The 57,671-nt window shown below is 46.5% G+C and carries 54 protein-coding genes and 2 pseudogenes (1 of these 56 cut by a window edge); 28 read left to right on the top strand and 28 right to left on the bottom strand.

Annotation, left to right across the window (positions count from 1 at the left end; all coding sequences use genetic code 11):
- Nucleotides 1–387: 387 nt before the first annotated feature.
- Complete coding sequence (locus BVG16_RS17080) at nt 388–1,113, bottom strand: FadR/GntR family transcriptional regulator (protein WP_078499897.1); 726 nt, start codon at nt 1,111–1,113, stop codon at nt 388–390.
- A gap of 136 nt (nt 1,114–1,249) precedes the next feature.
- On the opposite strand from BVG16_RS17080, the gene BVG16_RS17075 reads away from it, so the two are divergent.
- Nucleotides 1,250–2,665 carry an FAD-linked oxidase C-terminal domain-containing protein gene (locus BVG16_RS17075; RefSeq protein ID WP_078499895.1) on the top strand — a complete coding sequence of 472 codons (1,416 nt, stop codon included), beginning with the start codon at nt 1,250–1,252 and terminating at the stop codon, nt 2,663–2,665.
- Nucleotides 2,655–4,016: a (Fe-S)-binding protein gene (locus BVG16_RS17070; RefSeq protein ID WP_408635346.1), complete on the top strand. Its 1,362-nt coding sequence runs from the start codon at nt 2,655–2,657 to the stop codon at nt 4,014–4,016. The genes BVG16_RS17075 and BVG16_RS17070 overlap by 11 nt, the downstream gene beginning before the upstream one ends.
- Nucleotides 4,017–4,090: 74 nt before the next feature.
- On the opposite strand, the gene BVG16_RS17065 is transcribed toward BVG16_RS17070, so the two are convergent.
- The 5 genes and pseudogenes from BVG16_RS17065 to BVG16_RS17045 form a co-directional block, all read right to left on the bottom strand.
- Nucleotides 4,091–5,638 carry an ABC-F family ATP-binding cassette domain-containing protein gene (locus BVG16_RS17065; protein ID WP_078499893.1) on the bottom strand — a complete coding sequence of 516 codons (1,548 nt, stop codon included), beginning with the start codon at nt 5,636–5,638 and terminating at the stop codon, nt 4,091–4,093.
- Between the two features lie 415 nt (nt 5,639–6,053).
- Nucleotides 6,054–6,806 carry a CPBP family intramembrane glutamic endopeptidase gene (locus tag BVG16_RS17060; protein ID WP_078499891.1) on the bottom strand — a complete coding sequence of 251 codons (753 nt, stop codon included), beginning with the start codon at nt 6,804–6,806 and terminating at the stop codon, nt 6,054–6,056.
- Nucleotides 6,807–6,977: 171 nt separating this feature from the next.
- On the bottom strand, nt 6,978–7,430 hold the full coding sequence (locus tag BVG16_RS17055) for a CBS domain-containing protein (protein ID WP_078499889.1): 453 nt from the start codon (nt 7,428–7,430) through the stop codon (nt 6,978–6,980).
- A 54-nt stretch (nt 7,431–7,484) separates the two neighbouring features.
- Nucleotides 7,485–8,282 (bottom strand): annotated as a pseudogene (locus tag BVG16_RS17050) (MFS transporter); the annotation flags it as partial.
- Nucleotides 8,279–8,704, bottom strand: a complete 426-nt coding sequence (locus tag BVG16_RS17045; protein ID WP_078499887.1) for a MerR family transcriptional regulator — start codon at nt 8,702–8,704, stop codon at nt 8,279–8,281. The gene BVG16_RS17045 and the pseudogene BVG16_RS17050, both read right to left, overlap by 4 nt.
- 324 nt (nt 8,705–9,028) lie before the next feature.
- Between BVG16_RS17045 and BVG16_RS17040 the strand changes: the two genes are divergently transcribed.
- Nucleotides 9,029–9,568, top strand: a complete 540-nt coding sequence (locus BVG16_RS17040; protein WP_078499885.1) for a C40 family peptidase — start codon at nt 9,029–9,031, stop codon at nt 9,566–9,568.
- Between the two features lie 112 nt (nt 9,569–9,680).
- Here BVG16_RS17040 and BVG16_RS17035 read toward each other — a convergent pair whose 3' ends face one another.
- The gene (locus BVG16_RS17035; protein WP_078499884.1) at nt 9,681–10,643 is read right to left on the bottom strand and encodes an RluA family pseudouridine synthase; all 963 of its coding nucleotides are present in this window, start codon (nt 10,641–10,643) and stop codon (nt 9,681–9,683) included.
- A 143-nt stretch (nt 10,644–10,786) separates the two neighbouring features.
- Between BVG16_RS17035 and BVG16_RS17030 the strand changes: the two genes are divergently transcribed.
- The 4 genes from BVG16_RS17030 (at nt 10,787) to lepB (ending at nt 15,394) form a co-directional block, all read left to right on the top strand.
- A complete protein-coding gene (locus tag BVG16_RS17030; RefSeq protein WP_078499882.1) occupies nt 10,787–11,764 on the top strand; it encodes an ABC transporter ATP-binding protein in 978 nt (325 codons plus the stop codon).
- Nucleotides 11,761–12,873: an ABC transporter permease gene (locus BVG16_RS17025; protein ID WP_078499880.1), complete on the top strand. Its 1,113-nt coding sequence runs from the start codon at nt 11,761–11,763 to the stop codon at nt 12,871–12,873. Before BVG16_RS17030 ends, BVG16_RS17025 begins: the two co-directional genes overlap by 4 nt.
- Nucleotides 12,874–12,998: 125 nt before the next feature.
- Entirely contained in the window at nt 12,999–14,798 is a 1,800-nt protein-coding gene (gene recQ / locus BVG16_RS17020; RefSeq protein ID WP_078500137.1) for a DNA helicase RecQ, read from the top strand.
- Nucleotides 14,799–14,830: 32 nt separating this feature from the next.
- Nucleotides 14,831–15,394: a signal peptidase I gene (lepB, locus tag BVG16_RS17015; protein WP_078499877.1), complete on the top strand. Its 564-nt coding sequence runs from the start codon at nt 14,831–14,833 to the stop codon at nt 15,392–15,394.
- Between the two features lie 82 nt (nt 15,395–15,476).
- Here lepB and BVG16_RS17010 read toward each other — a convergent pair whose 3' ends face one another.
- The 3 genes from BVG16_RS17010 to BVG16_RS17000 all read right to left on the bottom strand — a co-directional run bounded on the left by BVG16_RS17010 (nt 15,477) and on the right by BVG16_RS17000 (nt 16,693).
- Entirely contained in the window at nt 15,477–15,851 is a 375-nt protein-coding gene (locus BVG16_RS17010) for an SET domain-containing protein (protein ID WP_078499875.1), read from the bottom strand.
- A gap of 310 nt (nt 15,852–16,161) precedes the next feature.
- Entirely contained in the window at nt 16,162–16,383 is a 222-nt protein-coding gene (locus BVG16_RS17005) for an SRPBCC family protein (protein ID WP_078499873.1), read from the bottom strand.
- Nucleotides 16,384–16,387: 4 nt separating this feature from the next.
- Nucleotides 16,388–16,693, bottom strand: a complete 306-nt coding sequence (locus tag BVG16_RS17000; protein WP_078499871.1) for an ArsR/SmtB family transcription factor — start codon at nt 16,691–16,693, stop codon at nt 16,388–16,390.
- A gap of 180 nt (nt 16,694–16,873) precedes the next feature.
- Between BVG16_RS17000 and BVG16_RS16995 the strand changes: the two genes are divergently transcribed.
- Entirely contained in the window at nt 16,874–18,646 is a 1,773-nt protein-coding gene (locus BVG16_RS16995; RefSeq protein WP_078499869.1) for a B12-binding domain-containing radical SAM protein, read from the top strand.
- An 80-nt stretch (nt 18,647–18,726) separates the two neighbouring features.
- Here the strand turns inward: BVG16_RS16995 and BVG16_RS16990 are convergent, their stop codons facing one another.
- From BVG16_RS16990 to BVG16_RS16965, 6 genes are all read right to left on the bottom strand, one after another.
- Nucleotides 18,727–19,227, bottom strand: coding sequence for a L,D-transpeptidase (locus tag BVG16_RS16990; RefSeq protein WP_233147066.1), 501 nt, complete (start codon nt 19,225–19,227; stop codon nt 18,727–18,729).
- Between the two features lie 105 nt (nt 19,228–19,332).
- The gene (locus tag BVG16_RS16985; protein WP_078499867.1) at nt 19,333–20,262 is read right to left on the bottom strand and encodes an alpha/beta hydrolase; all 930 of its coding nucleotides are present in this window, start codon (nt 20,260–20,262) and stop codon (nt 19,333–19,335) included.
- Nucleotides 20,263–20,329: 67 nt separating this feature from the next.
- Nucleotides 20,330–21,298, bottom strand: a complete 969-nt coding sequence (locus tag BVG16_RS16980) for a type I phosphomannose isomerase catalytic subunit (protein ID WP_078499865.1) — start codon at nt 21,296–21,298, stop codon at nt 20,330–20,332.
- A 53-nt stretch (nt 21,299–21,351) separates the two neighbouring features.
- Complete coding sequence (locus BVG16_RS16975; protein WP_078499863.1) at nt 21,352–21,741, bottom strand: VOC family protein; 390 nt, start codon at nt 21,739–21,741, stop codon at nt 21,352–21,354.
- Nucleotides 21,742–21,773: 32 nt separating this feature from the next.
- Nucleotides 21,774–22,385 carry a tRNA (mnm(5)s(2)U34)-methyltransferase gene (locus BVG16_RS16970; protein WP_078499862.1) on the bottom strand — a complete coding sequence of 204 codons (612 nt, stop codon included), beginning with the start codon at nt 22,383–22,385 and terminating at the stop codon, nt 21,774–21,776.
- 1 nt (nt 22,386) lies between these two features.
- On the bottom strand, nt 22,387–23,340 hold the full coding sequence (locus tag BVG16_RS16965) for a TIGR01212 family radical SAM protein (RefSeq protein ID WP_078499861.1): 954 nt from the start codon (nt 23,338–23,340) through the stop codon (nt 22,387–22,389).
- A 238-nt stretch (nt 23,341–23,578) separates the two neighbouring features.
- Between BVG16_RS16965 and BVG16_RS16960 the strand changes: the two genes are divergently transcribed.
- From BVG16_RS16960 to BVG16_RS34195, 3 genes and pseudogenes are all read left to right on the top strand, one after another.
- The gene (locus tag BVG16_RS16960) at nt 23,579–23,758 is read left to right on the top strand and encodes a hypothetical protein (RefSeq protein WP_078499860.1); all 180 of its coding nucleotides are present in this window, start codon (nt 23,579–23,581) and stop codon (nt 23,756–23,758) included.
- A gap of 449 nt (nt 23,759–24,207) precedes the next feature.
- Complete coding sequence (gene trmB / locus BVG16_RS16955) at nt 24,208–24,981, top strand: tRNA (guanosine(46)-N7)-methyltransferase TrmB (RefSeq protein WP_078499859.1); 774 nt, start codon at nt 24,208–24,210, stop codon at nt 24,979–24,981.
- A 115-nt stretch (nt 24,982–25,096) separates the two neighbouring features.
- Nucleotides 25,097–25,336 (top strand): annotated as a pseudogene (locus tag BVG16_RS34195) (IS91 family transposase); the annotation flags it as partial.
- 204 nt (nt 25,337–25,540) lie between these two features.
- Here BVG16_RS34195 and BVG16_RS16945 read toward each other — a convergent pair.
- Nucleotides 25,541–26,719, bottom strand: coding sequence for an MGDG synthase family glycosyltransferase (locus tag BVG16_RS16945; RefSeq protein WP_078499858.1), 1,179 nt, complete (start codon nt 26,717–26,719; stop codon nt 25,541–25,543).
- Between the two features lie 83 nt (nt 26,720–26,802).
- Nucleotides 26,803–27,330 carry a phosphatase PAP2 family protein gene (locus BVG16_RS16940; protein WP_078499857.1) on the bottom strand — a complete coding sequence of 176 codons (528 nt, stop codon included), beginning with the start codon at nt 27,328–27,330 and terminating at the stop codon, nt 26,803–26,805.
- Between the two features lie 720 nt (nt 27,331–28,050).
- Between BVG16_RS16940 and BVG16_RS16935 the strand changes: the two genes are divergently transcribed.
- The 7 genes from BVG16_RS16935 (at nt 28,051) to BVG16_RS16905 (ending at nt 34,316) form a co-directional block, all read left to right on the top strand.
- Nucleotides 28,051–29,295, top strand: a complete 1,245-nt coding sequence (locus BVG16_RS16935; protein WP_078499856.1) for a glycosyltransferase family 2 protein — start codon at nt 28,051–28,053, stop codon at nt 29,293–29,295.
- A 121-nt stretch (nt 29,296–29,416) separates the two neighbouring features.
- Complete coding sequence (locus tag BVG16_RS16930; RefSeq protein WP_078499855.1) at nt 29,417–31,447, top strand: Na+/H+ antiporter; 2,031 nt, start codon at nt 29,417–29,419, stop codon at nt 31,445–31,447.
- Between the two features lie 253 nt (nt 31,448–31,700).
- Nucleotides 31,701–32,201, top strand: coding sequence for a translation initiation factor IF-3 (gene infC, locus BVG16_RS16925; RefSeq protein ID WP_144027417.1), 501 nt, complete (start codon nt 31,701–31,703; stop codon nt 32,199–32,201).
- A 28-nt stretch (nt 32,202–32,229) separates the two neighbouring features.
- Nucleotides 32,230–32,430, top strand: coding sequence for a 50S ribosomal protein L35 (gene rpmI, locus BVG16_RS16920; RefSeq protein WP_078499853.1), 201 nt, complete (start codon nt 32,230–32,232; stop codon nt 32,428–32,430).
- A 31-nt stretch (nt 32,431–32,461) separates the two neighbouring features.
- Nucleotides 32,462–32,821: a 50S ribosomal protein L20 gene (rplT, locus tag BVG16_RS16915; RefSeq protein WP_078499852.1), complete on the top strand. Its 360-nt coding sequence runs from the start codon at nt 32,462–32,464 to the stop codon at nt 32,819–32,821.
- 104 nt (nt 32,822–32,925) lie between these two features.
- A complete protein-coding gene (locus BVG16_RS16910) occupies nt 32,926–33,801 on the top strand; it encodes an ROK family protein (protein WP_078499851.1) in 876 nt (291 codons plus the stop codon).
- Nucleotides 33,802–34,013: 212 nt separating this feature from the next.
- Nucleotides 34,014–34,316, top strand: a complete 303-nt coding sequence (locus BVG16_RS16905) for a hypothetical protein (RefSeq protein ID WP_078499850.1) — start codon at nt 34,014–34,016, stop codon at nt 34,314–34,316.
- Between the two features lie 21 nt (nt 34,317–34,337).
- On the opposite strand, the gene BVG16_RS16900 is transcribed toward BVG16_RS16905, so the two are convergent.
- Complete coding sequence (locus tag BVG16_RS16900; protein WP_078499849.1) at nt 34,338–34,781, bottom strand: GNAT family N-acetyltransferase; 444 nt, start codon at nt 34,779–34,781, stop codon at nt 34,338–34,340.
- A gap of 530 nt (nt 34,782–35,311) precedes the next feature.
- Between BVG16_RS16900 and ilvB the strand changes: the two genes are divergently transcribed.
- The 4 genes from ilvB (at nt 35,312) to BVG16_RS16880 (ending at nt 40,327) form a co-directional block, all read left to right on the top strand.
- Complete coding sequence (gene ilvB, locus BVG16_RS16895) at nt 35,312–37,057, top strand: biosynthetic-type acetolactate synthase large subunit (protein ID WP_078499848.1); 1,746 nt, start codon at nt 35,312–35,314, stop codon at nt 37,055–37,057.
- Nucleotides 37,057–37,545, top strand: coding sequence for an acetolactate synthase small subunit (ilvN, locus tag BVG16_RS16890; protein ID WP_078500133.1), 489 nt, complete (start codon nt 37,057–37,059; stop codon nt 37,543–37,545). The genes ilvB and ilvN overlap by 1 nt, the downstream gene beginning before the upstream one ends.
- 151 nt (nt 37,546–37,696) lie before the next feature.
- Entirely contained in the window at nt 37,697–38,689 is a 993-nt protein-coding gene (gene ilvC, locus BVG16_RS16885; protein ID WP_078499847.1) for a ketol-acid reductoisomerase, read from the top strand.
- 90 nt (nt 38,690–38,779) lie between these two features.
- Nucleotides 38,780–40,327: a 2-isopropylmalate synthase gene (locus BVG16_RS16880; RefSeq protein ID WP_078499846.1), complete on the top strand. Its 1,548-nt coding sequence runs from the start codon at nt 38,780–38,782 to the stop codon at nt 40,325–40,327.
- A gap of 54 nt (nt 40,328–40,381) precedes the next feature.
- Here the strand turns inward: BVG16_RS16880 and BVG16_RS16875 are convergent, their stop codons facing one another.
- Nucleotides 40,382–41,227: a polysaccharide deacetylase family protein gene (locus BVG16_RS16875; protein WP_078499845.1), complete on the bottom strand. Its 846-nt coding sequence runs from the start codon at nt 41,225–41,227 to the stop codon at nt 40,382–40,384.
- Nucleotides 41,228–41,446: 219 nt separating this feature from the next.
- Between BVG16_RS16875 and leuB the strand changes: the two genes are divergently transcribed.
- Both leuB and BVG16_RS16865 read left to right on the top strand, forming a co-directional pair.
- Nucleotides 41,447–42,541, top strand: coding sequence for a 3-isopropylmalate dehydrogenase (gene leuB, locus BVG16_RS16870; protein ID WP_078499844.1), 1,095 nt, complete (start codon nt 41,447–41,449; stop codon nt 42,539–42,541).
- 151 nt (nt 42,542–42,692) lie between these two features.
- Nucleotides 42,693–43,232: a peroxiredoxin gene (locus BVG16_RS16865; RefSeq protein ID WP_078499843.1), complete on the top strand. Its 540-nt coding sequence runs from the start codon at nt 42,693–42,695 to the stop codon at nt 43,230–43,232.
- Between the two features lie 63 nt (nt 43,233–43,295).
- On the opposite strand, the gene BVG16_RS16860 is transcribed toward BVG16_RS16865, so the two are convergent.
- Nucleotides 43,296–44,159 (bottom strand): LysR family transcriptional regulator, encoded by an 864-nt coding sequence (locus BVG16_RS16860; RefSeq protein ID WP_078499842.1) that lies wholly within the window; start codon nt 44,157–44,159, stop codon nt 43,296–43,298.
- A 131-nt stretch (nt 44,160–44,290) separates the two neighbouring features.
- On the opposite strand from BVG16_RS16860, the gene BVG16_RS16855 reads away from it, so the two are divergent.
- Complete coding sequence (locus tag BVG16_RS16855; protein WP_078499841.1) at nt 44,291–45,031, top strand: SDR family NAD(P)-dependent oxidoreductase; 741 nt, start codon at nt 44,291–44,293, stop codon at nt 45,029–45,031.
- Between the two features lie 79 nt (nt 45,032–45,110).
- Here BVG16_RS16855 and BVG16_RS16850 read toward each other — a convergent pair whose 3' ends face one another.
- The 5 genes from BVG16_RS16850 to BVG16_RS16830 are packed head-to-tail and all read right to left on the bottom strand — an operon-like array spanning nt 45,111 to nt 53,149.
- Complete coding sequence (locus BVG16_RS16850; protein WP_078499840.1) at nt 45,111–47,081, bottom strand: glycoside hydrolase family 15 protein; 1,971 nt, start codon at nt 47,079–47,081, stop codon at nt 45,111–45,113.
- Nucleotides 47,082–47,085: 4 nt separating this feature from the next.
- Nucleotides 47,086–49,515, bottom strand: a complete 2,430-nt coding sequence (locus BVG16_RS16845) for a sugar phosphate nucleotidyltransferase (RefSeq protein ID WP_078499839.1) — start codon at nt 49,513–49,515, stop codon at nt 47,086–47,088.
- Nucleotides 49,512–52,379, bottom strand: a complete 2,868-nt coding sequence (locus BVG16_RS16840; protein ID WP_078499838.1) for a 1,4-alpha-glucan branching protein domain-containing protein — start codon at nt 52,377–52,379, stop codon at nt 49,512–49,514. The genes BVG16_RS16845 and BVG16_RS16840 overlap by 4 nt, the downstream gene beginning before the upstream one ends.
- A complete protein-coding gene (locus BVG16_RS16835) occupies nt 52,376–52,903 on the bottom strand; it encodes a DUF4912 domain-containing protein (RefSeq protein WP_158081718.1) in 528 nt (175 codons plus the stop codon). Before BVG16_RS16835 ends, BVG16_RS16840 begins: the two co-directional genes overlap by 4 nt.
- Before the next feature lie 48 nt (nt 52,904–52,951).
- Nucleotides 52,952–53,149 (bottom strand): KTSC domain-containing protein, encoded by a 198-nt coding sequence (locus BVG16_RS16830; RefSeq protein WP_158081717.1) that lies wholly within the window; start codon nt 53,147–53,149, stop codon nt 52,952–52,954.
- Between the two features lie 244 nt (nt 53,150–53,393).
- On the opposite strand from BVG16_RS16830, the gene BVG16_RS16825 reads away from it, so the two are divergent.
- The 3 genes from BVG16_RS16825 to BVG16_RS16815 all read left to right on the top strand — a co-directional run bounded on the left by BVG16_RS16825 (nt 53,394) and on the right by BVG16_RS16815 (nt 56,772).
- Nucleotides 53,394–53,807, top strand: a complete 414-nt coding sequence (locus BVG16_RS16825) for a hypothetical protein (protein ID WP_078499835.1) — start codon at nt 53,394–53,396, stop codon at nt 53,805–53,807.
- Between the two features lie 191 nt (nt 53,808–53,998).
- A complete protein-coding gene (locus BVG16_RS16820) occupies nt 53,999–55,063 on the top strand; it encodes an ATP-binding protein (protein ID WP_144027411.1) in 1,065 nt (354 codons plus the stop codon).
- A gap of 182 nt (nt 55,064–55,245) precedes the next feature.
- The gene (locus BVG16_RS16815) at nt 55,246–56,772 is read left to right on the top strand and encodes a leucyl aminopeptidase (protein ID WP_233147065.1); all 1,527 of its coding nucleotides are present in this window, start codon (nt 55,246–55,248) and stop codon (nt 56,770–56,772) included.
- Between the two features lie 81 nt (nt 56,773–56,853).
- Here BVG16_RS16815 and BVG16_RS16810 read toward each other — a convergent pair whose 3' ends face one another.
- Both BVG16_RS16810 and feoB read right to left on the bottom strand, forming a co-directional pair.
- The gene (locus tag BVG16_RS16810) at nt 56,854–57,054 is read right to left on the bottom strand and encodes a FeoB-associated Cys-rich membrane protein (RefSeq protein WP_078499834.1); all 201 of its coding nucleotides are present in this window, start codon (nt 57,052–57,054) and stop codon (nt 56,854–56,856) included.
- Between the two features lie 28 nt (nt 57,055–57,082).
- Nucleotides 57,083–57,671 carry the final stretch of a ferrous iron transport protein B gene (gene feoB, locus BVG16_RS16805; protein ID WP_078499833.1) on the bottom strand. It continues 1,427 nt past the right edge of the window, so the window shows 589 of its 2,016 coding nt (coding positions 1,428–2,016); its start codon lies off the right edge, out of view; the stop codon is at nt 57,083–57,085.

The raw sequence follows: 57,671 nt of genomic DNA, 5'->3' as shown, positions 1-57,671 counted from the left end.
AAACGATGATGATGATGAAGATGAAGATGAAGATGAAGATGAAGATGAAGATTGCTATGTTGGATAAATCCAATAACTTTAACGGATTGGCCTATATTTAAGCGTCTATAGTGTATATTTCCAACTTACAAGGATGAAAAACACTAATAATCCTCAATTTGTAACCTTATCCTGTATTCATCCAACATAGATGAGTAACAAAGCTCATCCGGAGTTCCTATCTTGTATTCATCCAATATAGATGAATAATAAGGCTCATCCGGATGTGAAAAATCGCGGAAAACTCGCTTGTTTAGGTTGAAGGTAAGCGGTCGCTCATCTTCGAATGGCCGAGGGTAGAGGTTTTCTCACGATGAATCTAATATCCCCCCCGATCAATTGCTGCGCTTAAGATGACGAACCTACACCCTGATCATGCAATACTTGCTCGACTTTGGTAATATGCGATTCCATACGAGCGGAAGCTTCATTCCCGTTCCCTTCGGCAATGACATCATAGATATGCACATGCTCTCGGTACAGACGCTCGGCCGATGATTTCTCCGCGTAGAACCAGAGGGCACGCATATCGCGAATACTATCATGCAGTTTGGCAGATAGCGATGCCATCAAATCACATAACATCGGGTTATGCGTCGCGATGGCAATTTGCTGATGGAAGCGGACGTCCGCTTCTTCGGTGCGTGCTTCGTCATCAGTGTACAGCTCCATGGTACGCAGGATTTCTTGCAGAGCTGCAAGGTCATCCTCTGTTCGATTTGTTGCAGCAACAAAGGCGCAGCCCGTCTCTAGCACGCGCCGCACTTCTAGAATCTGACGCAGCGAAGATACGCGGCCTTCCCAAAGCTCAGGATAGGCATGACCCGGATGTGTCGGTTGCGAGTCCGGCGTAACGGCTTTGATGAAGGTACCGCCGCCTTGTTTGATATCAAGCAAGCCCATTGCTTTTAAGGCACTAAGTGCCTCGCGAATGGTGGAGCGACCTACGCCGAATCGACTGGCTAAATCGACGACCGAGGCTAGTCGGTCGCCAGGCGTTCCGGTTGCGATTTCTTCTTGCAAGTCTTTCATGACCCATTCATAATTTTTCAACGGCCGTTGGTTGGTCGTCATTTCACGTCATCGCCTTTCAAATGTTCACAAAATCTATTTTCGATTCACTTATTTTAGTGTATAGTAAGCGATAACAAAAGTCATCAGATGACCTGACTAATTATACAAGTGTGTTGGATTTTGGGGAGGGGTTTGTTTGCTTCAAGAAGAGGTTAAACGTGAATTAATCGCCATTTTGGGACCAACGTATGTAAAAGATGATATGCAAACGCTCGTTACGCACTCCTATGATGGGACACCGATGCTGCAAGCGCTGCCGGATGCCGTGATTTATCCTTTGACGACGACTGAAATTTCCGACGTCATGAAGGTATTGCACCGGCATCAGGTGCCGCTGATTAGTCGTGGATCCGGGACGAACCTATGCGGGGGCACTGTACCAGTACATGGTGGCATTGTGATGGTTATGCATCGGATGAATCAAATTTTGGAGGTGGATCTTGAAAATTTGACGGCTACGGTGCAGCCGGGACTAAATACGAAGAAGTTCATTACGCATGTGGAAGAGTTGGGGCTCTTTTATCCGCCGGATCCCAGCAGCATGTCCGTCTCCACTTTAGGCGGCAACATTGCGGAATGCTCCGGTGGATTGCGGGGATTAAAATACGGGACGACAAAGGATTACGTTCTGGGGTTGGAAGCCGTACTTGCGAATGGCGATATCATCCGAACGGGCGGAAAGCTCACGAAGGATGTGGCAGGATATGACCTCACGAAGCTGCTCGTAGGATCGGAAGGAACGCTTGCGGTCATTACGGAAGCCACGTTGAAGCTGATTCCGCCGCCGCAATACAAGAAGACGATGCTCGCTATGTACAAGGATGTGTATGCTGCGGCTCGAACGGTATCGAGCATCATTGAGAGCAGGATCATTCCGGCGACGCTGGAGATTCTCGACCATGCCACGATTCATGTTGTAGACGACTATGCGAAATTGGGTCTGCCACGTGATATGGAGGCCATGCTGCTCATTGAACAGGATGGAGATCGGGAGGCGGTGGAGCGGGATATTGAACGCATCACAGCGATTTGCCGCCAAGAGCAGGCCGTGGAAGTTAGCGTTGCCCAAAGTCAGGAAGAAGCGCTCAAGCTGTTAACGGCTCGACGCAGTGCGTTTACGGCGCTGGCCCGATTAAGACCGACGACGATTCTGGAAGATGCCACGGTGCCGCGGTCCAAAATTGCCGACATGGTGATCGCCATTCATCGGATTGCGAAGAAATACGAGGTTCAGATTTGTACCTTCGGCCATGCTGGAGATGGGAATCTTCATCCGACTGCCATGACCGACGCTCGCGATGCAGAGGAGATCCATCGGGTCGAAGCGGCATTCGAGGAGATTTTTGAAGCAGCCATTCAGCTCGGGGGGACGATTACAGGCGAGCATGGGGTCGGACTGGTGAAATCTCCATTCCTCGAATGGAAGGTCGGTGCCGCAGGCGTTGAAGTCATGAAGGCGATCAAGCAGGCCTTTGACCCGCTGAACCTGTTGAATCCGGGCAAAGTGTTCGCGAAGGAATCACGGAAGAGAGTGGTGATCGATCGTGGCTAATCAAGCTCAGAGCCCCTCCGTACATCATAAGACTGTGAATCCGCTGGCAGCGAAACTACAATTGCGGTTAGATCCGGATCAATTAACGAATTGTATGCGCTGCGGATTCTGCCTGCCCGCCTGCCCGACCTTTGCAGAGACGGGGATTGAAGCCGAATCCCCGCGCGGTCGCATTGCATTAATGAAAGCGGTAGCCGACGGTATCATGGAGCCGGATCGTGCCTTTGAGGAGCAGATGAATCATTGCCTCGGTTGTCGGGCTTGCGAACCCGCTTGCCCTGCCGATGTCAAGTATGGGCGATTGCTGGAGCAAGCCCGCGATGCTATCGAAGACCATACGGAACGGCATTCGATAGGGGTTAAATTATCACGGCACGCTGCTTTTAAGAAGCTTTTTCCGAATCAGAAGAGGATGAAACTCATAGGACGAAGCTTGCAATGGTATCAACAATCGGGTCTACAGAAGTTCGCAAGACAGTCTGGTGCGATGAAGCTCTTCCCGAAGCATATGCAAGCGATGGAGAAAATTTTGCCGGAAGCTTCTGGGCAAGGGATTGTTGAACAGATCGGAACGCGGCACCCTGCCAAAGGGGAGCGGATCGCAACCGTGGCATTGTTTCGCGGCTGCTTGATGGATGTACTGTTCACATCAACGAACAGACATACCGTGGATTTACTTACCGAAGCGGGGTTTGAGGTTGTCATCCCGGAAGAGCAGAATTGCTGTGGGGCGCTGCATGCACATAGCGGTGAGGCAGAGATGGCAAGGTCACTGGCACGACAGAATGTCCAAGTGTTCAAAGATGCTGGCGTGGAATTCATTGTCTCCAACGCGGGAGGCTGCGGAGCGTTACTGGTTGAATATGATCACTTGCTGCATGAAGATCCAACCTGGAAAGAGGATGCATCATGGTTCGCAGCGCATGTCATCGATATTAGTGAATTGCTCGTTCGTCATGGCAGGTTGCCTGAATTTCATAATGAGGATGTATCCATCCGGATTACCTACCAAGACTCTTGCCATTTGCGCAATGTCATGCGAACTTCGGATGCGCCTCGCCAACTTATGAAGCAAGTAAAAGGCGTGACATATGCCGAGATGAAAGATGCGGATCGCTGCTGCGGCTCTGCGGGAATCTATAATTTGACGCAGCCGGAGATGGCGGGTCAAATTCTCGATCATAAGATGGAGCATGTCCGGGATACACAGGCGCAGGTGCTCTTGACAAGCAATCCGGGATGCTTGCTGCAAATGAAACATGGGATCGAACAACATGGGCTTCGGGATCAGATGCAAGCCGTCCATATCGTTGATTTTCTACATGATCATATGCACCCCAGTCGTAAGTAGCCGTATGAACAGAAAGAACCTGCCAAGAGGTCCATGGATCTTCTGGCAGGTTCTTTGTACGGCGAGGGGATGCCTTATTTTTTCAACGAAAGACACCAATCCTCCACGCGCCAAATTTGAGTGACCCAGTCTTGATAAAAAGCGGGCTCATGGGATACCAGTAGAACGGTACCCGCATATTTCGATAACGCCTCTTGGAATGCTTTTTTCGCTAGGACATCCAAATGGTTTGTAGGTTCGTCTAAGACGAGCACATTGCTGGCGGTTAACATCATGGCGCATAAACGCACCTTGGCTTGCTCTCCGCCGCTTAAGGAGCGAAGGGACTGCCGGATATGTTGATCCGTTAATCCGAACATGGAGAGGAAACGGCGGAGGTCCTTTTGAACCATATCAGGGCGTAACGAATGGATGCGCTCCAGGGGTGTCTCCGCTGAACTGAACTCTTCTTGCGCAAAATAAGCCGGTTGGACATGTTCGCCGAAATGTACGGTTCCGCCTAAAGGCGCAGTATACCCGAGCAAGGTTTTGAGCAGGGTTGATTTGCCGATGCCGTTGTACCCAACGATGGCAATTTTCTCGCCGCGCTTAACCTGCAGCTGAATGGGCGGGAACAACGCTTCAGTGTAACCGATTTGCAGATGACGAGCCTGGATCACTTGATTCGCCGGCTGGCGATAAACGTCAAAGGCGAAATGAGGTTGAACCGCACGTGTAGGCCGGTCGATTCGTTCCATTCGCTCTAATGCCTTTTCTCGGCTTTTGGCTTGTTTTGCTTTTCGAATGCGATTTTTATCGATGAACTTCTCCAGTTTGTTGATCTCTTGCTGCTGCTTGTTGTAGGCGAATTGCAATTGTTCCTTGCTTAGCTCGTAATTTTTGAGAAAAGATGCATAGTTGCCCGTATAACGCACGAGGGTTTGATGTTCTAAATGAAAGATGACTTGTGTCACTTCATTCAGAAAGTGTTCATCATGCGACACGACAAGATAGGCATGCTTATAGCTTTTGAGATAATGGGTAAGCCATTGGATATGGACATCGTCCAGATAGTTGGTCGGCTCATCTAACAACAAGACATGGGGTTCCTCTAATAGCAGCTTGCCTAATAACAGCTTCGTTCGCTGACCGCCGCTCAGCTTGCTGATATCCCGTTCCATTCCTAATTCCAAGATGCCTAATCCTGCGGCGACTTCTTCAATCTTGCCGTGAATTTGATAAAAATTGGCGTGGTCTAGCGTGCTTTGCATATCGCCATAACGCGTTAACAATGGCTCTAAGGGAGCATCGGGCAGCGACATTTCTTCTGCGAGTTGTACCATGCGCGCTTCGATGTCATAGAGATGGGCAAAGGCGCCTTGCAGATACTTCATGATCGTTGTTCCGGGCTGCAAATCCAGATGCTGCTGCAAATAACCTAGCTTCACATGGGGCATCCATTCAAGTTTCCCTGCATCTGGGAGCAAATGCCCTGACAAGAGCCGCAGGAGCGTTGACTTACCGGCTCCATTGCCGCCTACAAGTCCCACGTGTTCGCCTTGAAGCAGACGAAAGCTGATATTTTGAAAATTTATTTGATCCCCATACATATGGGTTACGTTCTGTACGGTTAATAGACTCATTGTGTTCTCTCCTTTTGATTTGACTCTTCAGCCAATCGGGAGAACAGCATGATAAATGTGGGTATTCAACTGACATGCGAAAACCTTTATCGAGGTCTGTCGAAGATGAGCGACCGCGATTAGATGTAGGTTTATGGGATAAAAAAAAGTGGGTAAGGTGAACACACCTTACCCACTAGGAACGATGTCAGCAAGAAAAGGATCGTGTTTTTATCTACTGTTCTCGGATTAGCTTAACGTTAAAAATGGGCAGACTTCTCCCGTGTTAAGGTAAATCTCTTCTAAGAACAGTCGATAAAATTTCCATTTCCTTTCCACCTCATCCTCAAGTTTATGATTTGTACTTCTATGCAGAAGTATATACAGATTTTAATGAAGTTGTCAAACCTCAATCCCTACCGAACACCAAAATGTACTATAGTCCTGTTTGAACAGGAGGTTGCACTGGCTTTTTCTTCAAGTCGGCTACCACCCAGACACATTGGACGATCAGGATGAAAATGACGGTTAAGTCATAGCCTATCTTGCTTTCGTTGCCTAGGAATTGGATCAGGTTATGTAGGAAATGAAAAATGATTAACGGGAAAATATTATGGTTTTTTATGATGAGCAAAGCCAGCGCCAACCCGACGAGCAGGGCATAGACGATTTGTAGAATGGTATCGAAGGTATTTTGGCCTGATAGAATATTCAGTACATGCGTAACCGCAAACAGGATGCTGGACGTGATGACTGCAGCACCGACGCTTTTGCGCAGCAAGGTTTGAAGAATGAGTCCGCGATAGAGCGTCTCCTCCACAAATCCCACCATGAGCGTAAATCCCACATACAAGAGAATATCGGATCCCGAATTCTCCTTGAAGCCTTTTAAGCAGAGGGTAATCAGAATGGCAAGAAGCGGTAGATAGAAAATCCAATTCTTCGCGGCAATGTTGGACAAGGAGCTGAATCCAAGCGCTGACCATTTCCCTCTAACCGATAAATAAATGAGTAATGCAATCGTAACCGGGATAAAGGCGATGGCAACAGGGGAGAAAATATCAATTTCTTGAATGGTTACATAAGCTCCTGCTGCAAAAAGCGTGACAATCAGTAGCAACTCTAGGATGGTAACAGTCCAAATCGGGTGCCTTTCGGAGAATGATGCTTTTTTCGAGCGTGTTGTCATGCGTGTTCATCGTTCCTTTCTAAAAATAGAGGATGGTTAGCGTACTCATCATACTAGAATTCCAACTTTTGTCAATTTAAGTTTTCTTTAGGTACATGCAAGATATGAAGTATGCAAAAAAGCCGAAATCCTTGCATAGCAAGAGACTTCGACTTTTATGGAGGGTGTTGACTATTTGATTTTGAACACGTTCCGGATCACGTCACCGCGGCTAATAATGCCTACAAGAACGCCGTTGCGCTGCACGGGCAGTTTTTTAATTTGTTTTTTGCCGAGAATCGCTGCGATGTTCTCAATTTCCTCATTCCAAGCGACGGTTGTCACTTTTCGCTTCGCGATGTCCATCACATTTGCATTGAGCAGTGCTTCGGTCCGAGCATCGAATTCATCAACATCACCTTGGAACACGGCGAGATAGAAGAAGAAATCGATGACTTTATCCTCATGTTTGCCGATATACCGCATAATATCTCCGTCGCTAATATATCCGACAATTTCATTCCGATCATTCACAACGGGGAGACCGCTAATATGATGATCGATGAATTTCTCAATCACCGCGCGTATTTTATCATTTTCTTTTACTTTGTAGACTTGTTTGATCATAATCTCATGAGCTTGCATTTAATGTCGCCCCCCTGATCAGTTCGTACGAATCCATTGGATATGATCATTATATTAATGCGCGGATTCAACGTCATCGACATGTTTCACATACTTGTTGTTCATACAGATAAAGAGGACGGATACGAGTACGAAGGCCGCACCTACAATAAATGGAACATGTGGGTTATACCATTCCGCTAATTTTCCTGCAAAAAACGGTGCAATCGCGCCGCCAATGAAGCGTAAGAAACTGTAGGCAGCAGAAGCTGTCGAACGTTCGACTGGAGCCGCATTCATGACCCCCGTTGTGATCAGCGTATTATTATTTCCGAGAAGTGCACCAGCAATAATAACAGCAGCGATGATGACCCACTGTGTCGTGGTCCAAATACCCATAATGACAAGCACAACGGCGAACAAGAATAACATCGCACACATGGATTTAATCGTGCCGAATTTACGTTGCAGCATCGGGGCCATAAAGACGGAGGTGAACGCGAGCAATACACCCCATCCCAAGAAAACATACCCTAAACCATGCTCATCGAGTCCCATAACGAATGGCGCGTAGGCGAGCAGCGTAAAGAACCCGAAATTATAAAGACAAGCCGTAATCCCGAATACCAAAAGCGAGCGATGCTTCAAGGCACGGAAAGGGTCCGCGATGGATGTTTTCTTCGCTGCAGGGGCTGGAGTTGCGGCTTGTTTCTTCCGTGTAGAAGGCATTAATATGGATAATCCAATAAATGCAATAACCATTAATCCTGCTACACCGAGGAAGGGGCCTCTCCAAGAAATGGAGCCTAATTCGCCGCCGAGTAAAGGACCTACGGAAATACCGAGTCCGATCGCCGCTTCGTATAGAATTAGGATTGATATTTGGTTTTGGCTTCCTGTACCCGTTGATTCAGTTCATCGATGTGGTTACGAAAATCCATTAATTTTTCTAACTTCTGATTAATTAATTGCCGCTGTTTGATAATGTTTTCTTCTAGATCTTCGATCTTCTTGAGCTTGGCGGCCCGATCCTCTGTTTCACGGATGCCTTGACGCATACTCATGAATTCTTCACTCATGGTGACAAACTCCTGAATCTCCTGTAATGAAACCCCCAGCACATCGCGCGCATTTGTGATTTGTTTTAGGCGTTCAATATGTTTGTCCGAGTAGAGTCGGTATCCTCCCTCGCTCCGTTCCGGAGGGAAGAGCAATCCGAGTTCTTCATAATAACGAATCGTCCGTTTCGTAAGTCCACATTCCTTGGAGACTTCTTCGATTTTATAGTTGTTCATTGTTCACCTTCCTTCGCCGTCGCTTTAACGTAGAATAAAATATCACAGCCTTAACCTTAACGTCAACGTAAATGTTATAGAATCCGTCTCAAATCGAAAGTATCGATACTTATCTATTATCATATAAAATCCATAATTTTATATTTCAGCTAAAGTCAAGCATTAATAGTTACAAAATTTTAATCGTTTTTTAATAATCAAGGCTTAGATCCATTCTAGCAAGGTTTTGCGCTGTTCGTGGTAATTTATGGAGGTTACAAATATGTTACTGTTTGTTTAGGCAGTCACATCGCCCACAATATTACAGTACTTGGAGGAAGTGAAATGAATAATAGCAAGAAGAACCGTATCATCAAAATGATGCTAGGGATTAGCCTTAGCTTGTCCATTGCGATCACAGGAAGCATGTTCGTTATGCCGAAAGGGGCACAAGCTGCAAAAGCAGATCAATCCTCATCCGCTAACGAGGTAACGGCATTCAGCAGTTCCAAAGCAAGCACCGTGATTTCTGCAGGGAAGAAGTACTTAGGAGTTCCATATAATTTTGGCGCACCGTCAGGAAGCACGAAATCTTTTGATTGCTCTTCCTTTACACAATATATTTATAAAAAAGTGGGCGTTAATCTTCCGCGGACATCCATAAAACAAGCCAAAGCCGGCAAATATGTATCGAAGAGTAATTTGCAGCCAGGAGATTTGATTTTCTCTGACACGAATCGCGATGGAAAAATCAATCACGTAAGTGTATACATGGGGAATGGCAAATTGCTTCATACGTATAAAAAGGGGATAGGCGTTACGATTTCGGACTTTAAAGGCAGTGCTTGGGATCGAAACTATGTTACCGCACGCCGCGTCCTATAATTCATATAGCGAAGTAAATAAGACAGCAGATGTACTCCCACGCGGGAGGATCTGCTGTCTTTTGTGATTTGGGTATGAAACTGTAGAAGATGTTCGACTTCGGAACAACAGCTTAAACGTTCGGTGCATCTCCTTTGGAGAAGTTCAGAAATGGTTTGGGAATGCTGGTCTCGAATCGCAGTGCTTCCCCGGTTGTTGGATGCGTAAAGGATAATACGCGGGCGTGAAGTCCAAGACGACCAATAGGCTTCGTCTGGGCACCGTACTTTTTGTCGCCGGCAATCGGATGTCCGATGTCCTGCATATGCACACGGATTTGATTTTTACGTCCCGTATCCAAATGAACTTCCAGTAATGAATACTGGCGATTGGATTGCATCACGTTGTAATGAGTCACAGCATGTTGTCCGTCATTGGGGTACTTGCTGGAGTACATCTTCATCGCTTTGTTCTCTTTCAGCCAGGATGAAATCGTACCTTCTTGTTGTTTCACTTTGCCTTCAACAAGTGCTACGTAGAGGCGCTCCTCCACCATCTCTTTCCATGCATTCTGCATGATTTGCTGTACTTTCTCACTCTTTGCAAACATCATGACGCCAGACGTGTCTCGGTCTAAACGATGTACGACGAAGATGCGGTTGTCTGCATCCTTTGCACGGACATAGGCCGTGAGCTGTCGATAGGCGGTCATTTCATTTTCTTGCGGCGTTGCCACCGATAGCAATCCGGCTTCTTTCTCGATAACGAGGATATCCTCATCCTCATGAATGATCCGAAGACCAATTAACGGAGGCAGCTCAATTGGTTTTTCCTTCCGAATCGTTACGGTCTGTCCCGGTTGAAGTGGGTGGTTATATAAGGTGACGACTTTATCATTGACGGATACTTGGCCGCGGCTAAGCACAGATTTGATGGCATTACGGCCTTCTTGGGTCATATGGGTTAATAGAAACGCGAGAAGCTCGGTTGCTTCTTTTACCTCATAGGTCTTCGGTGGAATAGGCGCATGTTTGCCCGGACGCGGCTTGGGTGGTGCAGGTGCTTTTTTGCGGAATTTAGGTGGTTTTTTGTTCATGTATATTCGCTCCAAATCTTGATCTTTTCATCAGGTTATGGCACTTACTATATCATGAAGGGCGCGGAAATACCATGAAGTACATTGGTTTCAGATATGCTATAATAGGAAAAGTTTGGAATTGAACGATTGGAGGGGAAACGGTGACTTCGAACGCTCAGCAACAGGAACAAGGAGAACCTATTATTGAAGTACAAGGGCTCCGAAAAAGGTACGGTTCGTTCACGGCGGTGGACGGGATCGATTTTGATGTACGCAGAGGAGAGATTTTTGGACTACTCGGTCCGAATGGCGCAGGCAAGACGACAACGATGGAGATGATCGAAGGATTGCGACTACCTGATGAGGGGAGAGCGAAGGTTGCGGGTTACGATACGCGGACAGAGTTGAATAAAGTGAAAACTGTCATTGGTGTACAATTGCAATCCACATCGTTATTCGAGCTCCTCAAGGTAAAAGAAATCACGAAAATGTATGCGAGCTTTTATGAGCATACGGTACCAATTGGGCCGCTGCTTCAGAGCGTGACACTGGAAGAGAAGTTGAACGACCGCGTGAAAAATCTATCGGGTGGGCAGAAGCAGCGTCTCGCGATTGCGCTCGCACTCGTGAATGATCCGCAGGTCGTATTTCTGGATGAACCAACCACGGGTCTGGATCCTCAGGCACGACGCACGTTATGGGATATCATATTGCAAATGCGAGATCGCGGGAAAACGGTTGTCTTAAGCACACACTATATGGATGAAGCCCAGCTGCTCTGTGATCGAATTTGCTTGATGGATCGCGGCAAAGTCATTGCCTTGGATACGCCGCGGAATCTCATTTCGAATATGAACTCGGAGAGTGCGATTGAATTTCGCATTTCTGAAGAGCTGCAATGGCCTGAAGCACGTCAGCAAGGACTATTACAGCATCTGCATACGTTAAGCGGCGTGCGAATTGCTGAGTTCCGCAAAGACACCTATGTACTCTACACGGATGATCTACAGCAGACGTTAACGGAGTTCATTGAACACTGTAAGGCAGAGGATATCGAGTTCATGGATTTATTAACACGAACTGCGACATTAGAAGACGTATTCATTCATATGACCGGAAGGAGCTTGAGGGAAGAATGAGAGCTTACGGACAATTAACAATTGCACAGCTGCGGCTGTTCGGCCGAAATCGGCAAGTGTTGTTCTTTACGTTGTTTTTCCCGGTATTCTTCATGGTCATGTTCGGTTATCTATTCAGTAATAGCGGTGGGAATACCATTTATGGTGGGCTCATTGATTTAGATCAGACCACCGAATCGCGGGCATTCATTGCAGCACTGGATGAACAGAAGGAGATTCTGAAGCTGGATACATCGGAAGGGCAAGAAGCTGCCATGGAAAAATTACGGCAGGGTGATAACCAGATGGTGATCATTATCCCGAAAGGATATGGGGAGAAGCTTCAAGCTGCCACGAGTCAGACGGGAACTGCTCCGCCGGGAACGGTTGATGTGTTCTATGATGAGACGCAAGCACAGAAAGCAGGAACTGCTCTCAATGCTGTCTCTCAAGTAGTAGATGGGATTAGTAAGTCCATCGCGAAGTATTCACCCGTCGTGACCATAACACCCAAAGGGATTGAATCCCTCAACTTGAAGTACATTGACTTTCTTGTACCCGGGATCGTAGCGATGATGATTATGTCGAATAACTTGAACGGCGTTGCTGCTCAAATTGCGTCATGGCGGGAGCGGGGCGTGCTTCGCCGCATGCAGAGCACGCCGCTCAAGTCCTCCACATTCATTGCAGCACAGATTACGGCGCGGTTGATCTTGAATGGTGCCCAGGCTCTTATCGTATTGCTTATCGGCTCATTCGTGTTTGGTACCCAAATGAATGGATCATGGGCTTTATTACTCGCTTTCGTGATCGTAGGAACACTGGCTTTTATGGCCATCGGCTTCATTATTGCGGGTCTGGCGAAGACGCCGGAGAGTGCGGGGCCGATTGCAGGCTTCATTTCATTCCCGCTGATGTTCTTGGGCGGTGTATTCTTCCCGATTCAGAGCATGCCTTCCTTCTTACAGCCGATTATTAAGGCGTTACCGATCGCTCATCTAAGTACAGCCCTTCGGCAGATCATGAACGTTGGAGCCGGGCTGTCCCAGCTCTGGAGTGAAGGCTTGATGCTGTGCGCGTGGATGATTGTAGCGTTTATCGTTGCCAGCTTTACATTTAAGTGGGAGTAAGGAATATCTGGACGAAGCACGTTCATCATCGAACGTGCTTTTGTTGTATTCACAGAAGGTTTATGCAAGTGCCCCATAATTATAGTAAAATGGAGAAAGTTGATGAAACGCATGGGAGAGATTACATGTTAGAACAAGCACAGCAATTATTGCAGCAATATTTTGGTTACCCCACCTTTCGAGAAGGACAGCAACGGATTATTACGAGCTTGCTCGAAGGTCAAGATACATTAGGTATTATGCCGACAGGTGGTGGAAAGTCGATCTGCTATCAAATCCCGGCGCTCTTATTTTCGGGAACGACGATCGTTGTATCGCCTTTGATTTCATTAATGAAGGATCAGGTCGATGCGTTGAACAGTGTTGGCATTTCGGCGACGTTCATTAATAGCACCCTTTCGGGGAAGGAAGTAAACGAACGAATGCAAGCGACGATGAGCGGGAAGATCAAGCTGCTGTATGTCGCGCCGGAACGGTTGGAAGCCGAATCTTTCATCCAGCGGATGCAGTCGCTTCACATTTCGTGCATCGCCATTGATGAAGCGCACTGCGTATCCCAATGGGGACATGATTTTCGGACAAGTTATCTCGCAATTGCGCCATTCGTCCGCAGCCTGCCGCGCCGTCCGATTCTAGCGGCTTTCACAGCAACTGCAACCCCGGAAGTAACGCAAGATATGGCAAGGTTATTGTGTCTATCCGAACCGAATATTTACGTAACCGGGTTTGGGCGCGACAACCTGGCCATGAACGTCTTGCGCGGAGAGAATAAACGTGATTTCGTGATGCGCTATGCAGAGTCGCATAGCTCACAGCCAGGTATCATCTATGCGGCAACGCGTAAGGAAGTAGATGAAATTCAGACGGCGATGCGTCGCAAAGGCTTGAATGTAGGGAAGTACCATGCCGGCATGACGGATGATGAACGTGCTCATAATCAAGAGGCATTTATCTACGATGATATACGGATCATTGTGGCGACGAATGCGTTCGGCATGGGGATTGATAAGAGTAACGTACGCTGGGTAATCCACTACAATATGCCAAAAAATATGGAAGCTTATGTACAAGAAGCAGGGCGCGCCGGGCGGGATGGCGAGCCAAGCGAGTGTATTCTTCTGTTTAATCCGCAGGATATTATTACACAGAAGTTCTTAATTGAGCAGAATATGCAATCGCCCGAGCGTAAATCCAATGATTACCGCAAGCTGCAGACCATGGTGGATTATTGTTATACACCGAATTGCCTAAACAACGCGATTTTGGATTATTTCGAAGATCCGTCTGAACAGACGCCTTGCGGGATTTGCAGCTCCTGTAAGGATGAGCGTGAACTCGTTGACATCACGATCGAAGCGCAGAAGATTTTCTCTTGCATCCACCGCATGCGTGAACGCTTCGGGGTGTCGATGATTGCGAGTGTATTGAAAGGTTCGCAGAACAAGAAAGTGCTGCAATACCGCTTCGACCAGCTGCCTACGTATGGGGTGATGCGGAAGTCGACCGAGAAAGAAATCAGCGATTTAATTAATGTACTGATTGCCGAAGGGTATCTCATGTTATCCGAAGGTCAATATCCGATTGTGAAAATTCAACAGCTTGCCGTCGATGTGCTGAAAGGCGAACGACAGGTGTTCCAGAAGGTGCATAAAGAACCCGAAGCGGCACCAGGCTCTATGGACGAGACGCTATTCGAACAGCTCCGTCTCATTCGTCGCGATCTCGCAGCGAAGGCGAAAGTTCCGCCCTATATTATTTTCAACGATGCGACACTTCGTGAGATGTCGGAGGTATGTCCAATAACCGAGCGAGCGATGCTTCGGATCAAAGGGGTCGGGGAGCAGAAATTTCGCAACTATGGGCAACCCTTTCTACAATTCTTTCAAGAACGGAGCACGCAGGAAAGCTATAGCCTAGAAGACTAGAGCAGTATCCGAAGGAGGGAGTTTTTGAATTAATGAAGACGCTAAAAAAGATCATCAGTTGGGTAAGTACGTTTGGAGTAGGTTTTGTGCTTGCGCTTATCATCGGTATTTTTGTGATTCAACCCTATAAGGTGGATGGGCATTCCATGGATCCTACGTTGAATGATCAGCAGCGGATCTACGTATCGAAATTATCGCATAGCTTCTCTTATTTACCGAAATACGGGGATATTGTTGTGATCGACAGTCGTGTTGAGCGAAGCCGTGATTTCAAAGATGATCTCGTAGAACATCCGTTGCTTCAGCTTATAATGAAGGGGAGTTTATACGGCGACCATACGTTTTATGTGAAACGAGTCTTGGGGAAACCGGGAGACGTATTGGAGTTCAAAGAACATCGAGTTTATCGTAACGGAGTAGCATTGGAGGAGCCTTACATCAAAGAAGCGATGAATTACGTGTCAGACAGCAAATGGATCGTGCCGGAAAAACACATTTTTGTGATGGGGGATAATCGCAACAATAGCCGAGATAGCCGAGACATTGGGTATATTCCACTGGATCATGTGATGGGGATTAAGATATTCCCATCATAGAGATGATTCCATCCATAAAAAACCAGTCCAGCGCGATATTTCGTGCATAGACTGGTTTTCTTTATTAAAGCAGCAACTTGTTCTATTTCATAAACCACAATGGATCATCACAATCCACATCACCATTATAGTTAATTAATATTTCTTCCCCCGCCTTAATGTCTGTATGAGCATAAAAATCAAATGTGTGTTGATCAAAGTTAATGTCATATACGGCATTAGGCGTATAGGAGTGGTTAAACAAACTGCCGTATCCTAAAAGGACAGCGGAGTGGTTCACGCCGTATTCATATACGTAATCGTCAAGGATGGTTTTCTCAATGAATTCATGGTCTTCATTGGGATAAGGAATGACCGGTGCTTCATGGATAAGAGCACCCTTCGGTATATCACATGTTGCAAATACTCCGCGATTAAACTCGCCATCACTCAGTTTGGAAGTCTTGATCTCAATCATGTTCGTCACCTACACGTTCTTTAGTTTCTAGTGTTCTTGTTATGATGTTCACTGGACAACGTTGAAAATATTCACTTTATCCTACTCGGCGTAAAAAGGCAAGGAAGTATGATGTATTCCCTACAGTAGAATACCTGGATTTCCCAATATCTATACCAAAGAGCAGGCTGCCGTTATAACATGCAGCCTGCTCATTTGGTAAATTAGGCGCTATAGGCTTTCGGATAAGGGGCAATGCCGCAATGGAACTGGAGCAATTGAGCGTCTCGCCATATAACGAGCGTTAATACATCCTGGAGCATGCATTCGTTCAACATTGTCTCGAAATCGTCGTAGTAATTTCAGTGATCGTAGCGAAGGTATGGACACCCCAGCCATGAGCGAGCTTCATTTGCCCGCCAACTCGAAAGTCAACGCTCGCATCTTTCGTATACCAGCGATTCAAGTGTTCTGGCTGCGTTAAAGCTTGCCATACGGTTTCGATGGGCGCTTGAATCAGAATATCTCTTTTTACAGATTGCGTGGAATTCATGGGTTCACTTTCCTTTCAGATAAGTTTGCAGGCTAGTTAGCTGATCTTCTAAAATGTAGCCCATATCCTCGAACAGGGTTTGATACGCCGATCTTAGTATTGTTCGGTCTAAGCTGTAACGTCGGTACTTTCCGTCTTTTTGTTCATGGATGAGTCCTTCGTCTAATAAAATTTGGAGATGTTTTTTGACGGCGGGCTGGGAGATCGCAAAAGCTTGCACGATTTCGGTCTGGGTTTTGTCACCTTGAGCCAACTGATGTAGGATGGTACGGCGAGTAGCATCGCCTAATGCGCGGTAGATATCTGTCATGTGCAGCTCCTCATATAACCTTATGGTTATATATTGAATGAAATGGGTTCATTTGTAAATAAATAGGTGTTGCAGCCTTTTTAAGACAATAGACTGGATTCGCGTGATAAAGATCACTATAATATAATGAGCAACTTTGATCTGATACGGATCTAATTCACATACAAACGAGGTTATCTCATGAAAGTCGTACTATCCACACTAAATGCCAAATATATTCATACATCGCTCGCGATTCGTTTCCTGAAGTCTTTCAGTGAGAAGGATTTCCCGGATATCGAGCTCGCCGAGTACACAATCAAAGATCCCGTGATGAATATCGTATCCGACCTGTTCCGCCGGAAGCCGGAGGTTATCGGTTTTTCCTGTTATATCTGGAATATCGAAGAGACGATTCAAGTCATCCAAATGGTCAAGAAGATCATGCCGGAAGTGAAGATCGTCCTTGGCGGTCCCGAAGTTTCCTATGATACGGAATACTGGATGAACCGCGTACAGGATCTTGATTTTATCGTCATGGGCGAAGGGGAAGAGACGTTCCATCATCTCTTGACTGAGATCCGAGGCTCGCAAAAATATCATTTCGTCTATGGTCTTGCCTATCGCAAGGGGGATGAAGTGGTCATCATGCCGGGCCGCCCCAAGCTGGAACTGGACAAAATTCCGACCCCGCATCGGTTTGCGGAGGATTTACCTGATTTATCGAAGCGAATTGTCTATTTCGAGACAAGCCGAGGCTGCCCGTTTAACTGTCAATTCTGCCTTTCTTCGATTGAAGTTGGTGTTCGCTATTTCGATATTGAGCAGACTAAGTCGGATATTCTCTATCTGATCGACAACGGCGCGAAGTTAATTAAATTCGTCGACCGTACCTTTAACATCAAGCGCGACTACGCGATGGAAATGTTCCAATTTTTGATTGAAAATCACCGCGGATGCGTATTCCAATTCGAGATTACGGCAGATATCATGCGTCCGGAAGTTCTTGATTATCTAGCTGAACATGCGCCGCCAGGCGTCTTTCGATTCGAAATCGGCGTTCAGTCGACGAATGATGAAACGAACGAACTCGTCAAACGCCGCCAGAATTTCGCGAAGCTGACACGTACCGTTCAGAAGGTGAAGGATAGCGGGAAGATTGATCAGCATTTGGATTTAATTGCTGGACTCCCGATGGAAGATTACGATACGTTCCGCAACACGTTCAATGACGTATTTGCGTTGCGGCCTGAGGAGCTGCAGCTTGGTTTCCTCAAAATGCTGCGCGGTACAGGCATGCGTAATGACGCAGGCAAATACAACTATATCTTCATGGATCATGCGCCATATGAGATTCTCGGCAATGATATTCTGCCTTTCTCCGATTTGGTTCGCATCAAGCGGGTGGAGGATGTACTGGAGAAATATTGGAACGCGCATCGGATGAACCATACACTTGAATATTTGATCACGCAGGAATTTGATTCTGCGTTTGACTTCTTCCAATCGTTCGGAGATTTCTGGGAAGAGCAAGGTTGGCAGAAAATTGGCCATCAGCTGGAGGATTTATTCACACGGTTATACAGCTTCTTGACATCCCGCGAGACACAACAGATGGATGTGATCCTCGGGCTTATGAAGTTCGATTATTTCTTAAATCACAAGTACAAGCCACGTAAAATATGGTGGGACTTCACGCTGGAGAAGAGTGAATGGGCGGCGCATATCAAGCATATCGCACAACACCCGGAATCGGTGTCGGAAGCATTTAAGGCATTAGGATTAAATGAGAAGGAATTACAAAAGCATGCGGTTATTGAAGTCCTTCCTTTTGACTTACCGTCCTTAATTGGGGAAGAAGCACCGTCGAAAAAGGTTGAACAACCTACCTTGTTGATTGTATTATATCAACAGAATGACACGGAGAAGCCGATTTACTTCACGATGCCTATCCACGTGGCTGAAACGTTATAGATAGACCAATATAAAAAGCGATAGCTCTCTGAAGCCTTACGAGAGCCATCGCTTTTTGTTTAACTGCGGTTTACGGATTTTTATTTTTGAATGAGTACCATTGTATTGATTTTAATCTTATCGTACAACCAACGAACTTCCTTGTTATGCATGCGAACGCAGCCCGCGGATACATATTTGCCGATGGAGGATTCATTACTATTACCATGAATGCCATACGCATAGGACGTGCTTCCGTTCTTCTTCACTTCCAAGCCTAACCAGCGGTCACCGAGCGGATTCTTCGGATCACCGCCTTTGATTTTCTCTTTGTAGTAAGGTCTGTTTTTGATTTTCTCATGAATACGGAACAGTCCTTCAGGCGTGTACGATGACTTTTTGCCTGTAGCTACAGCGAAGGTCTTGATGGCTTTCCCCTTTTCGTAGTACGTCAACTTGTTCGTCGACTTATCAATGACAATAAATTGGGCGTATTCCGTGTACTTGCTATCTAGCTTTGCGGCTTCTGCATGGCTAGACGTAGGAAAAAAGATCATCCATAGCAAAGTAAAGAGAATACCGGTAACGAACAGCTTCTTCAACCAAGTTCACCTCTCCGAATGGTGTTATGCACCATTCTATGAGATCAACGGTCAATTGTTGTATGTCCCAATGAATTATATGGGGTGAGCTTTAGCGAACAGGGATTAACGCGGATTTCGCTGATTTAGCCACGCAATCACGTCCGTAGTTACCTCATCGCGATTGGTTTCATTCAGCATCTCATGTCGTCCGTCGGGGTACAGCTTGGCTAAGACATGGGAGAGTCCCAACTTCTCATAGAGCGATAGAAGTTTGCGGACCCCTTTGCCATGAGCACCGACAGGGTCTTGAGATCCAGAGAAGACGTAGATCGGGAGATCCTTCGGAATCCGGTCCAAATTTGCGGGCGAATGAATTTCTTGCAGCAGTCCGAAGAACTGATAGAAAAATGCCGTTGAACAGATAAATCCGCACATGGGATCATCAATAAATTTATCGACTTCGGCTTCATCCCGGGTTAACCAATCGAATCCGGTACGATTCGGTTTGAATGCTCGGTTGAAGGATCCGAAGGACATGGCGTTTAGGAGCGCGCTCGGATGACGTTCGCCTTGCAGCTTCATTTGGACCTTCGCTAGGGCACGGCCGCTTCCCAATAAGGATCTGGGTCCATTGGAACCGGACAGAATAATGCCGTTCACGAGTTCTGGATGTTCATACATATATTTTTGGGTCAGAAAAGAACCCATGCTATGACCCATCAGATAAAGAGGGGTATTCGGATGGGTTTCACGGATATGTACGCTGATTTGAGCCATGTTGCGGACCATCCAATTAAAGCCGTCTTCTCCTGGGTAGCCTAATTGTTCAAATGATTGGGCTGTGCGTCCATGGCCGCGATGGTCATGGGCGTAGACGATATAACCGGCTTCAGTTAATGCTTGAGCAAAACGTTCATAACGAACTGCTGTCTCTGCCATACCGTGCGCAATTTGGACAATTCCCCGTACGGGAATCTCTGGTTCAGGATGCCAATGATAGACGTGGAGCGTATAGTTGTCACCGTCTTGAAGCGTAAATGACTGTGATTGCATGCGGATCATCCTTTCTCTATAAAGCTAAAGCGCAGCGGGAAGCTGCGCTTTAGCTAAGATTATCGTATTAAGGTAAGGTAGAACGTATGACTGTGCAATGCCCTTCAAGCGTGTATTCGCCAAGGCTTGCAGGAAGTAAGAAGCATTGGCCCGCTTTAAGTTCCTCGGTGCCATCAGACCAGACTAACTGTCCTTCTCCTTCGCAGACGATAAGAACAACGAAGCTTTCTGCGGATGTCGCAAGCTTCCAAGGGTTCGCAACGACTCCTTTTTCCACAAGGAAGTAAGGAGATTTAGCAAGCGTCAACCACTCGTTCGGTTGCGCGTTATCCGTCTTCATGTACGTAGCGCCTGAACCGCCAAACGCAACGGTATTCAAGGAATCTTCAATGTGCAATTCGCGAAGCTTGCCGTCAAGGCCTGGACGATTGTAATCGTATAGACGGTAGGTCGTATCGGAATTCTGTTGTATTTCGGCAACGACAACGCCGGAGCATAAGGCATGAACGGTTCCTGCAGGGATATAGAAGGAGTCGCCAGGAGCAACTTCTATCTCTTGCAGGGTATCCATCACTTCATTGTTCTCTAGGGCATGCGCGAGCTGTTCGCGCGTGACGCCGGATTTCAGACCGTAAATAATTTTGGCACCCGGTTTGGCGTCGAGCACATACCACATTTCTGTTTTGCCCAATTCCCCTGGAGGTAGCTTCTCATAATCATCATTCGGATGAACTTGCACGGACAAATCGTCATTGCAATCAAGCAATTTAATAAGCAGCGGGAAGCGCGTATCCGCATCGATGTTGGCATGTGTGCCGAACCAGTCTTTCCCTACTTTGGTACGGATTTGTTCAAGGTTTAAGCCTGCGAATTCCCCGTTAATGACTTGTGTAAGACCGTTCGGGTGATCGCTGATCATCCAGCCTTCGCCAATGGCGCCGTCTGGCATGTCGAGTCCGAATTGCTCAAGCGCGCGGCCTCCCCAAACTTTTTCTTTCATTTCAGCTTTAAATTGTAATGGATATGCTTTTGTCATGATAATATATGTGCTCCTTTCGTAGTGAAACATCCTATGTGTAGGTGTAGGTTTTATCGAGCTGGCTCAAAAAATTCAAGCTGCTCGCCGTCAGGTCCTTCAAAGAAGAAATAACGGCCTCCATTCGGAAGTGTAACAATCTGTTGGTGAATTAGCTTCAGGTTTAAGGATTGAAGACGAGTCATCTCGCCTTCGATATCTTCGACGGTGAACGCAAGATGATGAACTTTCCCTTCCGCGGGAAATTCACTATTCGTCGATTTCTCAACGAGTTCGATCTCGGTCTCCTTGGCTCCGGGAAATGCCAGAAAGGCAAGGCGGACGGTTTCGCTGGGCTGTAGAATATGTAAGCATTGAAGTCCAATGATATCCTGATAAAAGGTAATGGATTTCTCTAATGATTGAACCATAATTCCAACATGCTCGATTTTACGAACGGCCATGATTTTCATTCCCCTTTTACTAGATAATAGTGTCATCGCTTTTCGACGGCTATGACATATGGCGCTTGTGGCCGCTGCAGCATGCGATAGATGACGGCCTGCCCTCGAATGGCAGAGAGCTTAGTTGCCCAAGCTTCGACGGCATCGCCTTCCGTCTCGCCGCCTTCGTGGCCGGGATAGACGACGATCGTTATGATCCCGCCTGGGCGCAGCACGTCGAGTGCGGCGTCAAGCGCAGGCAGCGTTGTCTCGGCGAGCGTAATCACGCGCGCCGAGGCATCAATCTCGGCCACCGGCAGGTAGCCGAGATTGAACATCACGGCGGCGACGTGCCCGTGCACCGTCGCCGGCAGTGCCGCCGCAAGCTCGGCATGGCTGCGAAGCAGCAGCCGAGCATCGGTGAGGCCTGCGGCCACGACCGCGCCAGCTGCGCTCGGCGCGGCCGCATTCAGCCGCTCGCGAGCAAGCTCTAGCGCGAGCGGCTGAATATCAAACCCGAAGACGGTGCCCTTCGCGCCCACCGCCTTCGCGAGAAAAAGCGTGTCCACCCCGGTTCCGACCGTGGCGTCCACGACAATATCGCCGGGCTGCGCCCGTTCGGCTACCAGCTTCTGCGCATAGCTGAGCACGGAGAGAAAGCCCATCTTAGCGCCCCCTCCAGAACTTGCCTTGCCAAGTGTTGCGTTCTTTCAGCTCGGCATCGATGGCGTTCAACACTTCCCATTTCTTGAGGCTCCACATCGGCCCGATCAACAGATCGCGCGGCGCATCCCCCGTGAGACGGTGAACAGTCATCTCCGGCGGCAAAAATTCCAAGGTATCTACGATCAGCTTCACGTATTCGTCCTTCTCCAGGAAACGAAGTAAGCCAGCTTCGTATTGTTTCACCATCGGCGTCTTGCGCATGAGGTGGAGCAGGTGAATCTTAATGCCTTGAACATCCATCTGCGATACGGCGCGTCCCGTGTCGAGCATCATTTCATGGGATTCTTGCGGAAGCCCGTAAATGATATGAGCACAGACACGGATGTTGTGTTTGCGCAGCTTGGCCACGGCATCCAGATAGCACTGCGTATCATGAGCACGATTGATCAGCTCGGAAGTGGATTCATGCACGGTCTGCAAGCCCATTTCGACCCACAAGTAAGTGCGCTCATTCAACTCGGCCAAGTATTCAATGACATCATCCGGCAGACAATCCGGACGCGTCGCGATCGATAGACCGACGACACCTGGCTGTTGCAAGATGACCTCGTAATATTCGCGCAGTTCTTCAACCGGGGCATACGTATTCGTATACGCCTGGAAGTAACCGATGTATTTCGCATTCGGCCATTTTTGATGCTGCAAATCACGAATTTTATTGAACTGCGTGACCAGATCGTCGCGACGGCTGCCGGCGAAGTCGCCTGATCCACGAGCGCTGCAGAACGTACAACCGCCCTTCGCAATCGAACCGTCTCGGTTCGGGCAGGTGAAGCCAGCGTCTAGCATGACTTTGAATACTTTGTCTCCGAACTGCTCGCGCATTTCAGAGTTCCACGTATGAAATCGTTTATCTCCCCAGAGAAGCGGAAGATTCGGTTCAGTCGTTATCATGGATGATGCTTGCTCCTTTTGTACTTACAGAATCATACCCTCTATTGTACCAAAAAAAATATAAAAATCGAATTTATTAACTGGAAAAGACGCTGAAACAGACGAATTTCCTCTTGCAAAACCTTACATGTTATGTTATATTACAAGCAAGCTCAGCAAAGGATTTACAAGCTTTTTTCCATGTTGATCTCATATTAATTCTTATTTCTGTGCACAATAACGCTAAGAGGTGATGTCAATGGTTACCGATGTTAAGAGTTCACAAGGAAACGAGAAAGTACTGGTAGAACTGACTGTGAACGAAGCGATGGCATTAACCGGGATTCGGTTTAACGAGAACCGTGAAGTTGCTGCATCTGCTCGCCGCAAGCTCAACACAGCTATTGAACGTCAGTACGATATAGCAATCGAACACTAATCGCAGTTTATTCATACAACCGTCTTCACAAGCTTGATCCCGTAGCTTCGCTTTAGCGATGCTCACGGGGTTTTTTAATAAGGATGGAAAGTATAAGTTTTTTGGAGGAATTGAACAGACACAGGAGACCTTAATTGTACAAAAAGCATTCAAAATGCAGGGTGAACGGACACAGGAGACCTAATTTTGCTATACTTAGGCTATATTCTCATGATTCGAATGGAATAAGGGATTCTGTGTCCGCTAAAGGGCTAATCTGTGAGTATAGTAGACAATAAGGGCTCTTATGTCCGTCATACACACAAAGAGCTTATTAATTCGTCAAGGTTTTCTCATATTTTTATCCCAGAAATCACGTTCTGCCGTTAAACCGTCCCCACAGGATTTCCTTTACTTTTTCCGGTTTCTTCGGCACAATAAAGCTTTAGAATAGCTTAGGAGGATTTATCATGCGTTTAAGAGGAAGAAAAGGGATTCGAGAGAACCTCGAACAACAGACGGATCTCGTTGTTCTCGAGCCCCATACGTATAAAGGTCGTTGGCACGAGTTCTTCGGCAATGACCGTCCGATTTATGTGGAACTTGGCATGGGAAAAGGCAAATTCGTGAGCGGTATGAGTGCGAAATATCCGGAAGTAAATTTCATCGGCGTTGATATGTACGATGAATTGGTGCGTCGTGCGAGTGATAAGGCCAGAGCCATTTGGGCAGCTCAAGGTGTGGACAGCCCTCCGAACGTGGCGCTTGCGCGTGCAAATATCGAGACAATCGAAGAGATTTTTGCACCGGGCGAAATCGATCGCGTCTACCTGAACTTTAGCGATCCTTGGCCTAAAGCCCGCCATGCGCGCCGCCGGCTAACGCATCCGCGCTTCGTGGAGAAATATATCGAAATGATGAATGCAACCGGAGAGATTCATTTTAAGACGGATTCGGAAACCTTATTCGAGTTCTCCTTAAATTCTTTCGCGGATATGGGTCTACAAATGACGAACATTTCGCTTAACCTCCATCGGGATGGAATTAACGAAGAGCATGTCATGACAGAATACGAATCGAAATTTATGGGAAAAGGCATGAACATTCATCGGGTTGAAGTCATTATTGGGGAAGAAGCGATGCGTTCTTATCAGGATCGCAAACAAGCGGCAGCCCTGAAGGCAGCGCATGATGAAGCTGAACTTCGTGATGAAGACGATCAGGATGATACGCAGGACGTTTAATTTTTTCTATACTATCGACGAAGAAGGTGCCTCCGGTGGGAGAGCACCTTTTTTGACTACAATAGAATTTATAAAACCTACATCTAACCACGGTCGCTCATTTTCGAAAGGCCTCGATGTATTTCAAGTGAACCATCGGCGTTGTCTTTACGATCGATGAGGGACGATCGGACTTATTTTGGTGCCATCGAGAGAAGCTGTTGAAAGATTTCATGGACGAAGCTGCTCGTATAGTGAAAGAGTATTTCGTAAAGAAGCATAAGGTTACTCCTGGCATCATCGCAGGACTGTATACATTAGGTGCACGGATTAACTGTAATACCATATTCATATGCTGGTCACAATGGGTGGAATGAATTAGAAGGCCGTACCAAAGTAGAACAGAAGAGGGAATGGGTATGGGGTGGAAAAGCGAAAGCGTCCGCCTTTGAAATCGTGTTATTACCGCATAAATAAATTCAAACAACACGATTTCAACAGCGGTTGGAACCCCATACCCATCCCTCCCCCATACGGGAAACGTATGGAATTAAGCAAGGTCCTGGCAGTCGGTCAGGTTTCATGCATCCACAATCCTGACCTCATTCCGTAACGGTCGAGGATACATTCCATGAGTCTCTTGTCCCAAAAGGTTGAGGATGGCCTCTGCACATGCTGTAGGGTGAAATCGTTCAATATTACCCATATGTTCCTGGCGAATATGGCGCAAATGCTCCCAATCTTGGCTCAATCGAACCATCCATTCTGCGACCGTATCCAAGGAACGGATCGGTTCTCCGTATCCATGTTCTGTGAAATAGTGGCAATTCTCTTCTTCTTGTCCCGGTAACGGGGCAAAGAAGAGCATCGGGATGCCTTTCACTAGACCTTCCGTACACGTGATGCCGCCGGGTTTCGTAATCAGGAGGTCAGAGACTTCCATGAGCTTATCGATTTCATGCGTATATCCCAGTAAATGGACATGTTCATGTTGCAGGCGGGGTTCTGCAGCAAGTTTTTTGCGTGCTTTTTCATTATTGCCAAGACAGAAGATGAATTGGATGTTTTTTCGCCAACGGGTCATAAATTCAATGAGTTTGGAATGGTTCATAAGCCCCCAGCCGCCGCCCATCATTAGTACTGTAGGCATATCTTTGAGACCATAACGAGCCCGGATTTCTTCTTTGTTATGCTGTTGCCAAAAATCGGGATGTACAGGAATGCCTGTGACGACAATTTTCGATAAAGGTACGCTATGTTGAAGCATTTTGGTTTTGACCTCGGGCGTGGAGATAAGATACGAATGAACTTCGGGGGTAATCCATGTGGCATGGGCATCGTAGTCCGTGATAAGGGTGACGATGGGGATATCATGGAGACCGAGTCGCTGAAGTCGAGAAATGACGGCATTCGGGATTGGGTGTGTACAGACGATGACATCTGGCTTAAGCTGTCGAATCATGTTCAACGTCTGTGTGTAGAAAATGCGATGCAAAGCTAAGGAGGATATACGATTAATGGATTTGTTGTATTGATATCGGTAGACCATCCCCATGAATCGAGGGCGCGCACTAACGGTTATGCGATAAGCGGCCAAGATCCATGGGGCAATGGTTGGATTTAAGAAGGATCCAAGTTCGAACACGCGTGTCTGGATATGTGGTGAAAGTCGCTTAAGACTTCGTGATAATGCATGGGCAGCTCGGGTATGACCTGCGCCGAAACCTTCGGATAACAACAGTACTCTTTTTTTTCTCACCGTGGTTCACCAATCCCCTAGAAAGGCGTTACGCCTTCCTCATGTTATGAAGAAAATGAATCTTGAACTTCTTCTCTGTCGATTTATGGCCAAAAAGATACGGTGATAGCTGCGAATAAAGACCCTATGAATGCGCCCGCAAAACAATCTGATGGATAGTGCAGCCCTAAATAAATACGTGACAACGCAACGGATAAGGCTAGCGGCAAGGCGAGTAGACTGAGAACCGGAAATTGAATCATAAACGGAATAAGCATGGAGAAAATCGCTGTCGAATGCCCTGACGGGAATGAATGATCAACGAGCGGTTTTCGGAATGTATTCGTCTGTGGATGAACCAAATACGGACGAATACGCGGATATGCTTTTTTGATAATGGCGACGGGAATATGACTGAGCCCTAATGCAACAAGCGATTGAAGGCCTACTCGATTCCAAGGATGTGGCGCCAGTATGGCAAGCGTAGCTGTAAAGACAATGGTGAATGTCGCTCCGCCAAGATGTGTTAAGTTTGGAAATATGAAATTTAGTATTTTGTTATGCAGGCGGCCGTTAATCCATAGAAAAATCCGTTCCTCACGCTGCAGCAACCAATTGAAAACACGGCTCATTGAATCCCCTCCGCATTTTATTTTACCACATTTTTTTACCACATTAGAAAGTATAAGTTTTCGGATTTAAGAAAACACACGTTCTAATTAGCGATAAAAGCTGTATTTCGACGCGGTCGCTCATCTCCGGAAGGCCTCAACAGAGGGTTTCTCATCCGCCTGATGTCATTGTACAACTCAATTATTAAATTTAAATGAAATGGTTTCTGATTTTGTGTAAACGTATTGAAAGTATGAGGCTGGCATCCTCGGTCTATTCAAATTTTTTTATTTAGGCTTGTATTTCGGCTTAAGGACAGGTTGCTTGAAAATGTGAATATTGTGTGAATTCGATGGGGGGAGATGAACATTTTGTCCTGTTGTTACGTTATTAAAGTTAAGGTAGAGTATGGAAATATGAAAATCATCTGAAAAAAGGGGGGATTTGCGAAATAAAAACCGTGAATTTGGATGAAAATAAGACATAAGCAGGTTTAGGTGGAGATCCCTTAGGTTATTTGGGGTTAAATTCCGAAAATGGAGACCTAGATCGGTTTTGACAAATGTTTATAAAGAGAAGAGAATCATTAATGCGAAGAATGTAAAAGGATTTGTAAGATTTATGAAAGAAGTTGCAAATCGCTTTACAAATCGCGCATAATGTACAGATGCAAGTTAAATTAGAGAGAGAAAAAAACAAACAAAGACAATATTAAAGGGGCAAAAGGGGGTATCAACTGTATGCTAGACGTCATTATGGTTGTACTACAGGTCTTGCTGGCGGTTATCGGGCTGTATCAATTTACGCTTTCGCTGGCAGGAATCATCAAGAGGAAAAAGAAAGTCCAACACGCACCCACGAAGACCTTTGCTGTACTCGTGGCAGCACATAACGAAGAGACGGTCGTTGGGGCGTTAGTCGAAAATTTATTGAAATTAAATTATCCAAGAGATATGTACGATATTTTTGTTATTTGCGATAACTGTACAGATAATACCGCGAAGATCGTTCGCGGCTACGAAGGCGTATTTGCTTGCGAACGCAGCAATCAGAACTTGCGTGGTAAAGGGTATGCGATTGAATGGATGCTGAAGGAGTTGTGGAAGCAGCCAAAGTCGTATGATGCCATCGTGATGTTCGATGCGGATAACTTGGCAGATCCAGAATTCTTGAATGAAATGAACAACGATTTGTGTAATGGTGCTCGTGTCATCCAAGGTTACTTGGATACGAAGAACCCGCATGATTCATGGATTACAGCAGCATATGGCGTAACTTATTGGTATTGTAACCGCCTATGGCAGTTGTCCCGTAAAAATCTAAACATGGCCAATTTCTTAGGTGGCACGGGAATGTGCTTCGAGACAGCGCTCATAAAAGATATGGGCTGGGGAGCTACAAGTTTGGTTGAAGACTTGGAATTTACCGCACGTTGCGTATCCCGCGGCATTAATCCCGTGTTTAACTATGATGCTAAGGTATTTGACGAGAAGCCGTTAACCTTCAAAGCGTCTTCCCGCCAGCGGCTTCGTTGGATGCAAGGTCACTTTACCGTGGCGCGCCGTTACTTTTTCCCATTGTTATGGCGTTCGATTAAAGAAAGAAATTTAGCTAAATTCGATATGGCGTTGTACACGATTACCGTGTATACCGTATTCTTGACATTTATTTTATCCGGTGTGCTGTGGGTGGATTGGGCATTCTTTGACGGTCCTAACATCACGACGTTCTATCAGTTCCTACCGGGCTGGGTCGCTGCGGCGACGCTCATTGCGTCTTCTGTTACGTTCATCCTTGCGTTGATCTTGGAAGGCGTGAAATCGTGGAGAATTTATGTATCGTTGATTACGTTCCCGATTTACTTGCTATCTTGGTATCCGATTACGGTATATGCGTTCTTCACACAGAACAACAAAACTTGGAGCCACACGCAACATACACGTGTCGTTCGCTTAGAAGAAGTTCAGAGCGAGCAGGCCTCTTAAGATTCGCAGATTTCAAAAGTATTTTATACATCGATCAAGCGGGCTTGCGCTTATTTTGCGCCTGGCCCGCTTTCTTTTTATGAAAAATGGGTAAAAAGGTTAGATAGGAGGTGATCTAGCCTTGGAGCTATTCCTAAATATACTCGTGCTGCTCGGGATCGTGGGGTTATCTAACGTGGTGAATCGGTTCGTGCCATTTGTCCCGGTCCCATTGATTCAAATTGCATTTGGCGTGATTGCAGCCATCCTTCCCTCTGTCATGGATTTCCCTTTGAATCCTGAGCTGTTTTTTGTCTTGTTCGTTGCACCGCTGCTGTTCAATGACGGTAAACGAACATCGAGAGAGGAACTGTGGCAAATGAGGGTTCCGATACTGCTCCTCGCGCTAGGGCTGGTCTTCGTGACGGTGTTCTTGGCAGGGACGATCGTGCATTCTTTGATTCCTACCGTACCTTGGGCTGCGGCGTTTGCGTTAGCTGCGATTTTATCACCGACAGATGCGGTGGCTGTCGGATCCTTAGCTGGCCGTGTTCGGTTGCCTAAATCCATCATGCGTCTCTTAGAGGGTGAGGCGTTAATGAATGATGCATCTGGTCTGGTGGCCTTTAAATTTGCGATTGCGGCGACGGTGACAGGAGCCTTCTCCATCGTGCAAGCCTCCCTCAGCTTCTTTATCATCGCGATCGGAGGGTTATTGAGCGGTGTGATATGTTCCTATCTGATTATTGGCCTGCGCATCATGATTCGTCGTTTTGGCATTGAGGACGTTACGGTACAAATGTTAATTCAAATTCTGACGCCATTTATCATTTATTTGTTGGCGGAGGGAATCGGTGTATCTGGCGTGCTTGCCGTCGTCGCGGGTGGGATTATTCATGCGGTGATGCGTGAGCGTACGGAATCCATGATGATGAAGTTACGTGTAGTCTCGGAAAGTACGTGGTCGGTTATCGTCTTTATCTTAAACGGATTAGTGTTTGTTATCTTAGGGTTGCAGCTTCCTCATGTAACCCGTGCGGTCTCGGGAAGTGGGACGGCGCATATCTTCGAAGTGTTGGGGTATATCACAGTCATATCGATCAGCTTGATGGGCATTCGTTTCGTATGGCTGTATCTTTTTTGGGGCGGGGAATGGGCATTTGGTCAGAAGCCGCACGGCGGCCATCTTCGACGACTCAAAGCTGCGGTGTTAACCTCCCTGTCTGGTGTCCGAGGAGCCGTTACTTTGGCGGGGGCCTTGTCCATTCCACTGGTTCTGGATGATGGGTCACCTTTTCCAGAGCGTGATCTACTGATCTTGTTAGCGGCGGGTGTGATCTTATTCTCGTTGATTTCAGCGAGTATTCTCTTGCCATTGTTATCTAAGAAAGGCGCAGGGGATAATCAAAAAGAACAGACACGGCTGCAGAAGGAGGCCGTCATCCGCATTACGCAAGCCGTGGTGAGATCATTGCATGATGAAATGGACGACTCGAATAAAATGGCTGCATTATCGGTCATTTCGGAATACAACCGCAAAATGAGACGCATGATGAGACAAGGGACCATGAGGCAGCTTGCCAACCAGGATGAGGAGAGAAGGCTTCGCCTCGTCGCGATCCAAGCGGAGAAGCATGAAGTGCAGCATATGCATGAAGCAGGGCAGATTACGGCTGAACTTGCCTATTCGTTCCAGATGACGCTTGGAAGAATGGAAGCGCTGCTGTCCAAACACCAAATTGTCAAGGTCTATCGCGTGTTGTATCGATTGCGTTGGTTCGTATCCAAGATGTGGTTCAGAAACCGTCATCGCGTTCATTCGGCCATGCCGGATGAGTTGATGAACTTGATCCGCCAAGCGAGACATCAAATGTCGGAGGCTGCTATTGCGGCTGTGCGGAAGCAAATAAATGAGACCAATCGCTCGGTTGCATTGGCCGTGATTGCGCATTATCGCGAGGAGATGTCCAAGCAGCGTAAGGGGACCATCTGGCGTAAGGCAGAGGACCCCTATCATAAACAGCGGATGTCCATGCAGCTGAAGGCAGTTCAATTTGCCCGGCATGAAATTCAGACGTTATTTGAGCAAAATGAGATTTCACGCGAAATAGCCATTGCACTCCGGCAGCGCGTCAATTATTTTGAAGCAGGACTGTATAATGATACCGAATAAAAATGATATTTGACATCCCATGTCCGACGTGATATATTATTCAAGTACGTTTTAGCTAAAGAGTCAAGTAGAAGCACCCGCTTCTCACCTGTCCGACATTGGTTGGCTGGTCCATTGATCCATGATATCTATTCATGTGATGTGTTCATTTACGATAATGATCAAATGGGATGTGGGTTCTTCTGGAGCTCACATCCCTTTTATTTTTAAAAGGGAAATCAAGTTGGAGGTGGATGGTATTAGCAAGGAACATATGATTAACGAGGAAATTCGGGCGAAGGAAGTACGTCTTGTAGGTGCAGAAGGCGAGCAAATCGGTATTACACCGTTTCGTGAGGCGCTTCAAATGGCGATCGATGCGAATCTAGATTTGGTCAATGTAGCACCAACAGCGAAACCGCCTGTTTGTCGGATTATGGATTATGGTAAATTCCGTTACGAGCAGCAGAAGAAAGAAAAAGAGGCTCGTAAGAATCAAAAGATCGTCGATGTTAAGGAAGTATGGTTCCGTGCCAACATCGATGAACATGATTTCCAAACGAAGCTTCGCAATGTATTTAAGTTCTTAAAAGAAGGCGACAAGGTAAAATGTTCTGTTCGTTTCCGTGGTCGTGAGATTGCACATTCCGATATCGGAAGAAAAGTGCTTGAACGCGTATTGCAAGAAGCGAATGAGCAAGAACTTTGTACAGTTGAACGTGCTGCGAAGCTGGAAGGCCGTAGCATGATCATGATTTTAGCGCCTAAGGCCTAAATAAGTCTAAATTGAGGAGGAACAACAAATGCCTAAAATGAAAACACATAGCAGTCTGAAAGACCGCTTCAAAATCACTGGTACGGGTAAAGTAAAAAGATATAAATCTTGCAAGAACCACTTGCTTTCCCATAAATCCAACCGTGCTAAACGTGTTCTTTGTACGCAACCGAACATGGCAGCAGGCGATGTAAGACGTTTGAAACAAGGCTTATCGAACTTGAAATAATACACTTTAATCTATTGGGAGGTACTTCGAAATGGCAAGAGTAAAAGGCGGATTTGTAACACGTCGTCGTCATAAAAAGATTTTAAAGCTTGCTAAAGGTTACTTTGGCTCGAAACATAGAATTTTCAAAACTGCAAAAGAACAGGTTAATAAATCCCTGATCTATGCATACCGTGATCGTCGCACAACAAAACGTAACTTCCGCAAATTGTGGATCGTTCGTATTAACGCGGCTGCTCGTATGAATGGCTTGTCTTACAGCAAATTGATGCATGGTTTGAAATTAGCTGGTGTAGACATCAACCGCAAAATGTTAGCTGACTTAGCAGTGAACGATATTAGTGCGTTCAACTCTTTGGCTGGCGTTGCTAAAGAAAAAATCAACGCTTAATTGGCGTGGGTATAGGAGTCGTCACTTCGGTGGCGGCTCTTTTTGCACAGAATGTTTGTACATCTATTCACAATATAAGAGGCATGAGGGAGAGGGAGAGACTTATGGAATTACTAGGTGGTATTGAAGCCGGCGGTACGAAGTTTGTGTGCGGAATCGGTACGAAAGATGGAGAAGTCATCGATCGGACAAGCTTTCCAACAACGAATCCTGAAGAGACACTTCGTCAGGTGTTCGACTATTTTCAAGATAAATCGATTACGGCATTAGGTGTAGGTTCGTTTGGTCCCGTGGATCTGCAACAAGACAGTGCAACCTACGGATATGTTACAAGTACGCCGAAGCCGGGATGGGGCAATTATCCGCTACTTACGGCATTAAAAGAGCAAATCAAAGTTCCGATGGGATTCGATACAGATGTCAATGGCGCGGCGCTTGGCGAAGCAACTTGGGGTGCGGCGAAGGGCTTAAAGAACTGTATGTATATTACGGTTGGTACAGGAATCGGTGCCGGTGTACTTGTGAACGGCGAGCTTGTTCACGGTTTAACACATCCAGAAGCTGGGCATATCCTTGTGCGTAGACATCCTGAAGATACATATGCGGGACGTTGTCCGTACCATCATGATTGTCTGGAAGGGATGGCAGCAGGTCCGGGCATTGAAGAACGTTGGGGCGTGAAGGGATATGAGTTGCCAAGCGATCATATCGCATGGGAAATGGAAGCACATTATTTGGCGCAAGCATTGGTGAACTATGTGCTAACTGTATCTCCTGAACGTATTATTCTTGGCGGCGGGGTGATGAAGCAGCCTCAGCTGTTCCCACTTATTCGTCAGAAATTAGTTGAATTGTTGAATGGCTACGTGCCGCATCAAGCGATTTTACAAGGCATCGATCAGTATGTTGTGCCTCCGGCATTAGGGGATAATGCAGGGCTTTGCGGTACATTGGCGCTAGCATCACGTGCATTAAGATAATATAGGTGTGAGATCCAAGCAAAAACAGAGTTACACGTCAGATATGACGGGGACTCTGTTTTTTTTGCTTTTTTCCGTGAAGCTGCCATCATGGTGAACCTCGTGAAGTCGAGTAAATTGCGGATGTGTAGTTGGTAGGTGACAAGTACCCAAGCGCTTCCTAGTTTCATAGAATAGACTATAGAGAGCATCACAAAGGGAGGGGATTTCACATGGCTGTTACCAAAAATCAGGCTCGGAAGCTGATTGGCAAACATGTCTATGTTGTGCGAAAAGATGGCAGACGCGTATCGGGTAAACTGCTGCGTATTTCTGGAAATCAATTCGTTCTTGAACGGAAATCAGGTAGAAAAGTGCAAATAAAAGCATTGATTCCACTCGTGTTATTTGATTTATTAGCCATTGGCGTAACGCAGCCTTCTGGCTTCGGCTATGGAGGATACGGTGGGTATGGTGGATACGGCGGCTATGGTGGTTATGGATATGGCGGTTCTCCGTACGGGGGATTTTACTAAAATCAGCAAGGAGCCTGCTGCTTATAGCATTTTGAATAGCTCATAATAATGCGTATCAGGCCAATGCTTCACCGTTCGGTATCCGTAGCGATGATAAAACAGAAGTGCTTTTTTGTTGCCTTCATCGACGAGCAGCTTGGCTTGCTTGCATCCGCGGCTCCGTGCATAGTTTTCACCGGCTTGAAGCAAGCTAGCTCCGTAGCCTTGGCGTTGATATGATGCAGAAATAGCGAGCATGTCGATATATAATAGTTTGCCGTGAATCATCACATGGATATAGCCGAGCGGTGGATGTTGGTGTGTTGGAGATAGTACAAACGTTGTTCCTCGACGAAGCCTTGTCATGACATCTTGCGTTAATTCTGTTTCTGTCATGGAAAAAGAGGTGTGTGGAATTAGCTCCGACTGGACCAAATTGATGAGTGTCCTATCGTCCAATAACGGTTGTCTCATGCGGATTATCATACAGATTCACTCCCTAAACTTACGGTCAAAGTGCATGAGCTGGATAATGTATAGTATGTGGGAGCAGCTGTGAGGGTAAATTTTTTTTATCTACATAGCTATTGACTTCTGACAACAGCTAGGAATATAATATCTCTAACATTTGAAACATATTGGCAATAGCGATGAAGAGGACGAAGTTTTAAGGGCTCTTTTGCTCAGAGAGCGTGTGGAATTTGCTGCAACCACCGCCGAAATCCCTTATATACGAGCTCACCTCGGAGCTGTTCTCCTGAACGAATTCCACTTGGGAACTATTAGGGAGAATCGTAAGATACACGTTACGTATCAGGGTATGGGCCGAAGAACAGGAATTGGACGGCTTGCCTATACTTGAGAAGGCTATTCATTGTGAGATGTGTAGCAAATTTGGGTGGTACCACGGAAGAACAACCTTTCGTCCCTCATCACGTAAGATACGTGTGAGGACGAGAGGTTTTTTTTATTAATTTCACTTTACTGCTTTAATCTTTTAAAAAGGAGGAACACTTATGAACGCTCAGAGTGCTATGATGGGGTCAAAAGAACAATTACGAGAGAAATGGATGAAACCGGAAGTGATTACGGGATCTGAAATTTTACTACGCAGCTTACTGTTAGAAGGTGTTGAATGCGTCTTTGGTTATCCAGGCGGCGCCGTACTCTACATTTACGATGCGATGCATGGATTTGATGATTTCAAGCATGTATTAACTCGACATGAACAAGGTGCAATTCATGCTGCTGATGGATATGCAAGAGCTAGTGGTAAAGTTGGCGTATGTATCGCGACGTCAGGACCGGGGGCAACGAACCTTGTCACAGGAATTGCCACCGCTTATATGGATTCGGTGCCGCTTGTGGTCATCACAGGCAACGTAGCGACGAACTTTATCGGTACAGATGCTTTCCAAGAAGCGGATATTACCGGAATTACGATGCCAATTACGAAGCATAGTTATTTAGTTCGTGACGTAGAGGATTTGCCGCGCATCATTCACGAAGCGTTCCATATTGCCTCGACGGGTCGTAAAGGTCCCGTATTGATCGATATTCCGAAAGACGTATCGGCGAAGAAAACGATGTTTAAACCTGAAACGACGACCAACATTCGGGGTTATCATCCAACCGTGAATCCGAATCGTCTTCAAACAGATAAATTGCTTAAAGCGATTGAATCGGCAGAAAGACCTATAATTCTTGCAGGCGGCGGTGTTGTATACTCGGGTGGACATGATGAGTTGTATCAATTCGTTACGACAACAGGGATTCCAATCACAACAACGTTGCTCGGCTTAGGCGGATTCCCAAGCGGACACGATCTATGGCTTGGCATGCCGGGGATGCACGGAACGTACGCATCGAACAAAGCACTTCAAAATGCGGATCTCTTAATCAATATCGGAGCACGATTCGATGACCGGGTGACCATGAAGCTGGACGGGTTTGCGCCAAAAGCGAAGGTTGTGCACATCGATATTGATCCAGCCGAAATTGGTAAGAACGTTCCGACGGATATCCCGATCGTTGGGGATGTGAAGACCGTACTTCAAATCTTGAATAAAGATGCGAAGCATGCAAGCCAAGCGGATGCATGGCGTGCACAAGTCGAAACGTGGAAGCAGGAACAACCGCTGCGATATGAAGATTCGAATACCGAATTGAAACCGCAATGGGTTATCGAAATGCTGCATCGCACAACGAACGGTGAAGCGATCGTGACAACGGATGTAGGGCAGCATCAAATGTGGTCGGCGCAGTATTATAAATTTAATCAACCGCGCTCCTTTATTACATCAGGTGGTCTAGGAACGATGGGCTTCGGATTCCCATCTTCGATCGGAGCACAGATGGCACATCCAGATCGTCTTGTCATCTCGATTAACGGAGACGGCGGGATGCAGATGTGTGCGCAGGAACTTGCGATTTGCGCGATTAACAACATTCCTGTTAAAGTCGTTATCATTAACAACCAAGTGTTGGGAATGGTTCGTCAGTGGCAAGAGATTATCTACAAAGGTCGGTACAGCCACATTGATTTGGAAGGCAGCCCGGATTTCGTAAAACTAGCGGAAGCTTATGGAGTTAAGGGATTGCGTGCAACGAATAAAGACGAAGCCGAATCTGCATGGCAAGAAGCGATGAATACACCGGGACCTGTCGTTGTCGAGTTTGTTGTCCGTAAGGGTGAGAATGTGTACCCAATGGTTCAAGCAGGAGACACGATTGATCAAATGATAATGGGGGATAGCGAATGATGAAGACAAAACATACCATCGCCGTTCTTGTTAACGATCAGCCAGGTGTATTGCAGCGGGTGTCCGGATTGTTCGGCCGTCGCGGATTTAATATCGAAAGTATCACCGTGGGGCAGTCCGAAGAAGCTGGATTATCTCGTATGGTTATCGTAACCGAAGGAGATAGCGGCACATTAGAGCAAATCGAGAAACAATTATACAAACTCATCGATGTTATCAAAGTAATTGACTTAAGCTCCAAACCGATGGTTGGTCGCGAGCTTGCGTTGATTAAAGTCAAAGCCGAGCCAAGTGCTCGCCCAGAAATTTTGGGCGTTGTTGAAACGTTCCGCGCAGCGGTTGTAGATATCGGGCCGAATAGCTTGATGGTTCAGGTTGTTGGCGATACCGAAAAGATTGATGCAATGATCGAATTGATGAAACCTTACGGCATTCGTGAATTAAGCCGTACCGGTGTTACCGCGATGATTCGCGGTAACGCCAACTAGCAAGGTAAATTTAAATTCTTGATTAAAGATTAAAGATTATTATTTACTATGATCATCAAATGCCCGGTAAGCGGGTGTTTGAGAGGACAAACCTGGTCCTTTGAAACACCCGCTTACTAAGGGTCTTAAATTAAAGGAGGATTATATTATTATGGCAGTTAATATGTTCTACGAAAATGATGCAGAGTTGAGTGTACTTAAAGGAAAAACAATCGCAGTTATCGGGTACGGAAGCCAAGGTCATGCACAAGCACAAAACTTGCGTGACAGCGGATTGAACGTAGTGATCGGACTTCGTGAAGGTAAATCAGCGGATAAAGCTCGCAACGACGGCTTTGAAGTATTGTCTGTTGCTGACGCAACATTGCGTGCGGATGTTGTCCAAATCTTGATGCCAGACGAAACACAAGCAAGTGTCTACAAAAATGAAATCGAACCGAACTTGAAATCCGATGCGGCATTGTTGTTCTCCCACGGTTTCAACGTTCACTTCGGACAAATCGTTCCTAAGAAAGGCAACGACGTATTGCTAGTTGCTCCTAAATCTCCAGGCCACATGGTTCGTCGTACGTATGTTGAAGGTTTCGGCGTACCAGGACTTATCGCGATTGAGCAAGATGCGACTGGAAACGCACAAGCAATCGGTCTTGCTTATGCAAAAGGTATCGGTTGTACCCGCGCAGGGGTTATCGAAACTTCATTCCGTGAAGAAACAGAAACCGATTTGTTCGGTGAGCAAGCAGTATTGTGTGGCGGTATGAGTGCAATCGTTAAAGCAGGTTTCGAAACATTGACAGAAGCTGGATATGCTCCTGAAATGGCATACTTCGAGTGCTTGCACGAATTGAAATTGATTGTTGACTTGATGTATGAAGGTGGACTTGCTACAATGCGTGATTCCATCAGTAACACAGCTGAATACGGTGACTATGTAACAGGTCCTCGTATTGTAACGGAAGATACGAAGAAAGCGATGAAAGAAGTATTGTCCGACATTCAACAAGGTAAATTCGCTCGCGACTTTATCCTTGAGAACCAATCGAACCGTGCATTCTTAACAGCAACTCGTCGTAATGAAGCGAACCATCCGATTGAGGTTGTTGGTGGTCAATTACGTGAATTGATGCATTGGATCAAGAAATAATAGCATAAGATCATACAAGAAGAGCTTCCGGAGGATTACCTTCGGAAGCTCTTAACCATAGTTAGATATTTCGTATAACGGAGGTGCAGCATGCGTAAAATTTATATCTTTGATACCACCTTACGGGATGGCGAGCAATCGCCTGGCGTCAATCTGAATACAAAGGAAAAAGTTGAGATCGCTTACCAGCTGGAAAAGTTGGGCGTGGATCGTATCGAAGCAGGGTTTCCAGCAGCATCTCCCGGGGATTTGGCTGCGGTGAACGCGGTGGCACGGGCGATCAAGAACTCTTCTGTTATCGGTCTGGCGCGTTCTCGCACGCAAGATATTGATGCGGTTCGTGAAGCTTTGATTGGTGCACAGGATCCATGCATCCATTTGTTCTTGGCGTCTTCGCCAATTCATCGTCAGCATAAGCTGCGTATGAGTAAGGAACAAATGTTGGAAGCAGCCGAGTCTGCGATTAAGTACGCGAAGCAATATTTTAGCAAAGTTGAGTTTTCACCTGAAGATGCAGGCCGCACAGAAATCGACTTCTTGTGCCAAGTTACCGAAATGGCGATCAAAGCAGGGGCAACCGTCGTAAACATTCCAGATACGGTTGGATTCTTGACTCCGTATGAGTACGGAAATATTTTCAAGACGCTGAAGGGAAACGTTAATGGCATTGAGAAGATTCAATTAAGCGCTCATTGTCATGATGATTTAGGCATGTCAACAGCGAATGCGCTTGCAGCTATTCTGAATGGTGCGGATCAAATCGAAGGTACAATCAACGGGATTGGGGAGCGCGCGGGGAACACATCTCTCGAAGAAGTAGCCATGGCGCTTGAAACACGCCAAGACTTTTTCCAAGCGAAGACCACTTTGAATTTATCCGAAATTGCTCGTACGAGCCGATTGGTAAGTAAATTGACAGGGATGGTTGTCCCTGGAAACAAGGCGATTGTGGGTGCGAATGCCTTTGCTCATGAATCGGGCATTCATCAAGACGGCATGTTGAAGGAAAAGACGACATATGAGATTATGTCGCCCGAGACCATCGGCTTGAAAGATAGCAAGCTCGTGCTTGGTAAGCATTCCGGACGTCATGCTTTCCGCGAGAAGCTGATTGATCTTGGTTATGAATTGAGCGAAGAGCAGGTGAACACGGCATTCAATAAATTCAAAGATTTGGCAGATAAGAAAAAAGAAGTGTCTGATGAAGATATTCGTGCCATGATCGAGGAGAAATTGATCGATACGCAAGAAGTGTTCAAATTGGATGTGCTTCGTGTTTCTTATGGCAACCAATTCGTGCCGTCCGCTCGTGTCAGCATTCATACACTCGAAGGCAGCGTACTTGAAGAAGAAGCGGAAGGTAATGGCTCGGTGGATGCCATCTATAATGCGATTGACAAAGCGACCAAGGAAGAGGTGGAGCTCAGTGATTACTCCATCAAATCGGTATCGCACGGGAAAGACGCACAAGGTGAAGTGCATGTCATTCTAGCGCAGAACGGCATCACAGAACAGGGTCGCGGCGTGAGCACCGATATTCTTGAAGCAAGTGCCAAGGCTTATATTGACGCATTAAATCGTCTTATTGAAAAACGGAAAACGTCCACAGGACGCCGTGATAAAATGAGCTTAATCTAACCCATAAGAACCTAAAGACCACGTGTGAGTTATCTCATGCGTGGTCTTTTTTTGTTAACGATAAGCCGATTGATGCAGCAATTCGGGTACAGTGACCATGTCGATCTGTTTGTCTCTTAACTCTGTGATAATCTGCGGCAAGGCATCTACCGTTCCCGTTAAATCTTCGCCTACGCCTCCCGCAGCATGTTGGAGGACGATGGCACCGGAAGTGAGATTGCTCATAATATTGGTTTTCACTTGGTCAGCCGTAAGCCCTGTCCAATCCAGGGAGTCCACGTTCCAATTGATAATTTTGATATGCTGGCTTGCAAGCCATTTAATTTGATCCTCACTGATATTTCCGTAAGGAGGACGAATAAAACAGAGATTCTTTCCTGTAAGCTTTTGGATGATTTGGTTGGTCTTCAAGACTTCTTGCTGAAAGCTTGCATCAGAAATCATAGGGAAATTGGGATGACTATACGAGTGATTCCCAAGTGTATGACCTTCGCGAATCATCCGCTGGATCATTTCAGGATGTTCTTCAGCACGGTTGCCGACAACGAAAAATGTTGCTTTGACATCATACTTCTTCAACACATCTAGAACGAGAGGGGTAAAGTGGTCATCGGGTGCATCATCGAACGTTAGCGCAACGCGTTCTGGAGAAGAAGGACCTTGTAGTAGAAAAGTGGACTTGTATTTAGCTCGAAGCTCTGCCAAGGTGAGCGGTTGGGGGTCACGGGTAAGCGATTCTTTTCCACCTGCTAAATTTGTTGTCGCCTCAGTATGTACTGCCAAGGGCTTAATCGGCTTCGAGGGTCCGTTAGATTTTTGTTGAACTTGAGGTGTAGGAGATTTACCGCAGCTTGTCAGAATAAGCATGAGCAAAAGTGAAAATAGAAGGATTCGTTTCATCGTCGTGTACCTCCGTCGCTTGAATAAAGAAGAAGTCTTCTGCCTCTTCTGCCTGTTAGACAGTAGTGTTTGTGTATCGTCTTATTTTATGCATCTTTATAGCTAAAACCTATTAAGACAATAGATTTTATATCTTAGTCAATGGAGATGGATTACGCTAAAATATAAACTAGAATCATATCGGATATTCAAACTTGATTATAGATGGAGGTCATTTAGATGTCAGAAGTGAAAAAAATCGCAATTATTGCCGGTGACGGAATCGGACCAGAGGTTGTAGCGGAAGCAGAGAAAGTTCTGAAACGTACGGAAGAATTATTCGGATACAAATTCGAAACCGAACACGGCTTGTTCGGCGGAATTGCCATTGATGAGAAAGGAACGCCGTTGCCGCAAGAGACATTAGACATTTGTAAAAGTGCAGATGCCGTCCTATTAGGTGCTGTTGGCGGTCCGAAATGGGATAACAATCCGAAGGAACTTCGTCCGGAAACAGGATTGCTTGGTATTCGTAAAGCACTCGGGTTGTTCTCGAACATTCGCCCGGCGAACGTATTCGATTGCTTGAAAGAAGCGTCGACGTTGAAACCGGAAGTGCTTGAAGGTACGGATTTGATCGTTGTTCGTGAGTTAACAGGGGGTATTTATTTCGGTGATAAATTCCGCCGTGATACGGAAAATGGCCAAGAAGCGGTGGATACTTGTGCATACAGCGAGAGTGAAGTAGAACGTATTGCGCGTCAAGCGTTCGAAATTGCCCAAAAACGCCGTAAAAAATTGGCTTCGGTGGATAAAGCAAACGTCCTTGAAACTTCCCGTTTATGGCGTGAAGTCGTGAATCGGATTGCTCCGGAATATCCGGATGTAGAACTAGAGCATGTGTTGGTGGATAACTGTGCAATGCAATTGCTTCGCCGCCCATCCAGCTTTGACGTGATCGTAACCGAAAATATGTTCGGAGATATCCTTAGTGATGAAGCAGCAATGTTAACAGGTTCGATCGGCATGCTGTCCTCCGCATCCTTAGGTGAAGGAAGCTTCGGATTGTACGAGCCGGTTCACGGTTCAGCTCCGGATATTGCAGGTCAAGGGATCTCGAACCCGATTGCGACCATTCTATCCGTAGCCTTGATGTTCCGCCTAACATTCGGTTATGAAGATGCAGCCCAATCGATTGAGAACGCAGTGAAGATCGTATTGGATGCAGGGCACCGTACAGGTGACATTGCTGTAGATAAGAGCAAAGCGATCGGCACAACTGCCATGGGTGATTTGATCATCGCAGCGATGGAAAAAACAGCTGTAGCCGTATAGAGTTCACAGAGTCGACACCTTAATTAGAATTATTATAAATTAGTAACTGCTTTAATCTTGACTTTCAAATAGGCGAATGATAACATCATATTTGAGAATGATCAACTTTGAAAGCTCTACTATTTCATAGATTCTAAGGAGGATTTTAATCATGGCAGAACGTTTAGTAGGAAGACCAGCACCAGATTTCAACATGGAGACAGCAACAGGAGATGGACAAAAATTCGGAGCAGCTTCATTGTCTGACTACCGTGGTAAATGGCTTGTATTCTTCTTCTATCCACTTGATTTCACATTCGTGTGCCCGACTGAAATCACAGCTCTTAGTGATGCACACGCAGAATTCAAAAAATTAAATACGGAAGTACTTGGTGTAAGTATTGACTCCGTACACAGCCATAAAGCATGGATCAATGCATCCAAAGAAGCAGGCGGCTTGGGTCAAATCAACTTCCCACTCGCTTCCGACATCACGAAGAACGTTGCTCGTGAATACGGCGTATTGATTGAAGAAGAAGGCATTGCACTTCGTGGATTGTTCATCATCGATCCTGAAGGCGAATTGAAATATCAAGTGGTTAACCACAACGATGTAGGTCGTAGCGTGGAAGAAACACTTCGTGTACTTCAAGCTCTTCAATCCGGCGGACTTTGCCCAATCAACTGGAAACCAGGCGACAAAAACCTATAATATATAGGACGTTATCCTGGCTCGTTATTCCATATAACAAGCAAAACCCTCGCAGGTGCTATCTTAGCACTTGGCGAGGGTTTTTTTCATGTTAAGGATATCGATAAAGTTACGTAGAGCAAGAGGTGGATTCTTCTGATTCCGGATGACAAATTGGGTGGTTAGTGTTCGATATGTCTCTGGAAGTTCGATGTATTGGAAGGAAGAACTAGGGGGTATGACACATCGAGGGAGTAGGGAGATGCCGAGTCCTTCCGAAATGCCCTTTAAGATGGCTTCCAATGTATCAAATTCAATGAACATCGTTGGTATTCCTTGATGGCTCGCCGCCCATCGTTCGAGAAGTGTGCGATAGGGACAACCTGATTGTTGATTGACAATGAGCGGATACTGCATAAGATCTGTCAGGTTGTGGTGCTCACGTGAAGCAATGATTCCGACTTCTTCGGCAAAGGCGTATGCAGCTGTAAGTTGCTCATGCGTATATTGATCACTTATAAATGCACCATCTAATGAACCCTCAACCACCTTGTTCATAAGCGCTTCATGATGATCTGTATGAATCGATAACGATACGGATGGATGGGCTTTATGATACGCTGTAAAAAAAGCTGGCAAGTGTGAAGCAGAAACCGTCTGCGTGGCGCCAATCCGCAAAGACATTGGTATATCAGGAGAGGAAAAGACCTCTTTGGCCTCATCCATTAATTGCAGGATTTGATCCGCATAAGCAAGCAGCTTCACACCATTTGAGGTCAACGTGACGCCCGTATGACTGCGATGGAACAACGAAATCCCAAGCTCTGTCTCGAGTTTTTGGATCCGCAAGGTCACATTCGATTGCACATAACCCATAGCTAGGGCAGCTCTAGATACGGATTTGTGGCGTGCAACCTGTTGAAAAATACGTAGATCACTACTTTCCATAACTCCTTCATCCTCCTTTCATGACAGCATACCATAGGTATCAGTTTTTTTAATACCCCTTATGATAACGAACAATTATTCAACTTCTAAATAAGGGATTAGACTGAAGATAGAAAAGGAGTGGATGTAACATGGATTTACAACATAAAGTTGTACTCGTAACAGGCGGGGCGACAGGAATCGGTCGAGCGACCTGTATCCAATTGGCAGCGCAAGGCGCGCTTGTAGCGATGAATTATTCTCGGTCCAAGGAAGAGGCGATGGATACCGCACAATATATCCGAGAACGCGGGGGAAAAGTCATCACAATCCAAGCAGATGTCTCGAAGGATGCTGAGGTACGGCAGATGGTGGAAGAGGTTGTGGCACAGTTCGGGACCATTCATGCACTGATAAATAATGCAAGCATTACTCGGCAAATTCCACTGGAAGATCTTGAATCTGCAACAGATGAAATTTGGGATGAACTGTATGATGTGAACGTCAAAGGGATGTTTCATTGTGCACGCGCGGTGTCCAAGTGGATACAACAACATCCCCAAGGAGCAATCGTAAATGTAGGCAGTGTCGCGGGTTTGACGGGTTCTGGCTCCTCCTTGCCGTATGCTGTATCCAAAGCAGCGGTGCATGGTCTTACCAAATCGTTAGCCCGTGCATTGGCACCGAAGATTCGCGTGAATTGTATCGTTCCTGGCGCTGTAGCAACGAGATGGTGGAAGGGGGAAGAGGACAAAATGTACAAACTAAGCGGGGACTTACTTCTTCAACGAATTTCCACGCCGGAGGATATTGCAGCGTCCATTTGTGCCATGCTTCAACAAGACTCAATGACAGGACAAGTCATCACAGTTGATAATGGACAAACGTTATAAATTTCTAGCGCTTACAGCAAAAACCCTCGCGATGACCGATCATGTCGGCGATGGCGAGGGCCTCTTTTCTACATATCGTTTAAAACTGTAATTTGGAAAGTTCATGATATTTGTGTGTATATTCCAAAACGGCAGAAACGAAGGTGGCATGGGACCATGTAAGAGGTGCGACGGAGAGGGGGGAACCACTGATCGGATCCACCTGTTCAGATAACATGCCGCTTTCCATACTGCGATCAACAACCCATTCTAATGTTCGCCGCGGCGTCTCGAGATCTTCCAAGGATTTTGCCGTGGCAATATCATATTTGGCGAACCATAAGGTACAAATAATCCAAGGATTTCCTGGAATTCGTTCGAGATCGCTGCTCTTCTGGAAGTAGTAATCATGATAGTATCTTGCAATACCACCCACCGAAGTACGAATCGTGAGTTGCTTGCGAAGCTCCTGCATCGTACGGACAACGCGTTCATCATCTGGAGGGAACACGCCGAATTCGAAGAGACCAAAGATACTGCTCTCAGGTGTTGCATCCTGAACCCATTGTCCGTCCCGACGATATAAACCACGGACATATCTCCCGAGTTCTTCGTTCCATAAATGTTTTTCCATGCTTATCTTAATGGCTTCAGCGGCCTGCTGATATTTCACGGCACGTTTATCATCACCGAACAACTTCGCGAAATTCGCAGCTGCTGACAATCCTCCGTATACGGCTGCTGTGGTGAAGGTGAAGATGCCATAACGTTCTTCCCACAGATCATAACTCGGTTTCGGCAATTGCAATTCGGGTTCGATAAATTCACTTAGAAAATTGGCAGATCGACGAATGAGTGTACGGTATAACGATTGCGGCAGTTCAATATCTCCGTTCCGAACGTAGTCCTGCCATAAAGTAAATAAGACGAGTGCCGTTTCATCTTCTTGAATCGGATATTGCTGTTTGCCATCATGTACGTAGGGATGCCAGCTGGATCCGACCGTGCCGTCGGGGTTGTATTTGTGATGCAAGTAGCCTTCGGGTGCAAGCGCTCTAGCACAGAAATGGAAAAACGGTTCAATCATCCCATGATAGCCGGCTAAGGACATGGCATCCGCTACAAGTGCGCCGTCTCGAGGCCACATATAACTGTAATGGTCGCGGTTGAATTGCATGATATCCGTATCGTTTGCGGCAATAATAGCGCCATTCACATCCGTCTGCGTTCGCACGATTAATAGGCTATGTTTGAATAATTTAGCGATTCCCTCATGTAAATCGGCATAGTTGCGGTGCGTCTTATTCGCCCAACGCTGCCAATAGATCGTAACCCGATCGAGCAGATTGCCTGGACCGCTTTCCTTTACATAATAATCCAATTTCTTCACATCTTCGAGGCTCTGTCCAGCACTCAACCAATAGTAGACATCCAACTCCGCTTGCGCAGGCAGGGTTCCCCGAATACTTATAACGCTATCCACGGAGCCTTGCGCGATGGGATTTCCCATGAGATGTCCGTCTTCGGCATCGCGGAAGGTGCCTTCGGCTTGATGGAATCGTTTGACCCCGGTAGAAAATTGATAGATGCCCTCTTGTCCGCATAGGGCATTGAACATGAAATAGCGGTCTTTTTTGTAATGGAATATGGTGTGGTTGTATGGGTAATACACCGCAGTGTCTCCAACCTCTGTCTCATTAATGACTAAATCTTGATGAAAAAAGATACGGATCTCACGATCCGTATGCTTATGGTTGGTCATTTTCATTCGTTTGAGATATATCGAGTCACGTTGGTGAATCCCATCATTCATCCGCAAGGTGATACCGAGTCTGTCATGGGTTGCAGTAACTTGGGTGACAAGGGAGTCTTCGAGGTAGGAGAGCTGAAATTTCCATTCTGGATCACTTAGCCAGCTGAATTGTTCATCCACATAACATCCGATGTGACAGCGATATCCGCCTACATGATTTAATTGTCCGACGTAGGGATAGAACATATCTCGTATGCAACCATACTGATCCAGATTGATGAGAAATTTGCCGTTTCCTACGACGAGGTGTCTAGGCACATCATCACTTCCTTAGGGGAGAATTCGGTTTAACGAGTTGTTTGGAATAATTGGATATCATTCGTTCGGCATGCATCTCGCTGGATGCATGGGCAATAATTCGAAATAACGGTTCATCATGATCCGGTAGAATAATCACCCAGCCATCCTCCGTGATCACTTTGATCCCATCGATTAATTCCGTGGATTGATGTTTCGTCGCTTTGAGAATCTGACGCATCATGGACCCTTTCTCATGCCAAGCACAAGGGATAATCTCCTTGGCAGTGTAGAAGTTCGGAATTTGGGCTAGGAGCTCCTTTAATGAGATCGATTCTTTGATCATGGCTTGGAGAATCATGCTCACCGCATACAACTCATCCAAGAGGGGGTGGAATAACCAACCGCGGCTTGCTTCCAGCAGTGCCCGATTATTCTCCTTCGTCCGCGTCAGTGTAAGCTGTGTATGAAGAGCTAGAGATTCTGCGATTTGCGGTGCACTTACCGGAATGCCCAGACTGGTGGATTTATTTAATTTGCTGGCGGCGAGGACTTTGAGCGCAAGTAATTGTTCATCGGTGATACGCGTCCCATCTTGCAGCACGAGAAGAAGCCCTTGCCCATTGCGACCCATACGAATGCCAAAGTCTGCCCGCACATTTTGGACGGTATCCATTAAGAGATCGACATTATCCTGTGAACCATCTTCGTGGAGAATGAGGTGCTGTCCAAGAATATGCTGCGCGAATCGTTCGATGAAAGAGCCGTGATCTCGCGGATCGTACTGAAGCACCGCAAAGATGTTCTCTGCAATGGGCTGCGGGGCACCGAAGTCACGCACTAACTTCTGGATGTAATCCGTTTCTGCGTATTGATACTGGCGGTACTCCCCGATTTGGTTAATATGACTGCGGAAGAAGTCTTCTTGCCAGAATGCATTTTCGATTTTTCGTTCGACGCTTTTCGCGAGTGGGAAGCCTTGCGCATCCAGCAGTTCGATCAGTAATTGGTCTTGGCCTTGCACATCAATCATTCGCATATGAACGGCGCCGTTGAGATGCAGGGTCTGTACCGCATTCCGGCATACGGCGGTGGTACCCATTCCAAGATCCAACACATGAATGCCGGCACCTTGAAGCCCTGCGGAGAAAGCGAACTTCATCATGGATGCGAAAGGATGCGTGGAACTGGATAATCCGACAGTCGAGGTCGGAGAGAGGACAGAACCGAAGGCAGCGGCCAGCTTGCCGGCGAATTCCGGCGTCATTTCCGTATTTGGAATGCCATAGACCCCTTTGCCACGGAACAATTGGTGCATCGTTTGCTCGCCCCAGATAATGGAGGTATGCACTTTACTATTCGGCAGGATGACTTTGTTCGGCCACAGCTTGACATTGGATTTCACGGTTACTTCGGGACCTAACGTACAACCCGATCCGATGACTGCATTCTCCTGAATGCGAGTTCGTTGTCCAATTAAATTCCGATCACAGACGAGAGCGCTCTGCAGCTCACAATCTGGGCCCAATTGGTTGTTATCCCAAAGAATCGTTCGATCGATCCGATTGCCTTGGAGCACTTGGTTATAGCTGCCGAGGATGGAATATTCGCCGATGACGGTATTCGGTTGAATGGAACTATGGGAACCGATATAAGCGGGCCCTATATAGGTTACGCGATCTGTGATCATTGTGTGACTTTCTACGAAAATCCCTGGGGCGACTTCCTCTGCAGCAATCCGTACGTTCACTTTGCGATCAAGCATGTCAAATTGTGTCTCGCGATATTGTTGAAGGTTGCCGATATCCGACCAGTATCCTTCGGCGATATAGCCGTATAGCGGTGCTTGCTTCTCTAGCAGGGTAGGGAACAGCTGCATGCTGAAGTCGTACACTTGATGGGTGGGAATATCATCGAAAATTTCTGGTTCGAAAATATAGATTCCCGTATTGACGGTGTCGCTAAACACCTCGCTCCAATTCGGCTTCTCTAGGAAACGTGTAATGCGCCCGTCCTGGTCTGTGATGACAACACCATACTCAAGAGGGGTATCGACTTGCGTCAATACGATCGTCGCTAGGGATTCCTGATTACGATGGTATGCAATCGCTTGGTCTAGATCAAAATCCGTTAACGCATCACCGCTGATGACGATAAATGTTTCATCCAAGAAGGATGCGGCATTACGGACACTGCCCGCTGTGCCTAAAGGTTCATTTTCTTCAAAATATTGCAATCGAACACCAAAGTCGGATCCATCGCCAAAGTAATCACGGATGACCTCTGGCAAGTATTGAACCGTTACCGCGATATCCGTAATGTCGTGCTTGCGAAGCAGTTCAATAATATATTCCATGCATGGTCGATTCAAAAGAGGCACCATAGGTTTTGGGGTTTGCAAGGTTAGTGGGCGGAGACGTGTTCCTTTTCCACCTGCCATAATCACAGCTTTCATTTCGTAATCACTCCTTCATACACTTTTTTGGTAGAAGCCGCAATGGATTTCCAATCGTATCGCTGTTCTACTTTGTTGAGCGCGTTTTTTGCCATACCTTCCGCGATCTCAGGGTGAAGCAGCACTTCAGTAACATGCCAAGCGAGCGATTCTACATGACCCGGCAGTGCCTTGTACCCATCTGTGCCGTGATCAATAATTTCTGCTAGCCCGCCCGTGTCGGAGACGACAACTGGGGTACCGCTCTGCATCGCTTCCAGGGCGACAATGCCAAATGGTTCATATAAACTTGGGAAGACACAGACATCCGCCATCTGTAGTAACAAATTGCGCTCATCATCGTGAATGAAGCCAGTGAAGGTCACAAATGCATCGAGCTCTTTTCTTGCAGTAAGATCTTGCAGCGCCTGTTTCATCGGTCCGGTGCCCGCAATGATGATGCGTGTTTTGGGAACGGCCGCATGAATAGAAGGGAGTGCTTCGATCAGTACCTGAATTCCTTTTTCATAGACGAGTCGACCAATATAGAACACGATCTTCTCATCGGGCTGTGCGTAACGAAGTCGGTGAATCGCTAAATCATGCGCTTGCTGTGAGTGAAGCTTGGAGGAGAGTTCCACACCGTTCGGGATCATGGAGATCTTGGATGCAGGAGTGGAGAATAAGTTCTGAATCTCCTGTACCATGGAATGGCTACAGACAATGACTTGATCTGCTATCGTAGTAAGCTCCGTCTCTAACTGATGAATATGTCGTTGAATATCTTGTTCAATGATGCCGTGATTCCGACCGTGCTCTGTCGCGTGAATGGTGGCGATTAACGGAATACCGGCGAATTCCTTGAGGTCTTTCGCTGCGTAATGAACAAGCCAGTCATGCGCATGAATGAAATCGAACCGATGACCGCTTTCTAAGAGCAAGACTGCGTAGTCTGAGATCGCAAGATTCAATTGGAAGACCCAATCCATGAAATCGATCGGGGTAATGCTCTGCAAGACCGTAACGCGATGAACGTGAATTTGATTCAGGATTTCATAGGCCGGACTTCCTTGAACCTCTCGGGTAATGACATGTACTTCAATGCCTTGCGTAACCAAATATCGGGACAGATCAAATACCGCTTTGGCTAAGCCGCCTACAACTAACGGCGGGAATTCCCAAGCGAGCATAAGTACTTTTTTGTGGCGCATGGATGTCAAGGTTTCTCGACCATACGTGGTGGATAGCAAGTGTGGATGTAAGCTCGTTTCGGGCATATACATGTGATAGCTTACGGTCGGGAGACAAGCATTCTGTTCTTCCAAGCGCTGTAACAATTCCACGTCATACACTTGGTGGTCGATCATTTCCAACAGTTGATGGAATTGTGCGAGATGACGCTGTGTTCGGGCTGCAGCATACGTTGGAACGGTCTGAGCATCGATAATGAAGGCCCAGTCACTGCTCTGTGCCAGCATTAATTCGCGAGCGGCTTGATGGAGGATTCGCTCGGCGACATTCGTATGGCCCCAGAGGTGATCTCTTTGCTGCTGCAGCGTATGTAATAGACGGTCTTCTGCCATATGCAGGTGACGATACACCCAATCGTTCTTTTGCTGGAGCCACACTTCGCCGTAGCCGTTGCGCCCCCAACTGCAAAAAGGAAGATCTACCGTGTCTGAAATCGGATATTCCTTGAGATAATCGCCAGGTGTAATAAAAGCGAAAGTACCCTGCTGATTGCGCGAGTTACGGAATAAAGCTTCGATCCATAGCGGACCTTCATACCACCAATGACCAAATAGCTCCGCATCGTAAGGACTGACAATAAGCGGCTTACGATCATTGGACGATTGCAGGTTGGCGATTTGCTGTTCCCGGCAAAGCAAGAAATGATCTGCATGCATCGAGGCCTTATGACGTGCCCAATCCGGTACATAAGGGGCTTTGTCCTCGTTCTTCCCGCTAATCCGGAAGTATTTCATACCCGTGTTAATGCGTGCGCCATTTTTCAGAACATAAGGCTTGATATAATCCCATTCTTCCGCATCGTTCCATCCGAGATCGTAACCGATGTCTCGATAATATTCGCGGTAATCCGGATCCCCTGGATATCCTTCGTGGCTGCTCCATACTTGGCGTGAAGATTCGGGGTCGCGAGCAAAGGCATGGATCCCGTCCACGGTCATGATCGGAGCGGATAATCCGCGGGCAGGTTTTGGCGTTGCGTGTTCAAGTCCATGTTGATCCACAATGAAATATTGAATCCCGCACTCTTTTAATACCGTAGAAAGCTCGGAGGTATAAGCACACTCGGGTAACCAGATGCCCTTGGGCTTCTGTCCGAAATGCCGTTCATATTCCAGGACACCCACCAGAATTTGTGCCTTCATGGATTCGCGGTGCTTCATAAAGGGTAAAAAAGCATGTGTCGCTGAACAGGTCATGATGTCGATGTATCCGAGATCTTGGTAAAGCCGAAACTTGGAGATCACATTACAATCACAATCGCGATAGTATGTGAACAGCTCCGTCCACCTGGCATGATACATGGCGGCGAGCTGGGCGAATTCCGGTTGATCTTGATTACGAACCTGTTCTAAGGTTGCAAGCTGAATCAATTGCGTGAGATACGCTTCATACCGCTCTATCATTAATGAATCTTCCATCATCGCTAATAGGGGAGGAGAGAGCGAAACCGTTAATCGAAATGGCACGTTGTCCTGATGGAGTCGATCGAACATCTGGAGAAGCGGCAAATACGTTTCGGTCATCGCTTCAAAAAACCAACGTTCCTCCATATAATCATCACGATCCGCATGACGAACATAAGGAAGATGGGCGTGCAAAATTAGCGATAAATAGCCTTGGACATTCAAATTCATGCAATAACTCCTTCTTTGGGTTGATAGACGGTATACGTTGAGAATTGAGGGTATGGAGATGTATGCTCCGTTGTTGTGCTTGGAGTGATCCAAGGCTGTGTGGTGAACGTTTGGTTCTCTGCATCGGGATAAGCATGCTTCAGAACTGAATTTCTTGGCGTCGTAATTCGGTTGGAACGAATAAGCGGAATGAAGTGTCCATAGATGTTCAAGGTGCCGAAGTCAGCGGTATACGATCTCGATGGTGTCAGTTCATGAAAATACCAGGATGTTGCATCAAGGACTTGGATATCCGAATATTTCGCTCCATCTTGTGGAATACTAGAGAAATCTGCCTCATTTTCATAGATTCGTATAATCTTTGGCATGTGATTCCAAGTCGTGCTATAATGGCGCGTAACAGCGGCGATCGTGCGTTCTGAGATTTCCCAGTAAGCGTACATGGTGGTCGGGTTGACAACCATGAGATGCAAATAGTTCTGATTATACGCTGTGGGTAAAAGAGGATGAATGATGTCGGACATAGCGACCTCCTTCGGCAATTTGGGATGCATGCTTTCTGAACATTCGACTCATTTGGCGCTGACCATGAACTGTACGAAATCGTCATATCGATTTTCGGATTGGACTAAGGAATCGAAGATCTCCTTGGTGACAGAGGTGAACGACTTGGTCTCTCCATTATGGTAATGGACTTGCAGTTCATGGGTGCCGTCGTTATAGAGCAAGTAACTAATTTGCTTAGAGCAAATTGGGATGACGAAGGACATGGGATTCCCCCCTTTTTTTTTAATGTTATGGTCTTCCATCTATATGTTCATGAAAATGGGTTTATAACTTTCATAAAAAAGGAATTCTCCAGTTCATTCGCGAATATCTTAAAAGCAAAAACATGGAAAACGCTTACTGCTATGCTAGGCTTGACTTTGTTTGTTTAGGTCGATCTTCATAGGTCTTTTCGATTTACTGAAAAATAACAATTCCATGGAATGTGATGTTAGAGGAGGAAGTCAAATGAGCTTTTGTTGTGGCGCGAGTATGATGGGAACCAAGGGAACGCTTAAGCATTTTCAGACCCAAATTCATAACGTCCCTCTTCTCTTTTGTCCAGTATGTTATCGGGTTGAAGTACATCATATGGTGGAGAATGAATACGAAATATTAGCTGAGTACGCTCACGGTGATGGGGCAGACGAGGTGGATTTTCGTGATTATGTGTATGAAGAAGAGAAAGATATGTACGAAAATTGCGTGAACTCGGAACACGAGGACCCGATGGAGGTCGTCAAGACACAGATCGATATGGCGTTGGATTTATTGACGGTGGCGAAGCAGCTGGATGATACCGCATGGCAAATGCAATTGAAAAAAAGGCTTGCGGTGATGAGTCATCGGAAACAACGTTTACTGCAGAAAAATAAGTCTTGATGACGAGGGAAAAACATGCAAAAAAGTCTTACCCGATTGGGGAGACTTTTTTTGTTAAAGGATTTGTTAAAATTCATTCACGGTTTAGATAAAACTTCCGCTTATTCGACAGTATCTCTGGTTGACCGAATTGTCATTTTTTTACTATGATGGTGGTAAAGTTGTAAATTCTACAAAAAGGGGGCACAACTTTGTCGGTAGAACTTCAAAATCACGTAGCTTTTGAAACGGTACTCCAACACTTAGACAGCGGTGTGCTTTTGTTCGATTCACGTGGAAATATCTGCTTTACGAATCAGGAAATGACCCGACTTCTCGAAACTTCTGAAGAAGTGTTGATCGGTTGCTCGTTGCTTAAATTGTTCCGCGATCAGCGAATCAGAAGAGATTTTCGGTCGCACATGGTACATATTACGAAGCATATGCTTCGCCGAAAGATTCAGACCTACGAACTCGTCGAAACCAACCGCCATTGGCTCATTACTCGTACGAATATCAAGGAGCTGGATGGATATTGTTTACTAACCATTAAAGATGTATCGCAATATAAAGAAGTAGAGCAAACCGCATTTGCCCAGGACAAGCTGGCCATGCTTGGCCAAATCGCTGCAGCAATTGCCCATGAAATTCGAAATCCATTAACAGCGATTCGAGGGTTCATTCAATTATTAAGGCCCTATTTAAAAGCCGTAGGAAAGGAAGAATACTCGCGTATCATTCTTGCTGAAATCGACCGGGCGAATGATATCATTGTCGAGTTTCTGGATTCTTCCAAGCCGACGAAGCCGGAGAAAACATGCATTCCGATTCGATTACTGCTCAAAGACGTGGTGATGCTGGCGGAGAGTGAAGCGTTAATGCGCGGATGCGAAATACGATTCTCAGAGCAGGGTATACTGGATTCGAAAGTATCTATTGACGTGAAGCAGATGAAGCAGGTGATCTTGAATTTAGTCAAGAATGCGATGGATGCCATTTGCGATTCCGGAAAGGAAGAGCCCGGCATGATCGATCTATCGTTGGAGAACGAAGGCGAGCAATTGCAGATCATTATTCGAGATAACGGGAAAGGCATGAATAAGCTGTCATTGAAGAGATTATTCGATCCTTTCTATACGACGAAGGCGACGGGAACCGGCATTGGGTTATCGGTGAGCGAGCGGATTATTAAAAATCATGGCGGATCCATCAGCGTGGATAGCCAGCTTGGCTTAGGCACAGAATTTATCATATCGTTGCCGAAGGCAACGGGGTAATTATACATATTGCAGCAAAGAAAAAGGCTTTTATGAGGAATCTGAATATCGAAATTCCTGATAAAAGTCTTTATCATTCATGGGGGCTTTCGCCCATTTTGAATACGGATGGCGATCCTCATCGATATATCCTGGTCAATCATGGTACAATAATGAAAAAAAGGATAAAGGATCGGTGAGTGATGACTTCTATGCAAACTTCAATACGATTTGAGCCTTTAGCAGCATTGTCGGGGATACAGGCCGATATCATCGTATGGCCTATTGGAACAGAACAAATCAAACAAGGTAAGCTGCATCCGGATTTAGCGGGTATCTTACCTGTACTTACTTCTCAAGGATTATTCGAAGCGAAATCCAATCAGGTATATTCCCTGCCTGTCGGAGGACAATTTCATCATAAGATCGTCATGTTAGTCGGATTGGGTTCAAGGGATCTATCCCATGATACGATCCGCAATGCAGCGCAAGCTTCTGCGAAGGCTGCCGTAAAGCTGAAAGGTGGTAAAGTTGCATGGGTGGTGCCAGCGGCATTCGAAGCTACGGCATTATCGGAACATCCATCGCAGACCTGTGCACATGCCTTAACTGAAGGATTCTTATACGGTGCTTACCGCATCAAGAAATATCATCGTGACCAACCGAAATATCACGGGATTGCCGAATTGATATATCTACGGGAGACAGCTTCTGTAGACGAGATGGAAGCCGCATGGCAGGCGGGTGTTCGTTCTGGTCAAATCTATGCGGAGGCAACGAATACGGCACGGGATCTAACGAATATCCCGGGCAATATGCTTGTCCCAAGCACATTAGCGGAAGAAGCCATGAAGATTGCGGCAGCGAATCAGCTAGAAGGATTTGTATTAGACGAACAGCAGATTACGGAGATGGGCATGGGCGGACTCCTTGCCGTTGGGCAGGGAAGCATCCATCCCCCGCGTATGATTGTGCTGAAATATCAAGGTACAGAAACATGGACGGATGTCTTTGGACTGGTCGGCAAGGGGATTACGTTCGATACGGGCGGCATTTCCTTGAAAAAGGGTCTTGGCATGGAGGAAATGATCAGTGACATGGGTGGTGCAGCCACTGTGCTTGGCGTTATGCAGGCAATCGCGAAGCTGCGCCCGCGCATCAATGTAGTTGCGGTTATTCCTTCAGCAGAGAATATGCCATCTTCAAATGCGTTCAAGCCGGGAGATATCATTACCACGTTAAGCGGCCGGACGATTGAAATCCTGAATACGGATGCGGAAGGGCGTGTCGTGTTAGCCGATGGGATGACTTATGCGAAGCAGCTCGGTGCGGAGAAGTTTATCGATGTAGCTACCCTTACGGGGGCGGTACTCGTGACGTTGGCTGACGTCGCAACAGGCGTAGTGACCAATGATGAGACATTCTTACAGGAGTTTATCGCGGCGTCGAAAAAAACGGGGGAGAAGGTCTGGCCTTTACCTGCCTACGAAGAATTCTGGGATATGCTGAAGAGCGATGTGGCAGATCTTAGGAATCGTACGGGCCCTCATGGTGCAGCGAGTACAGCCGGGCTATTCATCGGAACCTTTGCCGACGGATTGCCTTGGATTCATTTAGATATCGCTGGAACGGCATTTATGATGAGAGAACGCGGTATCGGCAGTAAAGGGGCTTCGGGGGAGATGGTTCGAACCATTACCGAGCTTTTCATGTCGCAGGAAGATCAGTGAGACGAATTGTAAAAGGGAGAATGTGCTTGCCACGAAGGCAATGCGCATTCTCCCTTTCTTTTAAGTCATCGAATGAGGGCATTATTTGTGTTCTTGAACAGGCGTTCTCGTTGAATCAACATGTTCCATCGTTATAGTAGGAGGTGTATGACAGCTGCTCATGGAACAGGATTTATTCTGGGAGCAGCTGGAGCAAGCGCCTTTTTTGCTTTTGGTGAAAAAGCGATACAGCGTCCAAGCGGCGTAACCAAAAATCACCGCGATAATCAGCACATCGATCATGGTAGATTCGCTCCTTTCCTCGTGTTAGTTATGAAAATCCAAGCCACTGTCCGCCTTGGTAGATGATAAGTGCGACGATATAAGCAAGGACAAGGGCATATCCAATCGAGAATAATGTCCATCGCGTGGATGTCGTCTCCTTCTTAATAACCCCTACCGTTGCAAGACATGGAACATAGAGTAAGATAAATGCCATAAAGCTATAGGCCTGCAACGGGGTGAATGCCATTTGGATTTGAGACTCCAGACCCGCCATATCCGGTGCATGATAAATAATGTTCATGGTCGATACGACCACTTCCTTCGCCATAAACCCCGTGAGTAACGAAGCACCTGCTTGCCAAGTGCCGAAGCCTATCGGTGCGAGAATCGGCGCGAATAATCCGCCAATCTTAGCTAAGAAGCTGTGATCCATCTCCACGCCGAAGCCGCTAGGTCCTGCATAGGATAAGAACCAGATCAGCACCGATCCACCGAGAATAAAGGTACCTGCTTTGCGAATGAAGCCTTTGCCCTTCTCCCAAGTGTTTCGAATTAAAGATCGTACTTGCGGGAGCCGGTAGGGAGGAATCTCAATGACGAACATGGATTTCTCCGAAGTATAAAAGATACTAGTA

Origin of the sequence: Paenibacillus selenitireducens (assembly GCF_002021565.1) — a bacterium.
Taxonomy (GTDB): domain Bacteria; phylum Bacillota; class Bacilli; order Paenibacillales; family Paenibacillaceae; genus Paenibacillus_K; species Paenibacillus_K selenitireducens.
This window is presented reverse-complemented; position numbering and strand designations above follow the sequence as displayed.

Coding starts and splice junctions, on each gene's coding strand:
- BVG16_RS17080 (WP_078499897.1), bottom strand. CDS start 1,113: ATGACGACCAACCAACGGCCGTTGAAAAATTATGAATGGGTCATGAAA.
- BVG16_RS17065 (WP_078499893.1), bottom strand. CDS start 5,638: ATGAGTCTATTAACCGTACAGAACGTAACCCATATGTATGGGGATCAA.
- BVG16_RS17060 (WP_078499891.1), bottom strand. CDS start 6,806: ATGACAACACGCTCGAAAAAAGCATCATTCTCCGAAAGGCACCCGATT.
- BVG16_RS17055 (WP_078499889.1), bottom strand. CDS start 7,430: ATGCAAGCTCATGAGATTATGATCAAACAAGTCTACAAAGTAAAAGAA.
- BVG16_RS17045 (WP_078499887.1), bottom strand. CDS start 8,704: ATGAACAACTATAAAATCGAAGAAGTCTCCAAGGAATGTGGACTTACG.
- BVG16_RS17040 (WP_078499885.1), top strand. CDS start 9,029: ATGAATAATAGCAAGAAGAACCGTATCATCAAAATGATGCTAGGGATT.
- BVG16_RS17035 (WP_078499884.1), bottom strand. CDS start 10,643: ATGAACAAAAAACCACCTAAATTCCGCAAAAAAGCACCTGCACCACCC.
- BVG16_RS17025 (WP_078499880.1), top strand. CDS start 11,761: ATGAGAGCTTACGGACAATTAACAATTGCACAGCTGCGGCTGTTCGGC.
- recQ (WP_078500137.1), top strand. CDS start 12,999: ATGTTAGAACAAGCACAGCAATTATTGCAGCAATATTTTGGTTACCCC.
- lepB (WP_078499877.1), top strand. CDS start 14,831: ATGAAGACGCTAAAAAAGATCATCAGTTGGGTAAGTACGTTTGGAGTA.
- BVG16_RS17010 (WP_078499875.1), bottom strand. CDS start 15,851: ATGATTGAGATCAAGACTTCCAAACTGAGTGATGGCGAGTTTAATCGC.
- BVG16_RS17005 (WP_078499873.1), bottom strand. CDS start 16,383: ATGAATTCCACGCAATCTGTAAAAAGAGATATTCTGATTCAAGCGCCC.
- BVG16_RS17000 (WP_078499871.1), bottom strand. CDS start 16,693: ATGACAGATATCTACCGCGCATTAGGCGATGCTACTCGCCGTACCATC.
- BVG16_RS16995 (WP_078499869.1), top strand. CDS start 16,874: ATGAAAGTCGTACTATCCACACTAAATGCCAAATATATTCATACATCG.
- BVG16_RS16985 (WP_078499867.1), bottom strand. CDS start 20,262: ATGCAATCACAGTCATTTACGCTTCAAGACGGTGACAACTATACGCTC.
- BVG16_RS16980 (WP_078499865.1), bottom strand. CDS start 21,298: ATGACAAAAGCATATCCATTACAATTTAAAGCTGAAATGAAAGAAAAA.
- BVG16_RS16975 (WP_078499863.1), bottom strand. CDS start 21,741: ATGGCCGTTCGTAAAATCGAGCATGTTGGAATTATGGTTCAATCATTA.
- BVG16_RS16970 (WP_078499862.1), bottom strand. CDS start 22,385: ATGGGCTTTCTCTCCGTGCTCAGCTATGCGCAGAAGCTGGTAGCCGAA.
- BVG16_RS16965 (WP_078499861.1), bottom strand. CDS start 23,340: ATGATAACGACTGAACCGAATCTTCCGCTTCTCTGGGGAGATAAACGA.
- BVG16_RS16960 (WP_078499860.1), top strand. CDS start 23,579: ATGGTTACCGATGTTAAGAGTTCACAAGGAAACGAGAAAGTACTGGTA.
- trmB (WP_078499859.1), top strand. CDS start 24,208: ATGCGTTTAAGAGGAAGAAAAGGGATTCGAGAGAACCTCGAACAACAG.
- BVG16_RS16940 (WP_078499857.1), bottom strand. CDS start 27,330: ATGAGCCGTGTTTTCAATTGGTTGCTGCAGCGTGAGGAACGGATTTTT.
- BVG16_RS16935 (WP_078499856.1), top strand. CDS start 28,051: ATGCTAGACGTCATTATGGTTGTACTACAGGTCTTGCTGGCGGTTATC.
- infC (WP_144027417.1), top strand. CDS start 31,701: ATGATTAACGAGGAAATTCGGGCGAAGGAAGTACGTCTTGTAGGTGCA.
- rpmI (WP_078499853.1), top strand. CDS start 32,230: ATGCCTAAAATGAAAACACATAGCAGTCTGAAAGACCGCTTCAAAATC.
- rplT (WP_078499852.1), top strand. CDS start 32,462: ATGGCAAGAGTAAAAGGCGGATTTGTAACACGTCGTCGTCATAAAAAG.
- BVG16_RS16910 (WP_078499851.1), top strand. CDS start 32,926: ATGGAATTACTAGGTGGTATTGAAGCCGGCGGTACGAAGTTTGTGTGC.
- BVG16_RS16905 (WP_078499850.1), top strand. CDS start 34,014: ATGGCTGTTACCAAAAATCAGGCTCGGAAGCTGATTGGCAAACATGTC.
- BVG16_RS16900 (WP_078499849.1), bottom strand. CDS start 34,781: ATGATAATCCGCATGAGACAACCGTTATTGGACGATAGGACACTCATC.
- ilvB (WP_078499848.1), top strand. CDS start 35,312: ATGAACGCTCAGAGTGCTATGATGGGGTCAAAAGAACAATTACGAGAG.
- ilvN (WP_078500133.1), top strand. CDS start 37,057: ATGAAGACAAAACATACCATCGCCGTTCTTGTTAACGATCAGCCAGGT.
- ilvC (WP_078499847.1), top strand. CDS start 37,697: ATGGCAGTTAATATGTTCTACGAAAATGATGCAGAGTTGAGTGTACTT.
- BVG16_RS16880 (WP_078499846.1), top strand. CDS start 38,780: ATGCGTAAAATTTATATCTTTGATACCACCTTACGGGATGGCGAGCAA.
- BVG16_RS16875 (WP_078499845.1), bottom strand. CDS start 41,227: ATGAAACGAATCCTTCTATTTTCACTTTTGCTCATGCTTATTCTGACA.
- leuB (WP_078499844.1), top strand. CDS start 41,447: ATGTCAGAAGTGAAAAAAATCGCAATTATTGCCGGTGACGGAATCGGA.
- BVG16_RS16865 (WP_078499843.1), top strand. CDS start 42,693: ATGGCAGAACGTTTAGTAGGAAGACCAGCACCAGATTTCAACATGGAG.
- BVG16_RS16860 (WP_078499842.1), bottom strand. CDS start 44,159: ATGGAAAGTAGTGATCTACGTATTTTTCAACAGGTTGCACGCCACAAA.
- BVG16_RS16855 (WP_078499841.1), top strand. CDS start 44,291: ATGGATTTACAACATAAAGTTGTACTCGTAACAGGCGGGGCGACAGGA.
- BVG16_RS16845 (WP_078499839.1), bottom strand. CDS start 49,515: ATGAAAGCTGTGATTATGGCAGGTGGAAAAGGAACACGTCTCCGCCCA.
- BVG16_RS16840 (WP_078499838.1), bottom strand. CDS start 52,379: ATGAATTTGAATGTCCAAGGCTATTTATCGCTAATTTTGCACGCCCAT.
- BVG16_RS16835 (WP_158081718.1), bottom strand. CDS start 52,903: ATGTCCGACATCATTCATCCTCTTTTACCCACAGCGTATAATCAGAAC.
- BVG16_RS16830 (WP_158081717.1), bottom strand. CDS start 53,149: ATGTCCTTCGTCATCCCAATTTGCTCTAAGCAAATTAGTTACTTGCTC.
- BVG16_RS16825 (WP_078499835.1), top strand. CDS start 53,394: ATGAGCTTTTGTTGTGGCGCGAGTATGATGGGAACCAAGGGAACGCTT.
- BVG16_RS16815 (WP_233147065.1), top strand. CDS start 55,246: ATGACTTCTATGCAAACTTCAATACGATTTGAGCCTTTAGCAGCATTG.
- BVG16_RS16810 (WP_078499834.1), bottom strand. CDS start 57,054: ATGATCGATGTGCTGATTATCGCGGTGATTTTTGGTTACGCCGCTTGG.